Origin of the sequence: uncultured Veillonella sp. (assembly GCF_963522475.1) — a bacterium.
Taxonomy (GTDB): Bacteria; Bacillota; Negativicutes; order Veillonellales; family Veillonellaceae; genus Veillonella.
Genome location: NZ_CAUQYW010000008.1, coordinates 1 through 57671, shown reverse-complemented (window position 1 = coordinate 57671; position 57671 = coordinate 1). Strand labels below are relative to the sequence as shown.

Annotated in this window: 30 protein-coding genes and 1 pseudogene (1 of these 31 running past the window's edge); 28 read left to right on the top strand and 3 right to left on the bottom strand. The window is 35.7% G+C overall.

Going from position 1 to position 57671, the window contains the following annotated elements; all coding sequences use genetic code 11:
* From RWP19_RS05985 to RWP19_RS05915, 15 genes are all read left to right on the top strand, one after another.
* Positions 1 to 886 carry the 3' portion of a glycosyltransferase family 2 protein gene (locus tag RWP19_RS05985; RefSeq protein ID WP_314356859.1) on the top strand. Its footprint begins 110 nt before the window's first position, so 886 of the gene's 996 nt are visible here — the last part of the coding sequence; its start codon lies off the left edge, out of view; its stop codon occupies positions 884 to 886.
* Between the two features lie 58 nt (positions 887 to 944).
* The gene (locus RWP19_RS05980) at positions 945 to 1700 is read left to right on the top strand and encodes a glycosyltransferase family 2 protein (protein ID WP_314356858.1); all 756 of its coding nucleotides are present in this window, start codon (positions 945 to 947) and stop codon (positions 1698 to 1700) included.
* 66 nt (positions 1701 to 1766) lie between these two features.
* Positions 1767 to 3791, top strand: a complete 2025-nt coding sequence (locus RWP19_RS05975) for an LTA synthase family protein (RefSeq protein WP_314356857.1) — start codon at positions 1767 to 1769, stop codon at positions 3789 to 3791.
* A 70-nt stretch (positions 3792 to 3861) separates the two neighbouring features.
* The gene (locus RWP19_RS05970) at positions 3862 to 4947 is read left to right on the top strand and encodes a glycosyltransferase family 4 protein (protein ID WP_314356856.1); all 1086 of its coding nucleotides are present in this window, start codon (positions 3862 to 3864) and stop codon (positions 4945 to 4947) included.
* A gap of 31 nt (positions 4948 to 4978) precedes the next feature.
* A complete protein-coding gene (locus RWP19_RS05965) occupies positions 4979 to 5923 on the top strand; it encodes a DUF535 family protein (protein ID WP_314356855.1) in 945 nt (314 codons plus the stop codon).
* Between the two features lie 277 nt (positions 5924 to 6200).
* Positions 6201 to 7205 (top strand): O-antigen ligase family protein, encoded by a 1005-nt coding sequence (locus tag RWP19_RS05960; protein WP_314356854.1) that lies wholly within the window; start codon positions 6201 to 6203, stop codon positions 7203 to 7205.
* Positions 7206 to 7436: 231 nt separating this feature from the next.
* A complete protein-coding gene (gene wbaP, locus RWP19_RS05955; RefSeq protein WP_314356853.1) occupies positions 7437 to 8873 on the top strand; it encodes an undecaprenyl-phosphate galactose phosphotransferase WbaP in 1437 nt (478 codons plus the stop codon).
* 32 nt (positions 8874 to 8905) lie between these two features.
* Positions 8906 to 9958 (top strand): histidinol-phosphate transaminase, encoded by a 1053-nt coding sequence (locus tag RWP19_RS05950; protein WP_295258544.1) that lies wholly within the window; start codon positions 8906 to 8908, stop codon positions 9956 to 9958.
* A 51-nt stretch (positions 9959 to 10009) separates the two neighbouring features.
* Positions 10010 to 10735, top strand: coding sequence for a PHP domain-containing protein (locus tag RWP19_RS05945; protein WP_314356852.1), 726 nt, complete (start codon positions 10010 to 10012; stop codon positions 10733 to 10735).
* Positions 10686 to 11336: a phosphoribosyltransferase gene (locus RWP19_RS05940; RefSeq protein ID WP_314356851.1), complete on the top strand. Its 651-nt coding sequence runs from the start codon at positions 10686 to 10688 to the stop codon at positions 11334 to 11336. Before RWP19_RS05945 ends, RWP19_RS05940 begins: the two co-directional genes overlap by 50 nt.
* Positions 11299 to 12150, top strand: a complete 852-nt coding sequence (locus RWP19_RS05935; RefSeq protein WP_314356850.1) for a LicD family protein — start codon at positions 11299 to 11301, stop codon at positions 12148 to 12150. Before RWP19_RS05940 ends, RWP19_RS05935 begins: the two co-directional genes overlap by 38 nt.
* 28 nt (positions 12151 to 12178) lie before the next feature.
* Positions 12179 to 13513 (top strand): adenylyltransferase/cytidyltransferase family protein, encoded by a 1335-nt coding sequence (locus tag RWP19_RS05930; RefSeq protein WP_314356849.1) that lies wholly within the window; start codon positions 12179 to 12181, stop codon positions 13511 to 13513.
* 11 nt (positions 13514 to 13524) lie between these two features.
* Positions 13525 to 15117 carry an O-antigen ligase family protein gene (locus RWP19_RS05925; protein WP_314356848.1) on the top strand — a complete coding sequence of 531 codons (1593 nt, stop codon included), beginning with the start codon at positions 13525 to 13527 and terminating at the stop codon, positions 15115 to 15117.
* A gap of 26 nt (positions 15118 to 15143) precedes the next feature.
* Positions 15144 to 16172 (top strand): glycosyltransferase family 2 protein, encoded by a 1029-nt coding sequence (locus RWP19_RS05920; RefSeq protein WP_314356847.1) that lies wholly within the window; start codon positions 15144 to 15146, stop codon positions 16170 to 16172.
* A 1-nt stretch (position 16173) separates the two neighbouring features.
* Positions 16174 to 17697, top strand: coding sequence for a polysaccharide biosynthesis C-terminal domain-containing protein (locus RWP19_RS05915; RefSeq protein WP_314356846.1), 1524 nt, complete (start codon positions 16174 to 16176; stop codon positions 17695 to 17697).
* A 366-nt stretch (positions 17698 to 18063) separates the two neighbouring features.
* Here RWP19_RS05915 and RWP19_RS05910 read toward each other — a convergent pair whose 3' ends face one another.
* Positions 18064 to 18438: an IS3 family transposase gene (locus tag RWP19_RS05910; protein WP_314356845.1), complete on the bottom strand. Its 375-nt coding sequence runs from the start codon at positions 18436 to 18438 to the stop codon at positions 18064 to 18066.
* A gap of 548 nt (positions 18439 to 18986) precedes the next feature.
* On the opposite strand from RWP19_RS05910, the gene RWP19_RS05905 reads away from it, so the two are divergent.
* The 7 genes from RWP19_RS05905 to RWP19_RS05875 all read left to right on the top strand — a co-directional run bounded on the left by RWP19_RS05905 (position 18987) and on the right by RWP19_RS05875 (position 29252).
* Complete coding sequence (locus RWP19_RS05905; protein ID WP_314356844.1) at positions 18987 to 19931, top strand: inverse autotransporter beta domain-containing protein; 945 nt, start codon at positions 18987 to 18989, stop codon at positions 19929 to 19931.
* A gap of 12 nt (positions 19932 to 19943) precedes the next feature.
* On the top strand, positions 19944 to 20768 hold the full coding sequence (locus tag RWP19_RS05900; protein WP_314356843.1) for a hypothetical protein: 825 nt from the start codon (positions 19944 to 19946) through the stop codon (positions 20766 to 20768).
* Positions 20769 to 21776: 1008 nt separating this feature from the next.
* A complete protein-coding gene (locus RWP19_RS05895) occupies positions 21777 to 22178 on the top strand; it encodes a hypothetical protein (RefSeq protein WP_314356841.1) in 402 nt (133 codons plus the stop codon).
* A gap of 261 nt (positions 22179 to 22439) precedes the next feature.
* On the top strand, positions 22440 to 23537 hold the full coding sequence (locus tag RWP19_RS05890) for an acyltransferase (RefSeq protein ID WP_314356840.1): 1098 nt from the start codon (positions 22440 to 22442) through the stop codon (positions 23535 to 23537).
* A gap of 65 nt (positions 23538 to 23602) precedes the next feature.
* Positions 23603 to 23929: a Tat pathway signal protein gene (locus tag RWP19_RS05885; protein ID WP_314356839.1), complete on the top strand. Its 327-nt coding sequence runs from the start codon at positions 23603 to 23605 to the stop codon at positions 23927 to 23929.
* Between the two features lie 573 nt (positions 23930 to 24502).
* The gene (locus RWP19_RS05880; protein ID WP_314356838.1) at positions 24503 to 26632 is read left to right on the top strand and encodes an autotransporter outer membrane beta-barrel domain-containing protein; all 2130 of its coding nucleotides are present in this window, start codon (positions 24503 to 24505) and stop codon (positions 26630 to 26632) included.
* 355 nt (positions 26633 to 26987) lie between these two features.
* Complete coding sequence (locus RWP19_RS05875; protein WP_314356837.1) at positions 26988 to 29252, top strand: autotransporter outer membrane beta-barrel domain-containing protein; 2265 nt, start codon at positions 26988 to 26990, stop codon at positions 29250 to 29252.
* 353 nt (positions 29253 to 29605) lie between these two features.
* Here RWP19_RS05875 and RWP19_RS05870 read toward each other — a convergent pair whose 3' ends face one another.
* Entirely contained in the window at positions 29606 to 31228 is a 1623-nt protein-coding gene (locus RWP19_RS05870) for a class I SAM-dependent methyltransferase (RefSeq protein ID WP_314356836.1), read from the bottom strand.
* A 129-nt stretch (positions 31229 to 31357) separates the two neighbouring features.
* Positions 31358 to 32749: a YadA-like family protein gene (locus RWP19_RS05865; RefSeq protein ID WP_314356835.1), complete on the bottom strand. Its 1392-nt coding sequence runs from the start codon at positions 32747 to 32749 to the stop codon at positions 31358 to 31360.
* 320 nt (positions 32750 to 33069) lie between these two features.
* Here RWP19_RS05865 and RWP19_RS05860 point away from each other — a divergent pair, with 320 nt between their 5' ends.
* The 6 genes and pseudogenes from RWP19_RS05860 to RWP19_RS05835 all read left to right on the top strand — a co-directional run bounded on the left by RWP19_RS05860 (position 33070) and on the right by RWP19_RS05835 (position 56874).
* Complete coding sequence (locus tag RWP19_RS05860; protein WP_314356834.1) at positions 33070 to 34065, top strand: inverse autotransporter beta domain-containing protein; 996 nt, start codon at positions 33070 to 33072, stop codon at positions 34063 to 34065.
* A 452-nt stretch (positions 34066 to 34517) separates the two neighbouring features.
* Positions 34518 to 35365 (top strand): annotated as a pseudogene (locus RWP19_RS05855) (S-layer homology domain-containing protein); the annotation flags it as partial.
* Positions 35366 to 36045: 680 nt separating this feature from the next.
* Complete coding sequence (locus RWP19_RS05850; protein ID WP_314356833.1) at positions 36046 to 44499, top strand: ESPR-type extended signal peptide-containing protein; 8454 nt, start codon at positions 36046 to 36048, stop codon at positions 44497 to 44499.
* 166 nt (positions 44500 to 44665) lie between these two features.
* Positions 44666 to 45460, top strand: coding sequence for a hypothetical protein (locus tag RWP19_RS05845; RefSeq protein WP_314356831.1), 795 nt, complete (start codon positions 44666 to 44668; stop codon positions 45458 to 45460).
* 768 nt (positions 45461 to 46228) lie between these two features.
* On the top strand, positions 46229 to 55951 hold the full coding sequence (locus tag RWP19_RS05840; RefSeq protein WP_314356829.1) for an ESPR-type extended signal peptide-containing protein: 9723 nt from the start codon (positions 46229 to 46231) through the stop codon (positions 55949 to 55951).
* A gap of 122 nt (positions 55952 to 56073) precedes the next feature.
* Positions 56074 to 56874, top strand: coding sequence for a hypothetical protein (locus RWP19_RS05835; RefSeq protein WP_314356828.1), 801 nt, complete (start codon positions 56074 to 56076; stop codon positions 56872 to 56874).
* Positions 56875 to 57671 lie beyond the last annotated feature (797 nt).

The following is a 57671-nucleotide window of genomic DNA, read 5'->3' as shown; positions in this document are numbered from 1 at the left end:
ACAAATCATATTGATTGAAGATAGTTCACCAGATAATAGTGGACAAATTTGTGATGATTATGCAGCAAGGGATGATAGAATTACTGTTATTCATCATGAGCGTAATATGGGTGTTAGTAAGACGCGTAATGATGGACTTGCTATCGTAAAAGGGGAATACATTGCCTTTGTAGATGGTGATGATTACGTAGCACCGACTATGATAGAAGATTGCTTATCAACAATTAATGAGAAACAAGTAGATGTAGTTGTTTTTGATATCGCTGTTGTAGAAAATGGCAAGATAAGTCCACGACATATGGATGAACATTATTTCATAGATATTAAAAGTGCGTATACAGCATTGATTGAAGATAAAATTCCAAATTATTTATGTAATAAATTTTTTAAGGCAAATGCATGGAAAGAAATTCGATTAAAAGAAAATACAGATTTTGAGGACCTTATGATTATGCCGTTGGTCTTTAAAAATCTTTCATCTGTTTATTATTTACAAAAATCTCTTTACTTTTATAATTGTGATAATGAAAATTCAATTACAAGTAATTGGAGTGCAAAGAGCAAATATGGGTTATTTTGTTCATATTTATATCGTCAACCATTAGCTGAGGAACTAGGTATGACAGACTTTGTGCGATACTGTCGTCATAGAGCCATTCGCAGTGCTGTTGGGGGAATTGGTTTTAACCTAGCAAAACCAGAATTACAAGAAAAACAGATAGAGCATATGCTAGAGTATTTAAAACAAGAGGAACAGTCTTCTGATATGCCTGCCATAGGTGCTAAATATCAAGTGTTATTATACGGTGCACTCCATGCTCCAATTATCTCAAAACTGTATGGTCATATGATGTTTGGATTGGAACGAATCAAGAAATCTTTATAATTGAATAAGTAATTAATTTTATATCCGGATTGAAATTATATAAATATCGAGGCAACTTATGTCAACAATTACGGCTATTATATTAGCTCGCAACGAAGAACAGCATATAGCAGACTGCATAAAAAGTATTCAATGTGCAGATGAAATACTAGTTATAGATGATGGAAGTACGGATAGAACCATTGAAATAGCAGAAGATTTAGGTGCTAAGGTTATACCACATCCTTTAAATGGAGACTGGTCACAACAACGACGCTTTGGTATTTCACAAGCTCAGAGTGAATGGATTCTATTTGTTGACTCTGATGAGCGTGTATCACCAGAGTTAGCAAAGTCTATTCAACGAGCTATACACGGTGAACCGAAGGCTTATTGGTTACATAGATATAATCTATTCCATCACAATCAGGCAACCCATGGTGTGGTGAGACCTGATAAGGTGTTACGATTGATGCCTCGAGAGGGTGCAACTGTGGAAGGTGCTGTTCATGAAGCTTTTATTAGTCCTTATCCACAAGATACATTAGAGGGAAAATTATATCACTATACGTATGATAACTGGCATCAATTCTTTGAGAAGTTTAATAAGTATACGACGGCAGCAGCTAATAAATACAAGGCACAAGGGAAATCTTGTAGTTTTTTAGGGGATATTATATTGCGTCCAACATGGGCATTTTTTAAGATATATATTTTGCAAGGTGGCATATTAGATGGAAAGATAGGTTTTCTATTATCGATCTACCATATGATGTACACCATGACGAAATATGTAAAATTATATTATTTAAACAAATCTGATGGGCAATTATAATCAGTAATTTAGTATAGTAGATTGCTGTGGGGGAGTATTGTTCTTGAAGTAGATATGGAAGTATGAATGAGTGAACAATTTTTTCTATCCCTACAACAAAATATAAAACTAATGCTTTGGGCTCCTATATTGAGCACCATCTTTCGAATTATATTTATGATCGTTTATAATCCTTACCCTACATGGAAGGGACGCTGGAAATCTGTATTAGGTTCGTTGCGTTACGGCTTCTGGTGGGGTATGGATTTTGATGCTTATGTATTCTTATTACCCTTAGTATTAGTGACGCTCCCTGCATTATTATTTGATGAGTATCATCAAATAGAAGATACTGTACGGTTAGTGGGATTAACTATTTATTCCTGTGTATTATATGTAGCCTTTGCAGGAAAAATGATTTTCTACAAGCATTTCCATGATACGTATAACTATATGGTTCATTATGGAAATCATGCAGAGAAACGTAATTTAATTGATGTATTCTTTAATCAAGATCGAGGAATTCTCGTCATTTTAGGCTTGATTCCTATTACGTTTATATCCTGGTACATGGGAGATTTCTTCTTATCCTTGCCATCTATACCTTATCCAACTATTGAAGGAACTTGGCCTACTGTAGCTTGGAATATAGGTCTTGTGGCTGCCTCCGTTTTGGGGTTTTATTGGTTCCGCTATGGTGGAACACTATCTCACGATGATAAACCAGAATGGGATACGATTCCTACAGTGGTAAAAGAGGATATATTCTTTGCTCGTGCTACAGTGCCAGATCTATGTGCCTTAGAAACGGTGCTAAAACATCCACTTCGTGATGAATATACCGCATCTGCTGAGGACATTGATGACGCGATTCACCGTATTGTTCCTAAGGAATATAAAGATTCTTGGCAGGATTTGAATACACCGCTTCATGCATTTAAGCGCGTTGCATCAGGTCCTCGTATTGATAAACCACAACATATATTCTTTATTGTTGGTGAAAGTATCCCGCAATGGTCTCTTGATAAACCTTATAAGGAACTCAATATATGTCCTGGTTTATGGGATTTTAAAGATAATCCACATACGGCGCAAGTACCTAATTTCTTGCCTGCCGGTAATGTATCTCGTCCATCCATTGTGAGTCTGCTATCTGGTGTCTATGATGCGGGTATGGAAATCAATGAACGGGAAGCATTTTGGCATGAACCATTGCCGACTTCTTTGGCATTTCAAATGAAGCGTTTAGGTTATGATACGATTTACTGGTATGGTGGCAATGCATCGTATGGTAACTTTAATCACTTCGGTAAGGCTCAAGGATTTGACCGCGTAGAAAGTGCTTCCGTTTTTTGTGGTCCCGATGCACCTAAGACTTGGGTAGGCGTTTATGACCATGTATTTTTAGAACATATCGAAGAGGAAATCAAATTATTAGAACATCCTACATTCCATTTTATTTACACCACATCTAATCATGGTCCTTATAAAATGGAGGATTCTTTATTAGATTATGATCCTGAGAAGGTCATGCCAAATCTTGGGGATGATTTAAAATTCAATAAGAAACGCAATAAGGAATTGGCTACTTATCGTTATAGTGATAAGGCGATTTTTAACTTTATAAATGCTATGAAAGAGGCCTTTCCAGATAGCTTATTTGTTGTCACTGGTGACCATTCTAATCTATTTGGATCTTTGAATAATACATCCTTAATTCAACGGGATTATACCTTGCGCGACACATTTTGTACCGTAGGATTGTTACAACATCCTGCTTTCAACAAAGATACGATTACGGCGTCAATTGGCACGCATATGAGCCTCATGCCTACCATTATTGAGGCCATTGCACCAAAGGGTTTCGAATATTATTCCATCGTACCGTCATTATTTGATGAACAGCCAGATACGTTGGTTACGCCGTATCAGTGGATTACTCCACATAGGATGGGTGATGTTCGTATGGACTATGGTGAAAGTAACATACCGTCCTATAAACCGGTTAAGCTAATTCGTCCTATTGATAATCATGCTGACGATGCACGAGATTGGACATTGATGACTATGTGGTTCATTAACCACGAAAAGACATTGTTTTCTAAAAAATAGATGAAAAATAACTGCATATATGATTAAATGTATATAGTTAATTACAGTATATATTTAAAGGAGGGTATCTATGTCGATACTGAACGTAGTAGGCGCCAAAGTGTGGGGTGGCGGAGAGCAATATGTATATGATATTTGCCAACAATTACAACAACGACATAGGACTGCTCATATTTTAGTAGACCAATCAAATGTAGATATGCAAGAACGGTATGCGCAAGTAGGACATGTGATGACTTGCAATTTATATACTTTGAAAGGTTTTCTATCTATAAATGCAGTGGCAAAAGAGGTAAAAGAAAAAGGTATTAATACCATCATATGTCACTCTGGTAAATATATTTTATTTTGTATTGCGCTAAAACACTTAACAGGTGCTAAGTTAGTATTTATCAAGCATAATCTTGTGGCTGGTAAGACCGATTTATATCATAGATGGATTAATGAACAAGTTGATGCCTTTGTATGTGTATCTAAACTTGTTTATGATGACCTTATGACACCTGTCATTAAGGATGCTAGCAAGTATTATATTGTGTATAATGGTATCAATCCTAAGCGTTTTCTATCCTTTGCAGAGGGAGTGCCTATGAAAGATAAGGTAACTACCTTTGGTTATTGTGCACGTATTACAGAGCGAAAAGGCTTATATTTAATATTAAAAGCTCTTGAAGAAATTCATCACAAGAATTCTACAGTACGCTTGCTTATATCTGGAGCTGGTACAGAGGACCAAATCAAAAAGTTAACAAGCTACATGGATGCTCATCAAATGCATTCTTATGTTAAATTTATAGGCTTTACGAGAGATATTGAAGCTTTGTATAACTCCATTGATTGCCTATTATTACCAACTATTACAAGAGAAGCTTTTGGTCTTGTTATTTGTGAAGCCATGTATTGTGGTGTGCCTGTAATTACAAGTAGTTCAGGAGCACAAAGAGAAATTATTGATAATGGCAGTTCTGGATTTATTGTAGATCCGTTAAACGAAGATACCTTACAACAAGTTATGGAATACGTAATGAGTGATTCTGTGGACTTACCAAAGATTATCACTAATGCACGACATGTTGTGGAGCAACGATTTATCATTAATCGTGTAGCAGATGAATTAGTTTCTATTATAGATAATTTACATTCCACTAATCATTGATGTTACAGTTGTTAGTGGATAGGAGCATAAGATGGGATATTTACAAACACAATGGCAGCGAGGTCGCAAGATTTACGGCAAGCGCAGTTGGAGAGAAACACGTCGCACTTTCCTACATACAATGCGCTCCATACGAAATAAACGAGAAATAGAGGCACTAGAGAACTATTTTGTAAATTATACGTCTGATCCAACCTTATTAGACCGTCAAGTCGGTTTATTTGAGTTGATGACAAGATACTTTTTATTTAAAAGCTCAACTCCACAGGAACGATTAGAAGCTATTATTAATCATTTTGATTATTTAAAAACTGTATTTATCGACGATGCTATTCGTGAAATGTACTCTGTAGATCCAGATAATATTTATGACGATGTGAGTCGTATGAATCGTGGCTACATAGTATGGGAATCAGAATACCTTGATATGGTAGCTCGCTTATACTATGGACCAGGTCAACGAAAAGAAGGCTTTTTGACCTTGTTACTAACATTGGGCAAACAAGGTGTATATCATGCTAACTTCCGCTTTGGGAAAGGTTTTAATGGGGAGCCTTCAATGTGGATTGGCACGATTCAAGGGTATAAGGATGGTCTTGATAATGCTAAAACGGTTACTAAAAAGATGTTTGGATATCGCCCAAAAAACTTTATTATGTTCCTTTTGCGTCATATAGCAGCCATTTGTAAGGTAGAATCTATCTATGCTGTATCTGATGAAGGTTTTTATGCTAATACACATTTAGTTCGGGGTCATCGTGCTAAAGTTGCAGAGCTAGATCCATTATGGGAGGAATCTGGTGGTATAGTATGCAGCGATGAACGGTTTTTCAAAATTCCATTAGAAGAATACCGTAAACCAATTGAGGAAATCAAATCTCAAAAGCGTAGCCAATACCGAAAGCGATACGATTTACTCAATCAATATGAACAAGAAATTCAAGATCATGTAAAACCATTATTGCGAGTAAAATAGATATTTATAAAGTAAAAGAGTTGTTAATATAATGAAAATTAGATTGTAAATATTTAGGGATAAAGGGGTTAGTATGCAATCTTGGATACTTAAGAATTCGGAAATGATACTGACAGTACTCATTTCGATTATGATATGTACAACAAGGTCATCCATGGCGCTAGGGAATTTGCTGTATGGACTTATTGTACTCGTTACACTTATAACTTGGTGGTATAGGCGACATGAAATATCTATACCAAATTCAATACGTCAATATAGATGGGCCTATTTAGGCATGCTACTATGCGTATTGCCGTCTGCATTAATTAGTACGGATATAGTGGTAACTACCAAATATTTTTTTAATATTTGGATTTGGAAGGTATTAGTTATCGTACCAATTCTGTTATGTATTAAAAGTTCTCAGAAATTATATGCAATATTAACGGTTTTCTTTTTGTACATGGGGATTGATGCTATATCTGCTTTTATACAATTATTAATAGGACATAATTTATCTTCTGGGCGCGCTGGTGGTGTTGTTAATGGTTCTGTTATGGGTTTAGCTATGTTATTGACTTTTACATTCCCATTAGCTCTCGTTGCTATGTTTGATAAGTCATTTCCTAAGTATGTGAGATTATCAGCTCTATTCTCTACATTAGGTATACTATTAGGGATGTGGGGAAATCAGAGTCGAGGCTCTTGGTTATTTAATAGTGCTAATGGTATTCTTATCACTTTGCGTTATTGTTTTGTTAATATCCGTTATTTGTTGTTAATAATCGTAGCTACTGTAGGTATAGGCTATATATTTACTTCTAACCAAGTCTATATGGATCGTTTTAAAAGTACTTTTAATATAACTACAGATGAATCTAATTTAGGCCGTATCTATGTATGGGAATCGGATAAACAGATGATTATAGATCATCCTGCGACGGGGGTAGGTCCTGGTTTATGGCAAAAAACATATCGAGAGCACTATAAATTAAAAAAAGAAACTCAAGATTTGGGGCACTCTCATAATAATCTATTACAAATAGCTTCTGAATCTGGCATATTAGGTCTCATTGGCTTCTTAGGATTCTCAATATTTGTAATTTGTAAATCTCTGAAAAATTATATTAAAATAAGAAATCCTTATGATTTATCAATCCTTATAGGTTTTATTAGTTACTTATTCCTATTTGGGTCTGTTGACTATACGTGGGGGAATTCATCTGGTATTCGCATATTTTGGATTGTTATGGGCATTATGATTCAACTAAAAATAAATGAGAATGATAAAGCTGTTTAGGAAGTATTTACATATTATTTAATTGCTTTTTATGTCTGATTTAAATAGATTCAAAATTTCCTAAAAACTACATAAAAGATAGCTAAAATCTATGTTTTTTCATAGTTTAAGACATTTAAATATGATACAATATAAGTAATTATTAGTACATTGTATTCGTATATAAGAGAGGTTGTTTTCTTTAAAGTTAATTGAGAAAACAACCTCTTTTTTAAAAATTGGGGTATTAGTATGAATCGTTCTGAATGTAATAATCACAATAAGTTACTTATTAGCAAAATAATAGTGCTTATAGCAGATTATGTTGCTATTGTTTTGGGGACGTTAGCAGCTTATTATTTGCGTTTAAACTTGTCGTTTTTACCGGTAATCTCACATTTTGAGATAGATGAAATTTATGTATATGGTATTATTCCGATAGTATTTTTATCTATATTACTTTTAAATAATACATATTCGGTAGTATCTACCTATTGGGATACGATGAAAAATCTATTCCGTAGTATAACTATTGGTGTAGTTGTATCCATTGTTCTTATGTATACAGGTCATGTTACTAATGATGTGTCTCGCCTATTTGTTGTTTTTGCATATATACTTATTTTGTTATTTATTCTTAGTGAACGTTTTGTTGTTGGAAAAATACTTTCTAAGGCTGGATATCTAAAAACACCAGTTCTTCTTGTAGGGGCCGGAAAAACAGCAGAGCTTGTAAAGAAATCCTTAGATCGAATGCCGATTGCTACGTACAAGATTATTGGTTATGTAGATGATAATCCCAAATCCTCTTCCATTGCTAAAGAGTATCCATGTCTTGGTGCTTTTTCCGATGTGGAAGATGTTATTAAAGATACAGGCGTACAAACAGTTCTTATTTGTGCACCAGGGCTAGAACCTAAAAAGCTAGTTTCTTTAATCAATCATTTACAGCTATTAGTAAAACGAGTAGCCTTTGTGCCTGAATTATTTGGTTTGCCTACAAGTAATATTACAGCTCGTGGCATGATGGAAGAACAAGCTGTTGTACTACGTGTACAAAATAATCTAGCTCGTAAGTCAAACCGTATTATAAAACGCATCTTTGATATTGTAGCTACTGTATGTGGAGGCATCTTGATTTTACCAATCCTCGTTATTGTAGCTGTATTGATTTATCTAGATTCTCCAGGTCCAATCGTATTTGGTCACAAGCGTGTTGGCCAAGATGGAAAAGAGTTCCCATGCTATAAATTCCGCTCTATGGTGCCGAATGCACAAGAGGCATTGGAAATTTATTTGAAAGAAAATCCTGCAGCACGTGAAGAATGGGAACGAGATTTCAAATTAAAGAATGATCCTCGTGTTACTCGTATTGGTAAATTTCTTCGCAAAACGAGTCTTGATGAATTGCCACAATTGTGGAATGTTCTCGTTGGTGATATGAGCCTCGTAGGTCCACGTCCTATCGTGCGTGATGAAATTGTAAAATACGGTGACTACATCAACGACTTTTACCTTGTACCACCAGGAATTACCGGTGTATGGCAAGTTAGTGGCCGTAGTGATACTACCTATGAAGAACGTGTTTTAATGGATTCTTGGTATGTTCATAATTGGTCCGTGTGGATTGATATTGTATATCTTTTGAAAACTGTGTTGGCTGTCGTTAAATCGAAAGGGGCCTATTAATTTATTATTTTAATAGTAGGAGGATAAGAAATATGTATATAAACCCATTAATAAAAAATTTAGAACGTAAATATCCTGATAATAATAGAAATAATATAGTTAGATTAGATATGAATGAAAATCCAGGAGGCTTACCAGTTGATATTGTTGAAGTCATTAAATCTAGAATTACACCAGAATTTCTAGCTACTTATCCTAATAAAATTCCATTAATTGAGTCTTTGTCAAAATATCATAATTTATCTATGGATAATATAGCAATTACAGATGGATCAGAAATGGCTTTGAAATATATTTTTGAAGTATTTGGTAAACCAAACTCTAATTTTATTAGTATTTCGCCTACCTTTGAGATGTATGGTGTATATGCAAAAATGTATGGTTTAAATCATGTAAAAATTGATATAGATAAAAATTTTGAAATAGATTTTGATTCACTTTTAGATAGTATTGATAATAGTACTAGTATAGTATCTTTACTAAACCCTAATAATCCAATTGGTAGACCATATAATAATAATGAATTTATAAAAATTGCGGACAAAACAAAATCTGTAGGTGCTTTGTTAATTATAGATGAGGCTTATCATTATTTTTATAAACAAACACAAGCGCATTTGTTAAATCAATATAATCATATTATAATTTTGAGAACTTTCTCAAAATTATTTTCTATAGCAGCATGTAGAATTGGTTATGCATTAGCATCTAGCGATATTATTACTATGATCAATAATGCACGGCCAACTTTTGATACAAACTCAATTGCATTATTGTTTGCAAATGAGTTGATAAATAATGAAGATTTAATAAGTAAATTAATAAACGATGAGTTACAAGGAAGAGATTACCTTATAAGCTGGTTAAAAGACAATAACTATAAGTATATATATGATGGCGGGAATTTTATAACAATAAAAACCAATCGTGATGCAGAAGTACTCGCATCCCTTTTATTGAATGAGAAAAATATAGCTATAAAAACTTCTAGTTATGATATTTTAAAAGGTTATATTAGGGTTTCTACTGGCGATATTAAATTTATGAAACTTTTTATTGATGCATTATCTGAATTAGATAGCTAGGTTATGTATATTATAAGAATAAATAGTTAAGGTCTTTTTGAGGAGTTTATAATGAAGTTGGTATGTCATGTTCATACTAAATTTTCTCATGATAGTATTTTGCCTTTTTGGCTTTTATATAGCTGCTGTCTTTACCATGGTATTACTCATATAACAATAACAGAACATAATAATTTAGATGGTGCTATTGCTTTTAAAAAGTATTGTGAAAAAAAAGGAAATAAAGTATATGTGATTTTAGGTGAAGAGATTATGACAACCCATGGTGAGATAATAGGGTTGTTTTTAAATAATAATATAAAAGCGGGTTTATCACCTAAAGAGACTATTTTTGAAATTAAAAAGCAAGGTGGAATTGTGTATATTCCACATCCATATGATGAGAAGAGATATAAAACTGTATTAGATGAATGTTATATACAAGAATTTAAGGACTCTATTGATTGTATAGAGGTTCATAATGGTAGAAATATTGACATTAAATATGATAGCAAACAGAATGAAATAGCAGATAAGTATAATTTACGAAAGGTAATTGGTGGTGATATACATACATGGATTGAAATAGGTAAAGATTACATAGAATCTGATATAAATCCAGAGACGCCAACCAAATTTATTAAGGCTATAGAGCAGTCGCATTTTATTTGTTCACCGGTTGTTCCAATAGCTCATAAGTTCACTGTTATTGATAGATTATTATCATTTATTCAACGGGGAGATTTCAATGGATTATATAGAACTATCGTTGCACGACTTAAAAAAAATAAGCTATGAGTTGGCTAGTGTTGTGGATGAAACATATAAGCCAGATTTAGTTCTGTTTATTGCAAAAGGTGGATATTTGATTGGTAAACATATAGGGGATAAATTAAATATACCAATTGTTCCTGTATACGCAGAGAGAAAGACTAATTCTATAAAGACAATGATTTCTCCTATACTAAAACTCTTACCTAAATCTATAAAATTATTATTACGAAAATTAGAATTAAAGTCTGGTGTTCATAGTACGATTAAGGAAAGAAATATATCATTTCCTGATTCATCTATTATTAATATATTAAGTAAATCAAATCACTTATTAATTGTTGATGACTCTATAGATACGGGTGGGTCTGTAATTTCTATTTTGAATGAAATTGATAAATTAGGTTTATCATTTATTGATATTAGAGTTGCCGTTTTAAACCTTTTTGAAGAAGCAAAAGATAAAGTACCAAAGTGTTACTATTTATTTAATGATTCAATTATAATGACACCTATGTCAAATGACTCAAAAGAACATAGTAAGTTTATTAATTTATATGCTGAATATTTTAATGAGAATTGGACAAAAAATGAAAGAATTAACTATAGAAGAGTTAAAAGAAGTTGAATTAAATATTCTAAAGGATGTAGCTAAATTTTGTGAAATAAATAAAATTCAGTATTTTTTATGTGGTGGGACTTTATTAGGTGCTATTAGGCATAAGGGATTTATTCCTTGGGATGATGATATTGATATAGCTATGCCAAGATCAGATTATGAAAGATTTTTTAGTCTTTATAATGGAAGTAACAATAGATATAAAGCTGATTCACTAGAAAATAATAATAATTGGCATATGTCATTTGGAAGAGTTGGTGATATAAATACTGTTTTATATGAACACACATTAAAAAATAAATATAAAAAATATCATGCATTTATTGACATATTTCCTGTAGATGGAATTCCCAATAATCCTATTAAGAAAAAATTATTATTATTAACTCAGAAATTTTTAGGTATCATAGGAAATGCATCAGCTTTTTCATATACACCAAGTAAACACTTTTCAGATTCAAAAGAGAATAATATAGAGTTAAAAAATAAAATTAGAACTTACGTAAAATATATTTTTATAACATTGTGTAAAGGACTAAATACGCAAAAGATATTTTCTCTTGTAAATAGTATATCCAAAAGATATAAGATAGATAATTCTAATGTTATTGGATTAACAGTTTATGTCTGGAACTGGAAATTTGAAATATTGAATAAATCATCAATTCATTCATATGTTAAATTACCTTTTGAAGATACTTACTTTTTAGGACCAATAGGCTATGTAGAATATTTAGAGAATACCTTTGGTGATTACATGACACCGCCTCCTAAGGATAGAAGAGTAAGTCATCATAATTTTAATGTTTATTGGAAAGAGTAATAGATTTTGGGGGATTAGAGGGAATGTTATGAAAAAAGTAATAACATATGGAACATATGATTTATTTCATGAGGGACATTACAATCTATTAAAAAATGCAAAAGCATTAGGTGATTACCTTATTGTTGGGGTTACGTCTGACTATTTTGATAAATCTAGAGGCAAATTTAATGTTCGTGATTCCTTGATGACGCGCATTGATAATGTGCGTGCTACAGGTTTTGCAGATGAAATCGTAGTAGAAGAATATTTTGGCCAAAAAATAGATGATATCAAACGATTTAATGTAGATATATTTACTGTTGGATCTGATTGGGAAGGCTATTTTGATTATTTAAATGAGTATTGTAAGGTAGTTTACCTACCAAGAACACAAGGCATTTCTAGTACTCAAATCAGAAATTCTGAGAATGTTAGATTTGGTATTATTGGTAATGAAGTTATTTTGGATAGATTTTTAGATGAGTCTAAATTTGTTAGTGGTATTGAAATTATAGGTGGGTATACAGAGGCAGATGCGGTTGATACCATATATAAATCATATCAGTTTAATGATTTAGAGCAATTTGATTCATCTGAAAAGTTGCTAGATGAGGTAGATGCGGTATACATTAATATGCCTTTATCTAAACGTGGTACTTATATCGAAAAAGCATTACAAGCCAAAAAGCATGTATTAACAGAATTTCCATTTAGTAGTGATCTTGATGAAACATTACGTTTAATGGACTTGGCAAAATCTTCCAAATTAGTGTTGATGGAAGGCTTGAAAACGGCATATAGCCCTGCCTTTAATAAGTTAATTGCCATGGCTCGTAGTGGGAAAATTGGTAAAATCTTTAATGTAGAAGCTAATTTTACACAAGTTTTGGGAAATGATTTGGCTAATCAGATTAGAATAGCTGGTGGTAGTATTTTATCTTTAGCATCCTATCCATTATTAGCAATCTTTAAACTTTTAGGCTTTAATTATAACCGCGTTGATTTTATAAGTCATAAGATTGATGATGTCGATATTTTATCGAAAATTAACTTTCTTTATGATGATGCAATGGCATCTGCTACAGTAGCTATTAATGCTAAGGCAGAAGGTGATTTAGTTATATCTGGTTCTAAAGGATATATCTATGTACCAGCTCCTTGGTGGAAAACAGAGTATTTTGAATTGCGTTTTGAAGATGTAAACTTAAATCAAAAATATTTCTATAAATTTGAAGGTGAAGGTTTACGATACGAAATTGTTGAGTTCTTGAAATGTATTAGAGAAGACTCTGAGAGCTTCTTGATGAGTCATCAAGATATGATTGAAGAAGTAAAAGTACTTAATAAATTTAGAGTTAATGATAGTGTTATTACTATTTAGTGGAGTTATATATGAGTCCTGATCTTTATCAAGAGAAAAATACTAAAAAAAAATATGATAAATTAGCTTTAATCTTTATTTTTTGTATTATTTTATTTATAGGTTTTGGTAATGTAGCGCATCCTAGATTTATTAACATTATAGGAACAAATTTTGCTGGAATACTTTCTTGGTATTTCCTTGTTGGATTAGGTGTATATACATTATTTTTACAATATATAAAAAAGATACCTATAGTAGATAATTCAAAGTATTTTATGATTAGATATCTTGTGCTTTATATTGGTGCTATTATTTTATCACTATTTATTGGGATATATACATATCCATATTTTGATACTAATTATTTTGTTAATACAAGCTCAGAATCTTTTGGATTTATTAATAATTTTTCAAATAAAGTTGGATTAGTAGCTAATGATCAGTTGGGCACAATTATTTCTTTTGTTTTTCGTAATCTAAAAAACTCTATATTAACAGTTATATATACCTTTGGTGGTTCATATATTATGTATTTATATATAAAGCGTGATTTTGATAAATACTGGAAGTATATTAATCTAGCTGTGATAATATCGAGTCTTATTGTTATTATAGTGACAATTATAGAGATTTTATATTATTATGGAAACTCATATGCAAAGGATTTATTAGTTACGATTACTCCATATTTTCATGTGATTAAGAGTGATGATAGCTGGTGGCCTCCATTATTATGGGATAAACAACAAATTAGAAGTATTTTTTCAGAACCATCTTATATTGGTAATTATATGGCTTTTGTAATACCTTTTATATGGGGAAAGTATTTAGCATCTAATTCAAAAAAATATACAATTTTTTATGGATTCTATAGTCTCAGCTTAGCAGTGATCGTTTTTTTATCACAGGCAAGAACTGCTAATGCTGTGTATTTAGTACTTTTGGCACTACTATTATTTTGGTCTATATTTATCCATAGAATATTTATAAAAAAAGTTTTATCTATTATTGCAGTATCTATTATTGCATTATTCATTTCTATTTCTCTTATTAATGGAATGACGGTAGATGTTAATAATAGTCATGTTAATAATTTACATGTAGAAAAATATTTAGATAGTAATTTGAACTCATTAAATAAAAATAATACACGTAGTAATGGTGCTAGATTTGGTTTAATTAAAGCTAGTCTCCAAGTATCTAAAGACCATATTTTTCTTGGCGTTGGACCTGGATTTAGTACATTATATATGGTTGATGTATTTGAAAAGGAAGATAATGATAATGGAGAAATTAATATGTGGATAGATACTGTAAAATCAAAAGGTATTTTATCTAAAAATATTAATGCAATGAATGATTATTTGACTAGACTTATGGAGCAAGGTATTATTGGTAGTATTATATTTATAATCCCCTTTATTATTGCTTTATACCGATTATTTTGTAATAGACGAAATCTAAATAAAGGTGATCAAATAAAATTATCTGTAACACTATTAACATTATTAGGTTGTTTGATATCTAATATTAATGAGTCTTCTACTGTAGTTTATTGTACTTGGGTAAGTTTAGCCATAGCATATGCTTTTACTTATAAATTTTCTAAGTTAAATATGTAAAAAAAGAAGGGATTAATAAATCTAAAATGAATTATTTTAGTATTATCATTCCTGTATTTAATAATACAAATGAAGAAATAGATCGTTGTTTACAAAGTATATTGGATCAAACATATAATCATTATGAGATTATTATAGTTGATGATGGAAGTAATAGAGAGTGTGCAGCATATTTAGATAATTATAAAAGAAATAATATAAGTATATATCATAAAACTAATGAAGGTGTATCTAATGCACGTAATTATGGTTTAAAATTTAGTCATGGAAAATATATAACATTTGTAGATATAGATGATATAATCTCTAAAACTATGTTAGAGGAAGCAGATAAAATATTATCTGAAAATGATATAGATATTTTGTATGGTTTGGTTGAATACGTACATGATATTTCATCTATTGAATTAAATAGGGATTTACACAATAATTTTAAGCTTTTATCTTTAGAAGATAAAAAGATGCTTCATACACATATGTATCATTTGGGTATAAAGCAATTTTGGAGAAGTAATTCTTATGTTTCTCGTGGTCCAGTTGCTAAAATCTTGAAAAAAAGTGTTATGGACAATAATCTTTTTAATGCTTCTCTTATTTTTGGTGAGGATGAAGAGTGGAATTTTAGAATATTAGAATCTCAAAACTATAATATGGTAATAGCATATAGTACTTGGTATTATTATATATTTACACAATCATCTACATTACATAGATTTAGATTAAATTTTATTGAATTATCTGAGCAACGTTTGAAAATAATGCAGTCATTTATCTGGAATACTAATGACCAAGTTGAACTCATGAAAGAAGGCTTTAGTGTAATAAAAGAAATTTTTTATAGATACTATTTTAGTAAAGAAAATACACAGTCTTTCTTTTCTATAAACGAAGACTTTAATCAATTATTACGTCGTGAAATATGGAAATCAATTTTTAGATTTGATCTAGTATATAAATTTGATATAGGTCTTTTAATAAAATATTTTTTATTATACTTACGTATATTACCTCTAATATTATATTTGTATAATATTACAAATAAGAAGGTGCGGTAATATGAATCAAACTCTTTCTACACAAAGAAAACTAGGAACATTATTATCATATGCTATGTTGCTTTGTAATACTATTATCAATTTAGCGTATGTCCCAATTTTATTAACTTTTATAGGCGTTTCTGAATTTGGTTTATATAGATTGTTAGGATCTATAATTGCATATTTTAATGTTTTGGATTTTGGATTATCTACTACCATTATTAGATTCTTAGTAAAATACAGAGTTGAAAATAATCAGAAATGTATTGATAAATTAATAACTATGTCATTAATCTTATATATGATAATAGGATTAATACTATGTTTGATAGGTTTGATATTCTACTATTTTATTCCTACTATTTTTAGTGATAGTTTGACTCCAGGTATGATAAATAGTGCTAAAACTATTTTCATATTATTATTAATAAATCTTCTTATGTTGTTTTCTTCAAAAGTTTTTGATGCAATAATTATTTCGAAAGAACGTTTCGTTTTTCATAGGCTTATAAGTTTATTACAAATTATTCTTCAACCATTCTTTATAGTTGCTACTGTATATTTCTATCCAACAGCATTAAGTGTTGTTATAGTACAAACTTTATTTAACTTAGTATTAGCAATTATAAAAATCATATATTGTAAATATAAATTAAATATAGTATTTAGATATTATGGTTGGGATAATAGTATTATTATTTCAATTCGTAATTTGTCAATTAGTTTATTTATTGTTTCTGTGGTTGATCAAATTTTTTGGCAAAGTAGCCAGTTATTAATAGGCATGAAAATAAGTGCAGCTGCAGTAGCTGTTTATGCAATAGCTAGTCAAATTTATATTAATTATATGAATATATCTTTAGCTATCTCCGGAACATTATTACCAAAAGTTACAACAATGGTAGCTGAGAATTATGATAATGAATCATTTCAAGAGTTATTTTTACGTATAGGTCGACTACAATTTTATTTGCTTTCTTTTATTACAAGTTGTTTCATTATATTCGGGCATGGATTTCTTCACTATTGGGTTGGTGATGAATTTAGTATAGTATATTCAATTACACTATTAATAATTATTCCATTTACAATAGATTTAATACAAAATGTAGGATTAGCAATTATGCAAGCTAGAAATGTTTTCCATATAAGAGCTATGATATACACATTTGTGGGGATACTAAATATTATTTTGTCGTATTATTGGATTGATTTATATGGTGTTATTGGAGGAGCACTTGCTACAGGTCTATGTATGTTAATAGGTAATGGGGTTTTAATGAATATATATTATCAAAAATATTTAAAGTTAGGTATTTTTAATTTTTGGAAAAAAATTTTTCCTATCTTATTTGTATGTATATTAACAACTTTTTTTGGCAATATAATCTTGTCTCAAATAGATTTACAGAAATCAATTTATATATTTATAAGTAATATTGTTTTTTATGCTTTGGTTTATTTTATCATTCAATGGAAATTTAATTTCAATTCCTATGAGAAAGGACTTCTTTACAGCATTGTGTCTAAATTTAATAGATAACCTCTAACGTTTTTCTAACAAACTTATTATTTAAAATATAACATTCAACATGTCAAAATACTCAAAAGAAGTTTGATCTACACACATTTTCTTGGTCACATATTATTTATCAGCTTAAACACATGGATGCTTCCCTGTATTTTACAGGAGCATCCATTTTGTTTTTTTCTGGACTCTTCTGTTGTTGTAATAGTGAATGTATTCTTATATCGCTGCTGCAAAAGCATTAAATGATGAATATTCTCTTTCAAAACCATAATATATTTTCGTTTTTAATCTACCAAAAAGGTTTCCATCACAGAGTTATCATAACAACTTTCTTTTCTAGACATAGACTAAATAATGCCATGTTCTTTAAGTGCTTGCCTAAAATAGGCGATAAATAGCATTTTCTCCACGAGAAATTAAATTGAGATATATTAGTAGTCCTTTTTGTAATGGTGTAGTTGTACTAAAATCTCTATTGGCGATATTTTCTGCTTCTTTACCCACTTTCTCTTTGTAAGAGTGATACTTTTCCTTCGGTAGCTTTCCTACGAGTCCAATAGTATGCATAAGTCTTTGTACTCGTTTATGGTTAACTACAAATCCTCGATTAAGAAGCTCTTGGTATACATGCCGTACACCATACCGACCTTTATATTCTGTAAAAATCTTTTGGATTTCATCTTTTAGCTCTGTATTCCTTTTATCTACAAGATCTACTTTAGTAAGTTCAAAATAATAGGTAGATTTGGCCATTTTCATAGCTTTTAAAAGATATTTTAGTTGATATCCTTGTTTTCGGAGCGTTTTAATAATCGCTGCTTTTTCGACTTGAGACGCGCAGCTTCCTTTTTTTCTCTCAAGGCAATCTCTTTTTTATGAGTTCATTTTCAGCTTTAATATAAGCATTTTCAGCTCATAAGCCAACTAGTTCCTCATATTCGCTTTCTTTGAGCTTTCGAGGTGAGATAGTCTTCGGTACTTTCATTTGACAATCCTTTGATGGTTGCCCCTTAGGTTTATTAATAAGACCATTGTATCCTAAAGTTTTGTATTTATGAATTCATTGATACGGTTGTCCAGTAAAGGGGGGATATATATCAAAGATAAATAGCCTTTTCTTTTACATACTATTAAACATTCATTAAAACCTTCGATATATATTAAATTCGTTTATAATATTTAATTTTTGTTATATTGACCGTATATATATAAGTATATATAATGAATAAGAAATATTTCATGAAGATTTTTTTCATGAAACTTAAATGTAGATTTGTATATATGAAAGGGAGTAGTAGACTATGACTAAAGAGTTATTGACTAAAGTCGTTGTCGGTGGTGTTGTGCTATGTGGCGTATGTGCGCCTAGCTTTGCAGCAGACCATACAACAGATACAGCAGCTGCAAATGGTATGAGTGCTGTGGTAGTGTCTTCAATTAATGAATCTATGCATGGTGATCATGCCAAGGACTGGATGAAACGTACTAATGTAGGTGTTACATTCCAACATCATTGGAAACCTCAATATCATATTGAAACTGTTCAACCATTGGGGCATTTTGATGAACAATCTAAGCATGTAATCTTTACGCAAGATCGTATTGCTAATGAGAGTGATTTTGGTACGACGTTAAATGTTGGACTTGGTTATCGTGTTCTTAATGAAAGCGAGACTCGCCTTGTCGGTATAAATACTTTCTACGATTATGGTTTTAAACGTCATCATGCTCGAATTGGTGGTGGCGTAGAATATTTCACAGGCCAAAATGAATTCCGAGCTAATGTGTATAAAGGTTTGTCTGGTGAAAAGGAAATTGATGCAACAAATCATATCTTTGAAAAGGTTGTAGATGGATATGATGTTGGCTATGCTACTACTTTCAGAAATGCTCGTTGGGCGCGTGCTTATGTAGAAGGATACCATTGGGATTTTAAACATCATGACGACCAAAATGGTTTTAAAGTAGGCGCAGAGCTACAAGTAACCCCTAATATTTCTGTTGATGCGGGCTATAATAAATCTACACATCATTCTGGTGATGCGTATGGTAAGATTATGTACACATTAGGTAAAACTGACTTTGCTCTCTTTGGTGGTAAACATAGTGATGATTCTGTTAGCACTGTACGCTCTAAAATGCTTGATAAAGTACGCCGTAACAATAATATCGTTGTTGAACGGTATCAAAAAGATGCGCCAACTGTACAATCTGATACCGTTACATTCTCAGTTCGTGTACGCTAAGGAGGATCAAGTATGCTAAAGAAAATTACGAGCATTGGTATTGCTGCATTTATTCTTGCTAGTGGTGTAGCATCAGCTAAGATTATTAATAGAACTACTGAAATTGATGGTAATATTTATGGGGCCGCTATCCATAATACAGATCCAAGTATAGGTTGGGTAGATATTGGTATGCCTGTTGCACAAGTGGAAGGTGTGCCAAATGTTGTTAAAAGTGCTAATGACTTGCCTGTAGGTCATTATGATAAAATCCGCTATGAACATGGCCCATTCACATTTAAGGGATACATAGAAGTTACTGATGACCAACCGCAATATAATGGTATTTATACAACTACAGGTGACTATGATTCGATTTACCATGGACCAAAGTTTAAAAAGACTGATGATGTTGGACAAGCTCAACCTACTCTTCTTGGAATAACAGGAACAACGCATAATCAAACTGATGAAGATAATGCGTTGGGTCCAAATGGTGAAGGTGTTTATAGTTACCAAACTACACCTAATCGCCAAATTGATGAAAGTGCTATTAGCTTAACTATTACTGATGTTAATGGACAACATAAAGCAGACCGTACAGATATATCTGTTGTATTAGATAAATCCTACCTATGGTTTGGTAATGGTTGGGTAGATGTAGAGGGAGATAATCATCCAGTAGATGTTTCTTTTGTTGGTACAAGCACAACTGAGGCTACATTGACATTAGGTAGTCATGCAACTAATCCAGATAATGCTGGAGATACATTGGTTTGGAAAGAAAATCCCGATGGCTCAAAAGTGATTTATACAGATAGTATTGATGCACCAGAAATCGATTTTGATCATGAATAAGAGATAAATTTTTACCTCTCATATACTCATTAATAACACAACAGAATCGTCTTATAGGAAAAAGGGTTCTATAGTAAATATTTGCATATGAACTGTAAAAACGGAAATTTTTATTCTGTTTTTACAGTTCTTTTTTTGTTGTCAAGTTTACGATACACTATTGACCAGAAAAGGAGAATTAATTATGAATACGCCCTTGTTCTTTTAGAAGAGATTTATAATTAAAAATTTAAAGAATGTTGAATATGGTCATATTAAATTAAATTTAGATAAGAAATATTCTGATATGTATAATGGCACAGGAAGAACGGTTTTGATTAATGCGATTGATATATTAAAACAGTTATTGATGGGTCAGAGACTACGAAATTATTTAATTGATTATATTAATATCAATAGTGAGTTAGCAGAGCTCTCTTTTGAATTTTTCATACAAATTAATGATGTTAATATACATGTATGTTACGATATAAAATTAGCTAGAAATAAGGTTACTACTGATAGTAATGCAGACAACATAGATTCTATAAAAATATCAAATGTAGAGAATACTTGTAATAGCAATGTTCAGAAGAGAGAATATAAATACATTGAGTACTAATACAAGTGGTATATGTAATGGTATTCCTTATAAGGTATATTATATGTTTTGTAATTTAGATTATGTATTATATAATCTTCAAAATGCAAATAATAAGGAAAAAGAAGAGAATGCATTAGAGTTTTCAGAAAGATATATAAATAATATTTATGAATTTATACATTTTCTGCGTAATTCTGATTTTTCTCGCTGTTCTGAATCTTATGAATTCTCTTGGAAGTTTATTAATCTTCGTTTCTTTCATATCATAAATTTAAATACTTATTAAAAACTAAATAGACTTTATATTTAATTTATTGCTCTATAACTGTAAAATTTTGTATAATTTATTTGTGAATGAAAAGTTCATGAATAAATTATATAAATGAATTTAATTACATTACATTATATGTTAGTGGAGTATTGGTATGAAAAAATATGTCTTATCTGTGGGAGACAGAAAGCCTGTACATATTGAAATTATGAATGTTGATGATAATGTGCTAGTTAGTGGAGAATTACGTACATATCGACTTGATTATGATATGGAAACGAGTGCGGTTATTTTGCGTTTTTCACTGCAAGAATCAGATATGATATATTCTTTACAGTTAGGTGAAGCTGAGGATGTGTTGGCAACAGACTTTATGACTCCCCAAGAAATATTCTTTACAATCGTAGGATTCTTAGGTGAGATTATTCATAGTGCGAAATCATTTGGACGTACGTTGGCTATGAAGCTTGATAATGATGCATCTCGTGTGTATGTGAAAGATTTGTTGCAATCTAATGATAGCTATCGTATATTTATGGGAACACTAACATATTAATATAAACATATTTTACTTATTCATAGAACTTATAGAAAAAGTTTAATTGAAGACAGTAGTTGTAAGAGGTAAGATTCATACAACTGCTGTCTTTTTTGTATGCCTAAATTATGTCACTACATTCTCATATATATCTTGTATTTTATGGTGTATGTGCTGATAAATAGGTGCAGTGCCTTATTATATAGCCGTTAGACGTAATAGCTATCTATCTCATAGTTTGGAGAGACATTGAGGTTTATAGAATGAGAGGTTGAGAGCATGAGAGAGAGCAATATTGAATTATTGCGCATTGTTTCGATGGTGCTGATCATTATGCATCATTTTACTGTACATGGTAGTTTCCCCTTTACCCCAGATTTGACGTTTAACAAGGTGTTCTTGCAAGTTTTTGCCCTCGGCGGTAAGGCTGGTGTAGTGGCTTTTGTTATGATAACGGGGTACTTTATGGTTTCTAGCAACTTCAAGCTACATAAGTTTGGGAAGTTAGTAGGCCAAATATGGTTTTATAGTCTTGCCATGTTAGGTGTGGCAGTGGGATTAGGTCTCGATACGGTTACGCCTTACAACGTAATGCTTGCTATATTACCTTTTGGATGTATGAGTTGGTTCGCTCAAACATTTTTAGTTCTCTATATAGTAATGCCTTTTATTAATCGCGTGCTACATCGGTTGAAGCATACATATTACCTTATACTACTAGCCGCTTCGATGGTAATTTGGTTTGTCATACCTACAGCTCTTAATCTATGGCCTGATTTACCACATACCACCTTTGGTTTTAAGCATATTTTTTCCTTCATTGTATTTTATTCAATAGGGGCGTACATCAAGCTATATGGGTCCTCTTTTAAATTATTTGGATCTCATATAACACGAAAAACGGGGATAATATTGAGCAGTATAGGCATATTAGGCGCCTTTGGAGGGGACATCCTTGTAGATGTACTGGCCACAACAGACCCTGCGTATATGAAACAGATTTTCTATTTTACCCAAAATGACTATGGCTTTTTCCAGTTACTACTGGGCATAGGTTTATTTATTGTTTTCTTGAAAGTCAAGATTACCTATTATCCGTGGATCAATACGATTGCCTCTACAACCTTTGGGATTTACTTATTACACGATAATAAGCTAGTGATGCATTATATGTGGGATTATATTTTTAGTACTTATCAGTATTATGACTCACCACTATTACCACTATATGCGATCTTCATCGTAGCAATCATTTTCATAGTTGGTATGGTCGTTGATTATATGCGGTTAGCTTTCATAGAAAAACCTATTATGAAACGCATTACGTTATATATTGAAAGTAGTCAATCGTGGATGGAGAAGAAGGTGCCATTTTAATGCGAATCTCACCGTTTTTTGGTATAATAAGCAAGTATTCCAACGATAAAACGGAGGTAATTCTAATGCGTAAATTTTTATATATGATATCGGCTCTACTTGTGTTGACTGGTTTTAATACACATGATGTAGAAGCTCGTACGGATGTATATGCTACAACCTATAACGGCAATAGCTGGTATGTAGACCAAGACTCTGTAAAGCGAGTAGGGGATGTACTCAATTTCACCGTATATACTACATCTGGTCTTAGCTATAAGGTAACATCTAGCGATAGTAATTATTACAATGCGGATGTATTCTACTATAACAACAAACTTGTTTCAGACAATGGTCAATCCGTCTGGAAGTCCCCAGGTATGATGGCGGCTATGCGCGTGGCGCGTAAATAAAAAATAAAGGCAGCGGTTTAAGCGCTGCCTTTTTTACTATAGTATCGTTTATCCGTATTTGACGATATATAAGATTAATCCTATAATATAAACAGATAGCCAAGCGAGTAGATCCGTCGGGCTCATCTCAAGAGAATAAATAATTGATGAAATGGCCTTTCAGTTACCTAATTATCTAGGGATAACGAAGGGCTATTTGTCTTTTCCAAGACAAATAAGCGCCACAAGTGCACCAAAGGCAATGACAACGGTCATTGCCTCTAGAGTTATCATGATTAACTCATAATCACTCATAGACACCCCTCCCTTCATTGACGAAGAGAGGCCCAACCTCGATTGACTATCCTAAGACAATTATATGGCGAACATATAATCGAATCAATAAGAATCTATATATAGAAATATACAAAAATATATATACGTATACATTAGCAGTAACTATAGTTACTGCTTTTTTATATTGGTGCGCTGTTTTATGTGGCAAAATTCCCTCATATTTACAAGAATACAAATATTAAATATAATTAAATTATTTAATAATAGTTTATAGTTAGTAAATGAGAGAGGATTTATATGAAACGTGTATGTAAAGCAAACTTATCCTTGGCGATTGCTCTAACGATTGCTAGCTCTGTGGTGCCCTATGTGATGGCAGAGGGTATGACGATTACTGCTACAAATGGTGGGTCATTCAAGGCTGGCGAAATGACAAACTACATATCTACAATTGAAGCAGATAATGGTGGTACAGTCAGCATTGATAAGGCTGTTGCCAATATTGGTTACAATAATAAGCCGTTTATAAGCAGCAAAGGTGGCAGTAAGGTAACTCTTAAGGAAGGCGTTTATGATGTTCGAAATGTGAGCACTCCTATTGCAGTAGCTCAAGGTGGTACTGTTAATATTGGCGTAGACGGCAACAAAGGTAATTTTATCGGTAACGACTTGTCTTTGGTGGGTGATGTTATTGTTAAAAGTGACGCAAATCATGCATCTGAGATTAATATTGGTATTGATGGGAAGGAATCTCTTTGGGATGGTTTAGCATTTAATCTAGCTGACAAAGATGCAAAGCAACCAAGTCATATCAATGTATTCCTTGGTGACTATGGTTCTTGGGAGCTTTTCTATCAAGGCGGCTTGCATGAAGGAACATTGGATAGTAGCACGCAACCTAGCCACGTTCATCGTCTTGTAGGTTCCAAGAATCGCAACTATGCGAACATGGTAACCCAAAGTGAGCATAACAAACTCTATGTAGATAAGCTGGAAGGTCATGTAAACTTTATTTACGATCCTAATGATGAGACTGGAGATACTGAGGATCCAAGCTATCAACCACCAACTAAAACCTATAATGGTTTGACGCCGGATTCCTTCTGGGGTGGTGATATTCACATTACAAGTGCAGCCCCTGGTGCAGCAGCTCATGTGTACACTACTCAACGAGGCCTAGACATGTCCTCTGAGGCTAATATGAATAAGATTTTAGATAACTTAGCTCACAAGATGTACTATCATAACTATGTAAATGGTGAACGAAACCTTCAAGGCACAGTAGCCATTGCATCTAATGGTTCTGAATCTGGTCGTTTTAAAGTCCTTACATCTGGACATGCTAAAGAAGGCGACATTACATGGCAAGCAGATAAAGATGGTCAAGGTAAATACGTATATGGTGAAAATAAACCAGCACCGAAACCAGAGGTGAAACCAGAACCAGCTCCAGCTCCAAAACCAGAGGTGAAACCGGTTCCAGCACCAACACCTAAATCTGAGAACAACGGTCATATTCACGTTATCATGGGTGATTTTGATACACCTCATATGCGCGGCACACGTTCTGCCATCATGAGTAATATCAACGGTTGGAGAACATTGACAGATAATATGTATCGTCCACGCGTATTGCAACAAGGCGAACCAACAGGTATTTGGGCTCGCGTTGGGGGCGGTAAATATAGCTTCAATGCAAAAGATATCGACACAGATACAACGTATACACGCATTCAAGGTGGTTACGATGCTAAAACAGGTAGCGGTTGGACTGTAGGTGGTCAAGTTTCTTACCTTCGTGGCAACGATGATTACGTATTTAATGGTACTGGCAAAGAAAAAGCCTTTGCTGTAGGTGCGTACGGCTTGAAAGATCTTGGTAACAATCAATACATCCACATCGAATCCCAAGTAGGTCGTGCTTCTAATGACTTCACGGCTCGCAATGAGATTGGTGAAAGCCTATCTGGCGAGACTAAAGCTAATGCTTTCACAATTGGTGCGCGCTATGGTAAAACTGTGAAGCTTTCAAATGGTACATATATTGAACCACAAGCACAATTGAGCTACACTCACTTCGGTGGCGATAGCTTTAATGCTGGTAGCATGCATGTAGAGCAATCTGGTGTGAGCAGTACGGCAGGTGGTCTTGGCCTTGAAATCGGTAAAAACTTCGGTGCAGGTAACATCTATACTCGTGTTGGCGTTAACCATGCCTTCTCTGGAACAGTGAAAACTGCGTACACAAGTGGTGCTACTACTAAATACACATCCGAAGACATGAAAGGCACTTGGACAGATCTAGCATTCGGTGGCCGCTATGGCTTCAATACAAATAACAGTATCTTTGCTGATATTAGTACAGGCCTATCTGGCGACTATAAAGCAGGTTGGTCTGTAAATGCTGGATTTACACATAAATTCTAAATTATTATGTACATAGTAAATAAAAATGGCCCCTATTAAGGGGCTATTTTTATTTATATATTTTCTATTTATAGATTCTTATTGATTCGCTTATATGTTCTAGTTTTATAACTCAATCATTAATATTTTAAATTATTTTAAATAAAATTTGAGAAATTCATTTACAATTCACAAAAAATAGTGTATTATTTTAAATATATTTTAAAAGTGTTGGATGTGAGTTCTTAATAAAGTGAGTATATATCTATCTTTTCATATAAATAAAGACTAATAAATCAATTTATAGATATATTCATTTATGAAGAGACTTTCACAAATGTGAGTGTAATTGTATTAATGGTTGAGGTGTAAGAGGATGAGAGGTAGAAATAAGATTTTATTATCTGCTGTTATGATGACTTTATTGTCATCTACGATGGCCGTGCCAAGTACATGGGCTGCAGCAGGTCTTAATTCTGATGGACAAATTTTTGCGACTACTGCAGATAGTAAATTTGAGAGTACTGGTAATGCAACTGTTAAAGGTGTAGTAGCATCTAATGGTGGTCAAGTTACGATTGGTTCCTTGGATACTCCTAATACAGCTCAATTGCCTAAACGTTATCGTCAACCAGCTTTCATTACAGGCATGTTGGATAATAGTTCCATTCAAGTGGATGGCGGTGTTATGGATGTGACTACTGCACCATGGGAATCACCATATCCAGTAGCCTTTTCTTATAATAGTAAAGTTAATCTTGGTATCGATGATGCGGGTACTGTAAAACACAAAGTGTTTAATATGCAAGGTGATGTGTTGGTATCAGATAAAATGATGCCTCCTCATCAAGAACAGCAACCATCTGTGATTAATATCGGCCTAGGCCGCGCTCATAATAGTCCTAACCAATTTTCTGGTAAGGCTGTGAACACCTTAGAAGATAAGGGTGGCGAAATCAACATGACCTTTGATGGTGGCATGTGGAGCCATGATAACATGGGCGGCTTGGAATCTTTCAAAATTGATGGTAAAACAGAACGTAGTAGTATTAACAACCTCACAGGTACTCGTACGCGTGAAGGTTTCAGCCGCATTGCACAAGATTCCCGTAGCGATATTCATGTGAATAAATTGGATGGTCATATCAACGTTATTTATGATATGACTAGTGGAACTGGTTTGAATTTAGGTAAACCAGGTTCCCAAAAAACTGGTCTCGATGCAGCAGATATTGAGGGTGGTAACTTCATCGTAAAATCTGCTGCAGCTAACTCTGGTGTGCATGGCTATGTGACAGGTGATCATCTTGATACTTCTTCTGAAAGTAATGTAAACAAGATTTTAGATAACTTGGCACATAAATTCTACTATGAAAATTATGTAAAAGGTGAAAGAAACCTTTCTGGTACAGTATCCATCGCTTCTAAAGGCATTGTGTCTAGCTTCCAAAAAGAATTGACTACAGACCAAAAAGAAGGGGATATTACTTGGAAAGACGGCAATGGTCAAGGGTCCTATGTGGCACCAGAACCAAAACCTACACCAACTTTGGATCCTAAGCCAGTTACACCTGTAACTCCAGATCCTAAACCAGTTACACCAGTAACTCCGGACCCTAAACCAGTTACGCCTGTAACACCAGATCCAAAACCAGTTACGCCTGTAACTCCGGACCCTAAACCAGTTACACCTGTAACTCCGGATCCTAAACCAGTTACACCTGTAACTCCTAATCCTGTTATTCGTGGTGCTTATGATACCCCTCATATGCGTGGTATTCGCTCTGCTGTAGTAGGTAATATCAACGCTTGGCGTACAGCTGACGATATGTATCGTCCTCGTGTATTGCAACAAGGTGAACCTACAGGTATTTGGGCTCGTATCGGTGGTGGTAAGTACAGCTACTCTGGCAGCGGTATTGATACAGCTACAGATTACACACGCATCCAAGGCGGTTATGATGCTAAAATCAGCCGTGGCTGGACTGTAGGTGGTCAAGTATCCTACCTTCGCGGTTCTGAAGACTATGTATTCGATGGTTCTGGTAAGGTGAAATCCTTCTCCGTTGGTGCCTATGGTTTGAAAGACCTTGGTAAAGATCAATATGTTCATGTAGAAACTCAAGTAGGTCGCGTATCTAATGAATTTACGGCTCGCAATGAAATTGGTGAAGCCATGTCTGGCGATACAAAATCCAATGCGTATAGCATCGGTGTTCGCTATGGCAAAACATTGAAATATGCTAATGGTTTCTATGTAGAACCACAAGCACAATTGAACTTTACACGCTTTGGTGGCCGTAACTTCAATGTAGACAATGTATCTGTTAACCAATCTGGTGTAAATAGTACTACTGGTAAGCTTGGTCTTGAATTGGGTAAACAATTCGGCAATGGCAACCTTTATACACGCTTTGCAGCAGGTCATGCTTTCACAGGTAATGTAAAAACTGCATTCTCTAGTGGCAATGTTGTGAAATTAACAGAACAAGACCTCAAGGGCACTTGGACTGAATTAGCATTCGGTGGCCGTTATGGCTTTAATAGTAACAATAGCGTATTTGCTGATGTTGCGACCGGTTTGTCTGGCGATTACCAAGCAGACTGGGGCGTAAATGCAGGATTCACGCACAAATTCTAATATATAGGAAAGTATGTGCATTGACACATAACTTTTCGAACATAAATTATATACTGTAATCATGGCCATATATCTGTATGTCCGTATAGATATATATTTCCTTCACATATATAACCCCTTACATATATACAACGTATCTATCTATACATCTACATAGCATCCATATGCAACTTCCCCTTATTATCATGCAATTACAATCCTTAAGGATGCTATGCTCCCCCCTCTTATCGCATAAGTGTATGGCCTATTTTATTATATTTAGACATCGTCTAAATGTAATATACTAACCTTCTTAAATACAATGCAAAACCACCCTCTTGGAAAACAAGAGGGTGGTTTTGTATTTAGTATGTTTATTTTCTAAAGTATCCAAGATATTCTAGATGGATAAGAACTTCTTTTAAGTATTGTTCTGTTGGGACTTGATATGTGTAACCGTCTTTCGTAGTACGTTCTACAGTTAGACCATTTTCATCCATAATTTGTAGTAATGTATCACGTGTGGTAGGTTTAGTTAGTAACTTCGCAACAAATAGTACGCCATTATCGATACGTTCATCAATTTGGTTATACATATTGCCAAAGGCCGTATATTGGTTGCCACCATCTTCTATGAGTGTTTTCATATAGTTGACGAAAGGCTCAGGTATATAGCTTTCATTTTCAACAAATGGGAGGATAGGATAGGCTTCGCCACAAATGTTGAGATTTCCTGTGATAATTAGGACTAGTAGGCGTCGATAGAGATGATTGTTATCAATGTTATATCCTGGGTACTTACTATTGATATGATCTATAATATCTTGCACTGTAAATTGTTTAGCAGTATCCATTAACTCTTTGATTGCAATATGGACTGTATCGGTCCAGTCGGATGGAACACCTTCTTTATTGGAAGAGGTCGATACATAGTATAGGCTATTTAAAATATTGACCGTTACTGTCTCATCATGATTGATCTTTGATTCATTGGATTGTTTTGTTAATAGACTCATGCGGAATTGTGTATCATATACATAGTCATAAAACTGTTCCTTATCAATATAGTTACTATTGGATAAGGTTCGGATATTGTTCGCCACATCATCTGCTAACCAAGATATAAATGATCTTTGTAGTGCTTCGTCACCAATATAGGCACAGCCTTGTTTCTGAGCACGTTCTATAAATTCAGATACGTAAACAGGATCATTAAAGGCTTCTAAATATTCATGGGCCACATAATAATCATTAGAGTTCAGTACTCGTTGAATATTATTAATTTTATAATCTGATTGAGTACGAGAACGTTCATCACTATTCATGGTATCTGCTACCATTTTCAACACATTTTTTGTATATAATGTACGTTCTAATAGATTTTGATCCATAGCCCGTTTTTCCGAGTACAACATAATATCCCGCAATTGCTCTAGGCGTTTCCAACCTGGGTATGTGTTATAGGATACATAAGCGATACCGTTATCGGATAAGTTCACATTACAGATACTTAGAATTTTATCCTTTACTATATCAGGAACCCAAGACCAGATGCCGTGGACGATGATGTAATCAAAGGTACCAAAGCTTTCATCAATGTCGAGGATATCTTTTTCTAATAATGTCACATTGGTGAGGCCTATGGATTGTATAATTTCATTGCCGTGTTGTACTTGTACGCCTGATAGGTCGATGCCTGTGAAAGTTGCTTCTGGATAGTACAGTGCTTGCGGTATGAGATTACCGCCACAGGAGGCACCTAATTCAAGAACGCGGGCACCCTTGATTGGTGCAGGAGTAAGACCATACATTTTAGCCTTAGCTTGCAAATTATTAATATTCGTACTAGAAAAAGGCTTGGATACATAGAGGAATGAATCATACGAGTCCTTTAGCTCATTTATATTGACCTGTAATTCATCAGGTATAGTCGAATGATTGGTAATTACTGTATTCTTTTTTGTATTTGTTTTTTGTTTTATATCTTGTTTTCTCATATACTAACCCCTGAAATAAATTTTTGAGTATATAACGTTGGGTATAGTATAGCATATAAAAAGAACTGCATCCTCAAATTATTTAAACTATAGGGTGCAGTTCTTAATGTTTGTGTGCTTATAATTGTATTATTTATTTAATTTTGCCATGAGTTGATGTACAGTTTTTTGTAGCTCTTTATTTTGTGTTTCTAACGCTTGTACACGAGCTTCAAGGTTTTGATTATGACTAGTTACCTGAGATTTACCTGGTTTATAGGTAACACCTACATTAGCCATAAGGTGGCTATTGAGTGTTACACCAGTAGTGAACAATAGATTGTCTCGATGGTAATAGCCAACGCCAAGAGCGAGGGCATTGGCATTTTTATAATGGCCATAGCCAGCCATGTATTGCACACGATTGTCTGGGTCATAAGCCATTGGGTGTAATGCAGCTAATGCAGCGGCACGAGCATCGCCCTTATTGGATTCGGATTCAACACGTTGTACATTTTGCTCTACACGACTGATGGAGTCATGTAGTTGTGCATTTGTACTTTGGTTAAGGGTATCGATCATTTGGTGAACCCCATATAATTGGGATCCGTTGATGGCATCTGTAGAAGTGGCGCTGACACGACCAGCTGCTACATTTGTAATAGTACGTTCCTTGTCTTTGGCACCTACGGATACGGTGGAGATAGGGGTAGTGCCTGCATAATTTACTGTTTTTCCATTGTTAAAGGTATAACTCGATGTGCCCACAACATCACCATCTGTAGAGTCATTACCGAGGATTACGGCATTTTCCAAGGATGTAGTCACATTGTTACCCATAACAAAAGTGTTGTTTCCTGAGATGTGGTTATAGTTACCAATGCTATAGGATCCACTCGCATCGATGGCCGTTTTATTGTATTCGCCTTGACCAAATACGCCAGATTCGGTGGCCTTATCGGATAAGGTGTTAAAGGAACCGATCGCGAGGCCCTTCTTGGCATTTACATTCGTATAATGACCGATGCCGAGAGTAAAATCGCCTTTAACAGAGGAACCGGAACCAATGAGGACGGAATTGTTAGCCGTGCTATTTGCCCCTTGGTAATGACCAATCCATACATTTTTTGATCCTTCAGATTTTTCACCCGATTGGGTACCCATCACAATAGACATGGTTTGCTTTGCATTGTTCGCTGCCATGGCACCGGCAATGACGTTAAAATCACCTGTGCTGTTCATGAAGCTTTTACCGCCTAAGGTAATATTGGCGCCCCCTTTAGATCCGTTACTAGCTAACGCACCGATGGCTACATTGTTACCATTCGCGTTAACACTGTTAACAACTTGGTGGGTACTATTCGCTGCGCCTGCCGCTCTACCGAGCGTTACATTACCGTCGTTAGTAAATGTAGTTCCTACAGCACCAACGTTTCCGTTGTTTTCTACAATGTTGACAGGTGCTACGGGCTCTGCCGATACAATTCCCATAGATAATGCAGAACACACAATACCTGTTAATACAAAATGTTTCTTACTCATCACAATACACTCCTTTGCATATTAGGACTTCATAAAACTTTCATATCAGTTACGATTTCATAATAATACGGAATATTCATATTGTAAATGAATATTTTGTATATTATGGGGCATAAATACACCATAAATGTATATTTTAGAGAATGTTTATGCAATGGTATAAAAGCGTTTAACTCGAAACGGAAAAGGTTAATCTACATAGAGAAATTTCTCTATAGTTTTGCCTATTTATGGCTTTGATTTCTTGACAGTAGTATCCATTATTCGTTACACTAATATATATTTCATTTATTGTTCATGAATTTTATGTGTAGAGAGTAATGAAGCGTATTGTGTGTATTGCTTTAGGTGCCCTATTGTGTTGTGTGGGTTCGGCTGAGGCAGAAAAACAACAATTACATACAGATAAGGGAGTAGTAGAGGACTTTCATATTACACCGGCATCAACGCCAGATCATATGATAGGTGAAAGTGGACCGCTCATTATGGATCGGCAAGATGCTAAGACGGTGCAATATAGTAATGTTGATGCCGTAAACCGCGCTATCAATGCAGTAGCTATGTCGAATGTGTCTAATGCTATGTATGGCTCTAAAGGAAGACCATGGATGCGACGTACTACATTGAGCTTCCAGTTCCAAGAGGGATGGAAGCCGTTGTATTCGGTAGAGACCGTACAACCGTTAGGCCATTATGATACTACGTCGCGAGATGTATGGTTTACACAACAACGTATATCTCGAGCATCAGACATTGGTACGACCCTCAATGTAGGTGTTGGTTATCGACGTATCTCCAAGGATGATCGCCACCTCTATGGTGCTCATCTATTCTATGATCATCGGTTCCTTCGTCATCACGATCGTCTTAGTGCGGGGCTTGAATATATGTCTGGTGAAAGTGAATTCCGTTTTAATTGGTATGGAGCAGCATCAGATGAGCGCATTCTCGATGCAAACCTTCATACCTTAGAACGTGTGTCCAATGGGTATACCATAGAATATGGTAAGACCTTTAAGAATGCTCGTTGGGCTAGGGTGTATCTCGAAGGATACCATTGGGATCAAGAACGACAGGCGGATAAGAATGGTTTCCGTATAGGGTCGGAAATGCAACTTACACCACGTGTATCTATAGATATGGGATATAATAAACCAGAGCATAGCTCTGGTGGTGCATATGGCAAGATTACATTCCGTTTAGCAGGTGCTCCGATGGCCTGGTATGGTGGAAAACATCATTTAGAAGAAACGGTAAAAGTGAGAGATAAGATGCTTAACATGGTAAGACGTCATAATACGGTATGGGTGGAGTAATTATGAAAACATCTAAAATCTTATTAGCAGCTATGGTTTTATCCACAGTAGCTACAGGGGTATTAGCAGAAGAAGTTAAAACTTGGAATATTGTTCCTACTAATAGAGATGATAATGAAAATTATCATGTAACTTTAAACTACTTAAATAGTCGTCCAGAGTCATATGCGAATGTGGACACCAATCTAGATTTTATTAGAATTCATGATAAAAATGATCAAATAACAGAAATTAGTGGTGGATCTGTATCAGTACATTCAAAAGACAGACATACCCATAACGATTTATACCCTGGCTACTTTAGCATGATTGGTGACAATAATAGCTTTGAAGCTCGTACTGGATATTTACGCCTTCTCAATGGACCAGAAAATGGTGACACTGAATTAAATGGCCGTAATATTACAATTATGAGCGTCGATGGTGATGAGCGATATGCAAAATTTGGTTTAGATGAAATCAATGCAGGCAATCAACAAATCAACAATGTGAAAGCTGGTGTTGAAGATACTGATGCAGTGAACGTAGCTCAACTTAAACATTTACAAGATCAAATCACAGCATCTTCTAGTGTTACAACTATAACAGCTGGTGACCACATTAAGGGCGTCCTTTCCAAGATGGATAAACGCATCGACAAATCTGTAGCAGGTGCTGCAGCGTTGGCGGCTTTACATCCACTTGATTTTGATCCAGATGCTAAATGGGACTTTGCTGCAGGATATGGTCACTATCGCGGTGGTGATGCGGCAGCTATCGGTGCTTTCTACCGTCCTAACGAAGATGTACAACTTAGCATCGGTTCCACAGTAGGCAGCGATGAAACAGTATTCAATGCTGGCTTGTCTGTGAAAGTAGGGGCTCATAGTGGTGTATCTCGTTCTCGCGTAGCGATTGGTAAAGAGGTATTGGCTCTTAAGAAAACTGTAGCTGAACAAAATGCACAAATCCAAAAATTGACTGCATTATTGAACGATGTAGCTGGTACTAAGATGAAAGCTGACCACACTACATTATTCCCAGATGTGGCTGCAAACCATTGGGCATATGAAGCGGTAAGTGATTTATCTCGCCGTGGTCTCGTTGAAGGCTATCCAGATGGCACATTTGGTGGTGACCGCTTGTTAACTCGTTATGAATTCGCACAAATTGTATACCGTGAATCCAAGACGGCGTAACAGTAGATGATCGCCTCGTTACTGAATTCAGCCCAGAAATGGCATTGTTCCGCGTGGACACAATAGCAAAAAACGCTCAAGGTGAACCAACAATTGAACGCGTTCGTGTAAATAAAAAATAGAATAGGTTATTACGTAATTACTGGCTACTACTTAATTATATTTAGAAGTGAGGGAATCTATGTAGTAGCCAAATCAAAAAGCGTAACTGATATAGACGGCACTCTATACCAGTTACGCTTTTTTGTGTGATTAAGTTTAATTTCATCAATACTTCATATATAAATTGATACATGAAAAAATAGTGAATCAGTCTATAAAAAACTACAATAATCTAAAATAGAAATTCTTCGATCATCGATATTTTAAAGATAATATATAAATGCGTTTTGAAATCGATAAAAATCAATGAGATTAAATCTATTAATCGTTTATTTATAACTTACATTAATATAAATATGGAAAAAAACTGTATTGCATAGAGAAAATTAGATTGAGCTTTATAAAATAGAATTAAAACACACAAAAAATGAGTAAAAAAACACCCATATATTAAATTTTCTTTAACAAAATAAAGGTTCTAGTAATAAACTTTATGAATTATGATAAAAACATGAAGGAAGCTATTTACAACATTTTCGATATATGATATTCTGTTCATGACACAAAATGAAAATAATATGAAAGACACTCAGAAAGCCATTAATTATGGGATATTTGGACTTTTAGTCTTTTGTATTTATTGATTATTATTTATAAGGATTGTAATTGTGTCTAGTTTAAGAAAGGGGTTCATAGAAATATGAATAAGATCTTTAAAGTAGTTTGGAGCAAATCTAAAGAATGCTACGTAGTAGTATCTGAAGTTGCTAAAAACAATGGTGGTAAGAAAAAAGTTCTTGCTAGCGTATTAGCTGGTTTGGCTATGGTTGGTGCTGGTGCAGTTGGAACAGGTGTTCAGGCAGCTGATTCAAACTCAGCAACGACAATGAATTCATCCAAACAAATTAATGTTTGGGCTACAACAAATGAAAATAATGCTACAGCTCGTCAACCAGGTTCTGGTACTGCAAATGCTAATGATGTAAGAGAATCTCAATATGGTGATGAAATTAGCGTTGCCATTGGTGCAAAAAATGTTGTTAGAAGTACTGATACTGCTAACCAAGGTGGCGGTAGTTCTGTAGCTCTTGGTAATAAAAACACTTTGAAGGGTAACCGTAATGTTGCTGTTGGTACTGGTAATAAAACTTATGGCGAAGATAGTATCGCGGTTGGTAGTAATGTAACAGTTGCTACAGGTCGTGGTATTGCGATTGGTAATGATTATCAAAGTTCCCATACCATTGCATATGGATCTTCTGAACCAAGTGAAACTGGTGTGACAGGCAATGCATTTGCACTTGCGATTGGTAATGGTGCACAAGCAGACGGTCGAGCTAATCATGCTTCTGGCGGTATCGCTATTGGTCAAGATGTTAAGGCAACACATAATAATACTATTGCTATTGGTGTTCAAACCACTGCATCTGGTAGTAACTCTACTGTAGTTGGTGGTAGTGCTGTTGCAAGTGGTTCGTCTAGTGCTGCATACGGTACGCAATCTAATGCTAAAGGTATTGGTGCAGCAGCAATTGGTCCGGGTGCTACCACTGATGGCGATGGTGCAACTGCTTTAGGCCGAGCATCTTCGGCAAAAGCAGAAAGTGCAACTGCCCTTGGTCGTAATGCAGAGGCAACTATTGCAGAAGGTGTAGCTCTTGGTTATAAATCTGTAACAACTACTGCTGCTGGTGTACAAGGTTACAACCCTGCAGATAGCCGTACTAACAAATACAGCACTCAATCTGGTGCAGTTGGTACATCTACATTAGCTGCTGTATCTGTAGGTAATGGTACAACTGCAACTCGTCAAATCACAGGCCTTGCTGCAGGTAAAGAAGATACTGATGCTGTTAACGTAGCTCAATTGAAAAACGTTAACTTGAAATATGCTGCTGATACTGGTAACAGCGATGTATTGTTGAAAGACGGTACATTAACTGTAAATGGTGATAATGACATTATCTCTACTTCTGTAGAATCAAATGGCGCTATTAAAGTTACAGCTAAAAAAGGTGCTAACATCACTACTAACAATGATGGTAAAGCAGTAGCTCCTACTACAAACGGCATTGCTACAACTGACAATGTAACTCAAGCAATTAACAACTCTGGTTGGAAAGTAACTTCCGCTAATAATGGTGGTACTACAAATGGCACTACTTCTGAAAAAGTAAGGCCTGGCAACACTGTTACTTTCAGCGCTGGTAAAAATATTGTATTAGACCAAGCTGGTAAACAATTCACATATTCCTTGAATAAAGACGTTGATTTGACTAACGGTGGTTCTTTAACAATTGGCGACACTGTAATGAATAACGGTGGTATGTCTATCACTGGTGGTCCATCTGTAACTAAAACTGGTATCGACGCTGGTAGCAAAAAAATCACTAACGTAGCTAAAGGTACTGATGATACTGATGCTGTTAACTACAGCCAAATTAAAGATTTAAGAACTGAAGTTAAAGCTGGTACTGGCGTAAATGTTGCTAAAACTCAAGGCGCTGATGGCCATGACATCTATACAGTAAGCTCTAATGCAACAGGTGGTACAGCTTCTACTGAAAGTGTAGTTAAAAAAGCAGCTGCATCTGGCGATACTAACATTGCTGATGTTTCTGTTGCAGGCGGTAAAAATGTAAATGATCCTGGTGCTCAATACGAAGTATCCGTATCTAAAAATGCTGTTAAAGATGCAGCTCGTGAAGCAGTAACAGTAAATAATGGTGGTAACACAGATAATCCTATTACTGTAACACCTACTGATGATGCAAGTAAGCATAATACTACTTATGCAGTAACATTCGATGGTAATAAAGCAGCTAAACAAATTCCATTGACTTATAAAGCTAATGGCACTGGTGACAAAACTGTTACATTAGATAAAGGTTTGAACTTCACTAATGGCACAAACACAACAGCAGCAATCGATAACGATGGCGTTGTTAAATTCAACTTGAATGACAATGTAGCTCTTACTAATGCTGGTTCCTTGACTGTTGGTGATACTAAAGTTAACAATGATGGTCTTACAATTACTGGTGGTCCATCCGTTACAAAAAATGGTATCGATGCAGGTAATCAAAAAATTACTAACGTATCTCCTGGTACTATTAGCAGCACATCTACAGATGCTGTAAACGGTAGTCAATTGTACACTGTAGATCAAAAATTCAATAATACTGTTAAATTAATTGGTAATGCTGGCGCTACAGATGGTCAAGCATTGAACAAAGCTAATGGTTTAAGCTTTGGTGTAATTGGTGCTGATAATGGTAAATACATCTCCACATCTGCAACTGGCTCTGACGTAACTGTTGATTTATCTACAGATGCGAAAAAATTGTTAAACAATACAGTTGAAGTTCAAGGTAAAAATGCTGCTACAGTAACATCAAGTACAGTAGCAACAGCAGATGGTGGCACTAAAACTATCTACACTGTTGATGTTGCTAGCACAGGTTCTGTAGCAAAATCCTCTTGGAACATTAAATCCTCTGCAGATACTGCTAACGGCGGTGCTGAAGCAACTGGCCATGAAGCAGCAGCGAAAAATATTGCTGATACTAATACTGTAGAAATGAGTGCTGGTAAAAACTTAACAGTTAAACAAACTAGCGATGCTAATGGTGCTAAAGTTGAATTCGCGTTGAATAAAGACCTTAAAGATCTTACAAGCGTAGCAACTGATAAAGTAACTACTAAAGAGATTACTTTAAAAGATCCTAACGGCACTGGCGAAACAGTAATCAAGAAAGATGGCGACCGCATTACTTATAGCAATGATGGTGGTAATACAGTTAATAAAGTTGCTAATCTTAAAGATGAAAAACATATCGCACCAGGTAGCTATGCTGTACAAAATGACGGCAGCGTAACAATGACTTACGTTGATGGCAATGGTGACCCAGTATCTAACGAAGAAGCTAAAATCACTGGTATTGCTAAACAAGATCTTTCCAACATCGATAATGCAGGCAAGAACGTAATCACTGGTCTTGGCACAGTTGTTAAAGCTGGTGACAATGTAACTGTATCTGAAGCATCTGATACTACAACAGGCCAAAAAACTTACACTGTAAATGCTGTAACTCCAGCTGTTTACACTAAAAAAGATGGCACCAAAGTAGTTAAACGTCCAGATGGTACTTTCACAACAAACGTTGATGGTTCTGCTGGTAATAATGTAGATCCAAGTGATGTTATCGTATCCTTCCAAGATGCAGCTGGTAACACAACTGGTGGCAACTCCATCATAAACAACGTTGGTTCTGCTATCGACAAAACTGGTACATCTACTGGTGATACATTCTTAACAAAACTTGACACTGCAGCTACTGATACTCCAAACGCAGCAGTTAACGTAAAAGACCTTAAAAATACATCTGATGCAATCATCGGTAAAGGTTTGAAATTTGACGCTAACGAAGGTGGCGAAAAAACTAACAAACTTGGCTCTAAAGTAACTATTCAAGGTAGCGGTGCATTAGCTGCTGGTAAAGCTTATGCTGATGAATACAACACAGCTAATATTAGAACTAATATTGAACAAGGAGCTGATGGTAACACAACAATTAATGTTGGTTTAGCTAAAGCATTAAAAGACATTAATTCCATTTCTAATGGTAATTCTTCTATTACAATTAGTGATGTTCCAGCAGGTACTTCAACTCCAGCTGTAACTATTTCTGGTGGTAATTTATCCATGGGCGATGGCACAACAAATAATAAGATTGTGAACTTGGCTCCTGGTACAGATGATAATGATGCAGTTAACGTAAAACAATTAAAAGATACTGAATTGCACATCACTCCTGGTACATACACACCTGATGCTAATAAAAAAGTTAAGTTGACATATACTGATGGTAATAACCAAGTAGTAAATGGCAAAGAAGCTGTTATCGACTTATCTGGTATTACAACTGGTGGTACAGCATCCTCTTGGAATGTTAAATCCTCTGCTAATACTACAGATGGTGGTGCTGTTGCTGATACTCATGACGCAAATGCTCAAAATATTGCTGATACTAAAACTGTGGAATTCCAATCTGGTAAAAACTTAGTAGTAAAACAAACTAATGATACTGCTAACGGTAATGCTACTGTAGAATTCTCCTTGTCTGATAACATTACAGCCGGTAAAGATGGTGCTAATGGTAAAGATGGTTCTGTTGGTGCAACTGGTAAAGATGGTGCTTCTGTAGTTCTTAACGGTAAAGATGGTTCCATCGGTATGACTGGTCCTAAAGGCCAAGACGGTAAAGATGGAATCAACGGCCGTGATGGTGCTAATATCTCTATCACATCTGCTAAAGGTGAACAAGTTCTTACTAACCGTGATCCTGCTCATAATAGTGATACTGATAAAGCTGAACGTATCGTATATGTTCCAAAAGATGCTAATGGTAACCCTATCCAAGGTGCTGATGGTAAGAACATTGTACGTGAAGTAGCTACTATGGATGATGGTTTGAAATTCACTGGTAATAATGAGTCCACTGTAAACAAACAACAACTAGGTTCTTTAGTAAAAGTTCAAGGCGAAGGTACTAAAGAAGGTACTGATACAGCTGGCGCTAAAGAAATCCAAACATCTGATGGTACTAAATTTGAATCTGCTAAAGATAACATCGCAGTTGAAGCTGATGGTGCAAACACATTAACAGTTAAGTTAAACAAAGACCTTAAAGGTTTGAATAGTGTAACAACTGAAAAAGTAATTACAAAAGAAATTGACTTATCAGATCCACATGGTACCACTACTGCTACAATTAAGTATGATGACAACCGCATTACATATACTAATGACGGTGGCCAACATGAATATAAAGTTGCTAACCTTAATGATGAAAAACACATTACTCAAGGTGTATATACAGTAGGCGATAAATCTATTGATTCTAAGGCGGCTAATGATGAAGTAACATTGACTTACACTAGTGGTTATGATGAGCTTATCAGAGATAAAGATGGAAACCCTATTACTACTAAAATTAAAGGCATTGCTAAATCTGATCTTTCCAATATCACTGATGCAGGGAAGAACGTAATCACTGGTCTTGGCACAGTTGTAAAAGCTGGTGATAATGTAACTGTTTCTGAAGCATCTGATGCGACAACAGGCCAAAAAACTTACACTGTAAATGCTGTAACTCCAGCAGTTTACACAAAAGCAGATGGCACTAAAGTAGTAAAACGTCCAGATGGTACTTTCACAACTAACGTTGATGGTGCACCTGGTAACGATGTTCCTGCAAGTGATGTTATCGTATCCTTCCAAGATGCAGCTGGTAACAGAACTGGTGGCAACTCCATCGTAAACAACGTTGGTTCCGCTATTGATAAAGCTGGTACATCTACTGGTGATACATTCTTAACTAACCTTAACAATGCTGCTACTGCAACTCCATTTGCTGCAGTTAACGTAAGAGATCTCAAATCTACTGCTGATGCATTGAAAGCGTCTGAATTGCATATCGCTCCTACAGCAGTTAAAGCTGGTAGCACTGAAGCTAAAGGTGGCGTAGCAAATGGTGCTGAAAACGTATACAAATACGATGCAGCTACTAAGAAAGTTACATTGACTTACAACGATGGTAATGGCAAAGCAGTAACTGATACTAAAGCTGTTATTGACTTCACTGACTTGAATGTTCCAGCAGGTGGCAATAACTACGGTTTCAAAGCTAATGCAACTGCAAATGGTGGTACAGTAGAGGGTACTGCTACAGAAACAGCTGTTGAAAACGGCGGTACTGTTAACTTTGCAGCAGGCAAAAACTTGACTGTAAAACAAGATATTGATACAGCTAACAAAACTCATACATATACATTCAGCTTAGACAAAGATTTAACTAACTTGGATAAAGTTGTAGTAAATGGTAAAGATGGCATAGCTGGTAAAGATGGTGTAACTATAGTTGGTCCTCAAGGTGCTACTGGCGCTACTGGTATTCCAGGTACAAATGGTATTGATGGTAAAGTTGGCATCACTGGTAAAGACGGTAAAGATGCTGTATCCATTGCTGGTAAAGATGGCGTTGGTACAATTGGCTTAACAGGTCCTCAAGGCCCTGCTGGTACAAACGGCAAATCTGTAGATATCTCTACTGAAAATGGTACAAAAACATTATTTAAACCAGAAGCAAACAACAATGATCAATCTCAACGTATCGTATATGTACCAAAAGATGCTAATGGCAACCCATTGAAAGATGCTGATAACAACGATATTAAACGTGAAGTAGCAACTATGGATGATGGCTTACGCTTCACTGGCAATAACACATCCACTGAAAACAAACAAAAACTTGGTTCCTTAGTTAAAGTGGAAGGTGAAGGCGTTACAGAAGCACAAGCTAATAGCTTCCAATCTGCAGCTGGTAACATCGCTGTAGTAGCTAATGGTGCTGATACATTAACAGTTAAGTTGAACAAAGATCTTAAAGGCTTGGACAGCGTAACAACTAAAGAAGTTAAACTTGGTGATGCTAATGATAATATCTCCATTAAGAAAGATGGCGATCGTATCACTTACAGCACTGACGGTGGTACAACAGTTAATAAAGTAGCTAACCTTGCAGATGAACAACACATCAAAGATACTACATACACTGTAGATACTGACAAAAAAGTTAAATTGACTTATGTTGATGGCAATGGTAAAGATGTAACTGGTAAAACAGCAATTATCGACTTGTCTGGCTTGCCTGTAGGCGATAAAGATACAGATATGCGTATCAAAGAAGGTGACTACACTGCTAAAAATGGTTCTGTAACATTGAACACTGTTGATAAAGACGGTAATCCAGTAGCTGGTAAAGACGTAGTAATTAAAGGTATCAACACTAATAATTATCAAGCTGGCGATAATGTTACTTTCACAAATGATGGTAGTACTGATCCAAACGGTAATCCAATTGTAAAAATCAATGCGAAGGTATCTACTGAACAAGTAGTAGCAAAAGCTGGTAATGATAACTTGGCAACTGTAGCACCTGCAACTGGTTCTACACAAGGTGGTAAAAACGCTACATACGAAGTAAATGTAGATAAAACAAACCTTGAAAATAAAGCTGAAATTTCTTACAAAGCTTCCACATCTAATGATGCTGGTAGTCAAACAGCTAAGAAAACTACATTGGCTGACGGTTTTGACTTCACATCCGATGACCATTCCGTAGCGATTACTACTGGTGCTAATGGTAAAGTTAACTTCAAAGTTGATACTACTGGCATCCAAGGTAAAGCGTTCAACCTTAATGTAGAGAAAGAAGGTACTGGTAAAGTAGAAAACGCTCAAACTGTAGCGACTACTCCTTCCGTAGAAAAAGGTACTAAATTCGTAGCTGGTAACAACTTGTCTATCCGTCACGATGCTATCAATGGCGATGCAAACTACGATCACAAAGTAACATATGCGTTGAATAGCGATCTTAAAGGTATTACTTCCATTACTAACAATGGTGGTGCTACTATGAACTTCGGCCCTAACGAAATTTCCATGACTGGTGGTAACCTCAACATGGGTGATAACAAAATCACTAATGTTAAGAATGGTACAGATAAATCCGACGTTGCAACTGTAGGTCAATTGACTAAAGTTACATCCAACGATAACTCTGTATCCATCAACAAATCTACTGATGCTGATGGCGCTCCAGTTTACGATCTTTCCGTACAAGGCGGTCGTGACCCACGCGTTGATGAGTTAGGTGAAGAAATCGGTCGTGTAGGTGCACAAGGTGCAGCTCTTGCAGCATTGAAACCTATCCAATACGATCCATTGGAACCAACTCAAATCATGGCTGGTTATGGTAACTACCGTGGTAACTCCGCAATTGCAATGGGCGTTGCTCATTACAAAAACGAGTCCACATTGATGCATGCTGGCTTATCCTGGGCTGGTGGTTCCCGTCATATGATGGCAAACGCTGGTGTAACTTGGAAAGTTGGCAACCGTGATAGTGAAGCTGCTGTAGCAGATCGTTACCGCAAAGGTCCTATCAGCTCTGCTTATGCAATGCAACAAGAAATGGCGTCCGTTAAAGCACAAAACGCTGGATTAAAAACAGAAGTATCTGATTTGAAAGCTGAAAACGAACAAATGAAAGCTCAAATTGCTGCAATGATGGCAAAACTTGGTATGTAATCATTTGTGAGTACAATAACTAAATAAATGAAGGTCGGTATGCGCTACCTCGTGTAGCGCGTGCCTACCCATATTATTTGTGAAAGCAGTGCTTTCAGATATGAATGTAAAATACGTGTGAAAGATACTTTCACCATAATCTAACGATAGAAAAGAGGAATATAGAATGAAAAAATCTACATTACTTGCTTGTGCAGCGGCTCTTGTTATTTCTACAGGTGTTGTAGGTGCACAATCTGCTCCAACATATGACGATAACTTAATTTTACGTAACCCAGTATCTGCGCCTGCATTGGGCAACGTAGTATTGGTTCCTGTGGCTAGCCCACAAACAGTGTCTGCTGTTCATGATTATGTAAAAGCTTGGCAAAATGCAGAAATTAACATTGCAAAAGCTAAAGTGAAATACGACAAGCATGAGCAAATGACTAAAGCTGAAAAAATCTGGTTACATTCCTATGATAAACATAATTACGCTGACTACTTCCGTACACATTCCATCGGTCGTGTACATGGTCAAGAAGTGTTCTTGAACTGGAATGGTGAAAACCGTAATAAAAATGAATACGAATATTTCGAAATGCCTAAATACAATGAAAAAGATGGCTTCACTAACAGCTATGGTTACAATGTATTGCGCGGCATGACAGATCGTATTAATGAAATCATCCAAAAACAAAAAGAAGTTGGCGGTCCTATGACTGATGACGAAGCACAAGCATTGGAAGATTCTATTTTGGATGTAATGGCTAAAGACCAAGAAAACGTTTCTAACGAAGAACTTCGTCACTACATGAACGAAACAGTTTGGTTTGCAGCTAAACAAACAGTTAAAAACAAAGCAAGTGAAGAACCTACTGTTCAAGATGAACACACTGTAAATCTTCGCGAAGCTATTAATCGCCCAGCTAACCAAGAAACTAAAAAAGTAGACTTACGCGCTGCGATTAATAACAAATAAATTGGTATTAGACTTTTCTTAGTGTAATATTTGCTAAGAAGTAGTTGATCTATATACAGATATATCTGTACCATACTAACTACATAAGGCCCTTGTAGGTCATATGAGGGCCTTGATGTACCCTGGAACCCCGACTAGGGCATACAATCCTTATACAAATAACGCCATCCTTTGGATGGCGTTATTTTTTATGCTCTATTGGTATTTGATAGTTTAGTCATCATTGTATTCGATTTAACATCCCTCTTATTTTTATAAGAGGGATGTTTTTTATAAACAAATATAAATTAAAATATCGGTTTTGAGGAAAATATTTATGTATTAATTTTTCTATAGTTCATGAAAATACTGTAAACACTATATTATTCATTAATTTCGATTTAAAAAGTTTATATTTAGAAACATGAAGATAACATAGATCTTTCTATAGGATTTTAACATAATATAAACTGATAATGATGAAATAGATCAGTATCTTATATAAATGATTTATATTATATATAATAACTATATTATAATAGCTGTATTTTACTTGACGTGTAGATAATTACTCATTAAATAAACTCAAATTTATTTAATTTATAATTCTAAAATTTTCTTTAATAATTTTAAGGATTTCTATTTACATTTAGTTTATAAATTGGTATTATATAAATATCTTAATGAAGAGTAAGTGAACGTGTGTCATAAACAATTCATGAAACAAAAAGTGTATTAATAAGGCATTTAGTGTTTTCTTTATAAGAGAGAAAGGGGTTCATAGTTTCTATGAATAAAGTTTTTAAAGTCGTTTATAGCAAATCTAAAGGCTGCTATGTAGTAGTTCCTGAAACCGCTAAAAATAATAACGGCAAGAAAAAAGTATTAGCTAGCGTATTGGCTGGCTTGGCACTTGTAGGTGGTGCAGTTGCAGGTACACCTGCTAATGCATTTACATCACCCGATAATTCAGTTGATGTTACTGCTGGGCATGTTGTAGCTGGTAATAATAACAATGCAGCAGGTGGTCGAAACGTAGCTATTGGTTACAATAATACGACAACTCATGATGAAACCATTGCTATTGGTAGTGATGTATCTGCATTGGCAGGTCATAATATTGCAATTGGTTCTGGTGGCACTACTGCACAATCTGCACCAGGCAGCACTGGGTCTGCAGCCATTGCTATTGGTTATAAAGCACAAGCTGTATATGGTGGGGATCTTGGTGCATATGACATGATTGCTATTGGTAATCAAGCTAAAGCAACAGCTAATGCAGGCACTGCGATTGGTACATTATCTAAAGCGACTGCTAATAATTCCACAGCTATTGGTAACAAATCCCAAGCTACTGCATCTGGTGCACTAGCTATCGGTCAAGTAACTAATGCTAATGCTCACGGCGCTGTAGCAGTAGGTAATGGTGCACAATCTAATGGTGTGGGCTCTACTTCTCTTGGTCGTACAGCTAAGGCAACAAATGATGGTTCCGTTGCTGTAGGCTTTAATGCAGAAGCCACTGGTGATCATGCTATTGCTATTGGTGGTGATGGTAAAGGTGCAGCATTTACTGATAGCCCTAATACTTTTGCTGGTTTAAACCAAAAAACTACAGCAAGTGCAACTAATTCTATTTCTGTAGGTCATAATGCACAAGCTAACATCGCTGACGGCGTAGCTCTTGGTTCTTCTTCTGTTACTACAACAGATAAAGGCGTTCTAGGTTATAACCCATCTGATCCTCATGAACGTAAATATACTCGTTTGACTGGTAACGTACAAACAGCTACTACAGCTGCTGTATCCATCGGTAACGGTCAACAAATGACTCGTCAATTGACTGGTCTTGCTGCAGGTACTGCAGACACTGATGCTGTTAACGTGGCTCAATTGAAAAACGTTGGCGTTGCTGTAACTGGTAACACTGGTAAAAGTGACTTCTTAACTGATGGCGGTAAATTGAACGTACTCGGTACAGGTCGTGTGTCTACAGTAGCAGCTCATGACGGTCAAAAAGACTCCAAAATTTCTGTAAGCTTTGATGACACTGGCATGGTAAAAGCTGGCAAAAACGTTACAGTTGACGAAAAAACTGTAGACGGTCGTACTACTTACACTATCAACGCTACTAACACTGCTGCTAAATATGACTTCTTAACAAATGCTAAAGCTAACGGTGGTAACTTGGATGGTACTGCAAAACCTGCAACTGTAGCAAGTGGTAATACTGTTAACTACGCAGCTGGTAAAAACTTAACAGTTAAACAAGATATTGATCAATCTATTGGTGAGCAAACATATACATACTCTTTAAATAGTGATCTTGGTGGCATTACTTCCATCACTAACAATGGTGGTACTACTATGCACTTTGGTCCTGACAACATCAGTATCACTGGTGGTAACTTGGATCTTGGTGACAACAATATTACTAACCTTAAATCTGGTGGCGATGTAATCAACAACGCAGCTAACATTGGTGACGTAACTCGTATTTCCAAAGCTAATGAAAAACACATTAAACCAGGTGAATACGCAGTTGATAACAATGGCAAAGTAACAATGACATACGTTGATGGTAACAACAAAGATGTTCCTAACGAAACTGCTGTTATCACAGGTATTACTAAACAAGATCTTTCCAACATCAACAATGGTGGTAAGACTGTTATTAAAAACCTTGCTAAAGAATCCATTGATATGGAAAATGGTAAGAACACAACTGCTTCTCACCGTGATGTAAATGGCGTTAAAACTTTCAAAGTAGACGTTGAAGGTGACTTGAACGATATTACATCCATCACAAACAAAGCTGGCGACGGCAAAGTTGTATTCGGCGGTAACCAAACTGTAAACGTAGCTGGTGATCATAATATTAGTTTGAACGCTAAAGCTGGTGATATCACTGGTTTGACCAATGTAACTTTGGATGCTCCTGACTTCGCAACAAGAGGTCGTGCTGCTACTGAAGAACAATTGAAAATCGTAAACAACGGTTTCAATAACACAGTTGGTTTGACTGGTAACACAGGCGCTACTGAATTACAAAAATTGAACAAACAAGGCGGCTTGAGCTTCGGTGTGGTAGGTGCTAACAATGGTGAGTACATCAAAACAACTGCATCCGGTAGCAATGTAGTAGCTGACTTGTCCGACAGCGCTAAAAATAAATTGAACAGCACTGTTGAAGTTCAAGGTAAAAACGCTGCGAAAGTAACAAGCAACGTAGTTCAAAATGCAGACGGTAGCAGTAAAACTATCTACACTGTAGATGTTAACAACGTAACACCTACTGCAGCTTCTACTGAAAAAGTACAAGCTAAAGCAGACGTAGCTGGCTCTAGCGACAAAAACATCGCTAAAGTATCCCCTAAAGCAGGCGATCAATTCGGCGAAGCTGGTGCAACTTACGAAGTAAACGTATCCCGTAACGACGTAAAAGATGCAGCTCGTGAAGCAGTAACTGTAAACAATGCAAATAATAAAAACAACCCTATTACTGTTACACCTGTACAAGATGAAACAAACCATAACACAACTTACCAAGTAACATTCGATGGTGACAAAGCTGCTAAACAAATTCCTTTGACTTACAAAGCGAATGGCACAAACGAACAAAAAGTTACATTGGATAAAGGTTTGAACTTCACAAATGGTAGAAACACAACAGCTTCTGTAGATGCTGAAGGCGTTGTTAAATACGATGTGAATAAAAACTTGGTAGATATCAATTCCATTTCTAACACTACAAATGGTCCAAAAATGGAATTCGGTCCTAACTCTATCAACATCACTGGTGGCCCTATTAACATGGGTGACCAAAACATCACTAACCTTAAATCCGGTGGCGATGTAGTGAATAATGCTGCTAACATTGGCGACGTAACTCGTATTTCTAAAGCTAACGACTTGCACATTGCTCCAACATCTTCTAATCGTCAAGGTGAAACTACTACATCTTACGCTTACGATGCAGCAAGCAAATCTGTAACATTGAAATATAACGATGGTAACGGTGTTAACCAATCTGGTACAGTGGCGAAAATCGACTTGTCCGGTTTGGCTGATCAAATCAAAGATGGTTACTCCTTCTCTACTGACGCTAAAGGCAATGTAGTTGGTAACCATGCTGTTACACCTGTAGCAAATGGTAAAACTGTTTCCTATGCAGCAGGTAAAAACTTAACTGTTGCTCAAAATATTGATAATGCAACTGGTGAACATACTTACACATATGCATTGTCCAATGATGTTGATTTAACACCAAATGGTTCCTTGAAAATTGGCGACACTATTCTTAACAATGGTGGCTTAACAATTACAGGTGGCCCATCCGTAACTAAAACTGGTATCAACGCTGGTAACTTGAACATTACTAATGTGAAAGCAGGCGTAAACGATACTGATGCAGTTAACGTAAAACAATTGAAAGATGCTCGTACAGTAGTAACTTCCAACGATAACTCCGTAACAGTTAACAAAACTGAAAACGGCAACCAAGTTACTTATGACTTGCATGTAGCTCCAGGTGCTGCACAATCCGTATGGAATGTGAAATCCTCTGGTAATACAACTGCTGATTCCGAAACTACTGCAAAAACTATCTCCGATGGTAAAACAGTTGAAATGGCAGCAGGTAAAAACTTGACTGTTAAACAAACTAGCAACAACGACGGTGCTAAAGTTGAATTCGGTTTAGCTGGTGACTTGACTAACATCAAGACTATTAAAAACGAAGGTCCTGCTACTTTCACAATCGGCGGTAACGAATTCAAATTTGATGGCGGAAATGTGAACATGGGCGACAACAACATCACTAACCTTAAATCTGGTGGCGATGTGATCAATAACGCTGCTAACATTGGCGACGTTAAACGTATCTCCAAAGCTAACGACATTCATGTCAAAGACAAAACATACACAGTGAACGCTGATAAAACAGTTACATTGGAATATGTTGATGGCAATGATAATACAGTGAACAAAACAGCTAAGATCGACTTGAGCAACTTGCCAACAGGCGATAAAGCTGCTGTTGAAAGCGTAGTTAAAAAATCTGCTGCAGCAGGCGACACTAACATCGCTGACATCACTGTAGCTGACGGCAAACAAACTGGTGATGCGAATGCTAAATACGAAGTAAATGTTTCCCGTAATGCTGTTAAAGATGCAGCTCGTGAAGCAGTTACTGTAAATAATGGCAACAAGACTAACAACCCAATCACTGTTACACCTGTTCAAGATGAAACAAACCATAACACAACTTACCAAGTAACATTCGATGGCGATAAAGCTGCTAAACAAATTCCTTTGACATACAAAGCGAATGGCTCCAACGACCAAAAAGTTACATTGGATAAAGGTTTGAACTTCACGAATGGTTCCAACACAACAGCTTCTGTAGCTGCTGATGGCGTAGTTAAATACGATCTTAACAACAACGTAAACTTGACTCCATCTGGTTCCTTAACTATTGGTGATACTGTTGTTAATAACGGTGGCTTGACTATCTCTGGTGGCCCATCTGTTCTTAAAACTGGTATTAATGCTGGTAACTTGAACATCACTAATGTAAAAGCTGGCGTAAACGATACTGATGCAGTTAACGTTAAACAGTTGAAAGATTCTCGTACAGTAGTAACTTCCAACGATAATTCCGTAACAGTTAACAAAACTGAAAACGGTAACCAAGTTACTTATGACTTGCATGTAGCTCCAGGTGCTGCACAATCCGTATGGAATGTGAAATCCTCTGGTAATACAACTGCTGATTCCGAAACTACTGCAAAAACTATCTCCGATGGTAAAACAGTTGAAATGGCAGCAGGTAAAAACTTGACTGTTAAACAAACTAGCAACAACGACGGCGCTAAAGTTGAATTCGACTTAGCTAACGATATCAAGATTGGTAACGACGGCAAAGACGGTAAAGATGGCGTTGATGGTAAAATCGGTGTAAACGGTAAAGATGGTTCTTCCGTTGTGATCAACGGTAAAGACGGCTCCATCGGCTTGAATGGTAAAGACGGTAAAGATGGTCTTACTATGAAAGGCGAAAAAGGTGCTGACGGTGTAACTCGTATCGTTTACGAAGATAAAACTAACAATAAACATGAAGTAGCTACATTAGATGATGGTTTACGTTTCGACGCTAACTCTGGTGGCGAAAAGAAAAATAAACTTGGCTCTAAAGTAACTGTAAAAGGTACTGGCGCTAAAGCTGATTCCGAATATGATTCCTCTAACATCAAAACTAGCATCACTCAAGGTGCTGATGGTAACAGCGAAATCAATATCGGTTTGGCTAAAGACTTGAATAACATCAACACAATTAAGAATGGTGGCAATGCTACTTTCACAATTGGCGGTAACGAATTCAAATTCGATGGCGGCAACGTGAACATGGGTGGCAACAACATCACTAACCTTAAATCTGGCGGCGATGTAATCGATAACGCAGCTAACATTGGCGATGTAAAACGTATTTCCAAAGCTAACGACTTACACATTGCACCAACTCAATCTAATCGTGCAGGTGAAACTACTACATCTTACTCTTATGATGCAGCAGACAAATCCGTTACATTGAAATACAACGATGGCAATGGTGCTAACCAAGCTGGTACAATCGCGAAAATCGACTTGTCTGGTTTGGCAGATCAAATCAAAGATGGCTACTCCTTCTCCACAGATGCGAAAGGTAATGTAGTTGGTAACCACGCTGTAACAGCAGTAGGCAACGGTAAAACTGTATCCTACGCAGCAGGCGATAATTTGACAATTACTCAAAATATCGATAATGCAACTGGTGAACAAACTTACACATATGCATTGTCTAATGACATCAAAGTTGGTAACGACGGTAAAGATGGTAAAGACGGTGTTGATGGTAAGATCGGCGTAAACGGTAAAGATGGTTCCGCTGTTGTAATCAACGGTAAAGATGGTTCCATCGGCCTTAATGGTAAAGACGGCAAAGACGGTCTTACTATTAAAGGCGCTAACGGTCAAGACGGCGTTGACGGTAAAAACGGTCAAGACGGCATGACTCGTATCGTATACGAAGACAAAAATAACAACAAACACGAAGTGGCAACTACTGACGACGGCATGAAATATGCTGGCGACAATGGTCAAACTGACTCCACTAAAGTTATCGCTAAGAAATTGAACCAAACATTGGATATCACTGGCGGTGCGGACAGCACTAAATTGACTGAAAACAACATCGGCGTGAACAACGTAGATGGCAAATTGAAAGTTCAATTGGCTCAAAACATCAACTTGACTCCAGCAGGTTCCTTAACAATTGGCGATACTAAGATCACTGACGGTGGTTTAGTAATCAACAATGGTCCATCCATTACTAAAGGTGGTATCAATGCTGGTGACTTGAACATCACTAACGTGAAAGCTGGCGTAAATGATACTGACGCAGTTAACGTAAAACAATTGAAATCCGCTAAGACAGAAGTTAAAGCTGGTGACAATGTAACAGTTGATAAAACAATTGGTGCTGATGGTCAAAACATTTACACAGTAAATGCAAAAGCAACTAACCTTGGCGATGCTGAACTTAACTACACAGCTAACGGCGGTGCTAAACAAAAAGTTAAATTGTCTGAAGGCTTGAACTTCGTTGACGGTAACTACACTAAAGCTTCCGTTGATGCAAACGGTGTTGTTAAATACGACGTAACACTTGGTAAAGTGAGAGACGGCGTTGACGGCAAACCAGGCGTAGATGGTGAAAATGGTATCGCAACAGTTAAAACTGTAGTTGATACAATCAACAACTCCGGTTGGAAAGGTGACGTTACTGGTAACACAGTAGGCGCTCACAGTGCAACAATCGTAAAACCTGGCACAACTGTAAACTTCGGTGCAGGTAAAAACTTAACTGTTGAACAAATCGTTGATGCAGTAACTGGCAACCATACTTACAACTATGCATTGTCCGACGATATCAAAGTTGGTAATGATGGCAAAGATGGTAAACCAGGTGTTGACGGTAAGATCGGTGTAAACGGTAAAGACGGTTCTGCTGTTGTAATCAACGGTAAAGACGGCTCTATCGGCTTGAATGGTAAAGACGGTAAAGATGGTCTTACTTTCAAAGGTGCTAACGGTCAAGACGGCGTAGACGGTAAAAACGGTACTAACGGTATGACTCGTATCGTTTACGAAGATAGCAACAACAACAAACACGAAGTTGCTACTACTGATGACGGCTTGAAATTCACTGGTAACAACGAAAGCGTTGTAAACAAAAACAAACTTAACTCCACAGTTAAAGTTAAAGGTGAAGGCGTTACTGAAGAGCAAGAAAAAACATTTGAATCTGCTGCAGGTAACATCGCTGTAACTGCTGATGGTAATGATACTTTGAACATTCGCTTGAATAAAAACATCAAAGGCATCGACTCTATCCAAACTAAGGAAATCCGCTTAGGTACACCTGATAACTACACAACAATTAAGAAAGATGGAGACCGCATTAAATATGGCGACAAAACATTCGCTAACACTGACGATATCTGGACAATCCAAGCTAATGGCACAGATGTTCCAGCTAACGGCGGTAAAGTAAATGTTAAAGGTGCTGACGGTATCACAGTATCCAAATCTGCTAATGGCGAAATGACAATTAGCGGTGCTGGTCTTGGTACAATGAACAGCTTCAACGTTAAATCTTCTGGTAATACTACTGCTGATTCTGAAAAAACAGCTAAGAGTATTACTGATGGTAAAACTGTTGAATTCTCCGGCGGTAAAAACCTCACTGTAAAACAAACTAGTGACGACAAAGGTGCTAAAGTAGAATTCGCGTTGAACAACAATGTAGATCTTACTAATAAAGGTTCCGTAACAATTGGCGATACTAAGATCACTGATGGTGGCTTAGTAATCAACAATGGCCCATCTGTAACTAAAGACGGTATCAATGCAGGTAATAAACAAATTACTAACGTTGAAGATGGCGTAAACGATACTGATGCGGTTAACGTACGTCAATTGAAAGCAGCTAAAACTAACCTTACTGATGGTCAAAACACTAAAGTGACTGGCGATGGTTCTAAAAACAATCCTTACAAAGTTAATGTTGAAGGCGATTTGAACAAAATCACTTCCATCACTAACAAAGAAGGAGATGGTAAATTAGAATTCAAAGGTGACCAAGTAGTTAACGTAGCTGGCGACAACACAATCAAGCTTGATGGTAAAACTGGTGATGTTACTGGTTTAACTAACAAAACTCTTGATTCTGCTGACTTCGCAACTAAAGGTCGTGCAGCAACTGAAGAACAATTGAAACTTGTTCAACAAGAAGCAGCTAAAAAATCTACTGAAAAAGTACAAGCTAAAGCTGATGCTAATAACATCGCTAAAGTAGCGCCTAAAGCTGGCGATACATTTGGTGCAGCTGGTGCAACATACGAAGTATCTGTAGATAAAAACGATGTAAAAGATGCAGCTCGTCAAGCAGTTACTGTATCTGGTGATAAAAAAGCGATCACTGTAGACGTTCAACCAAATGCTACAAACCATACAACTAACTACCAAGTTAACTTCAATGGTAAGGAAGCAGCTAAACAAATTCCATTGACTTATAAAGAAAATGGTGGCAACGCTAAAACAGTAATGTTATCTGATGGTTTAGACTTCTCCAACGGCGTGAATACTACTGCTCACACTGGTGCGAACGGTAAAGTATCCTTCGACGTGAAAGGTGATCTCACTAACATCACTTCCATTTCTAACAACTCCAATGGTCCGAAAGTATCCTTCGGTGGCGATACTGTAAACATCACTGGTGGCAACCTCAACATGGGTGGTAACAAAATCACTAATGTTCAACGTGGCACTAATGATACAGATGCAGTAAACGTTAAACAATTGAAAGATTCCCGTACTACATTGACATCTGATGACCAATCCGTAGTATTGAAGAAAACTGAAACTGCTGATGGTGGCTTAAACTACGACCTTTCCGTAAAAGGCGCAGTTGACCCTCGTGTAGATCAATTGTCTGAAGAAATCGGTCGTGTAGGTGCACAAGGTGCAGCATTGTCCGCATTGAAACCTATGCAATACGATCCATTGGAACCAACTCAAATCATGGCTGGTTATGGTAACTACCGTGGTAACTCCGCGATTGCAGTGGGCGTAGCTCATTACAAAAACGAATCCACAATGTTCCATGGTGGCTTGTCCTGGGCTGGCGGTTCTAGCCATATGATGGCAAACGCTGGTGTAACTTGGAAAGTTGGTAACAGAGATGCTGAAGCAGCTGTAGCAGATCGCTACCGTAAAGGCCCTATCAGCTCTGCATACGCAGTTCAAACTGAAATGGCTGCAATGAAAGCTCAAAATGCCGGATTAAAAGGTGAAGTATCCGACTTGAAATATGAAAACGAACAAATTAAAGCTCAAAACGCTGGTCTACAAAGTGAAGTAGAAGTATTGAAAGCTCAAATGGCTGCAATGATGGCGAAAATGGGTATGTAATTAGTTAGACTTTCAAATAAACTAGGTATCAAAACCTAGGTGTTACATGGATACAACTGGTAAGGGCTCCTTCGGGAGCCCTCATCCAGCACATTAATTCGACTATGGAAAGAGGAATAGATATGAAAAAATCTACAATGCTTGCTTTCACAGCAGCAGTTTTATTGAGCGCAGCATCCTTTACTGGTCATGCAGCTAGTGCTCCAACATATGATGACAACTTAATCTTGCCTAACCCTGCATCTGCACCTGGTTTGAGCAATGTTGTGTTGGTACCTGTGGCTAGCCCACAAGTAGTACAATCTCTTCATGATTATGTAAAAGCATGGGAAAATGCAGAACAAAAAATCGCTTTAGCAGAAGCAAAACGCGATAAACATGAACAATTGACTAAAGCAGATAAAATTTGGTTACATTCCAAAGATAAGCATAACTATGCTGATTACTTCCGTACGCATTCCTTAGGCCGCGTACACGGTTTTGAAACAGCTTTAAATTGGAACGGTGAAAATCGTAACAAAAACGAATACGAATACTTTGAAACACCTAAATACAATGAAAAAGATGGCTTCGTAAACAGCTATGGTTATAATGTATTGCGTGGCATGGTAGATCGTGTTAACGAAGTAGTACAAAAACAAAAACAAATTGGCGGTCCAATGAATGATAACGAAGCACAAGACTTAGAAGATGCTATCTTGGATGTCCTTGCTCAAGAGCAAGAACATGTATCTAACGAAGAACTTCGTCATTACATGAATGAAACAATTTGGTTCGCTGCTAAACAAACAGTTAAAAACAAAGCAAGTGAAGAACCAACTGTAGCCGATGAGCACGTAGTAGACCTTCGCAAAGCTATTAACGAACCAATGGGTAGCAATGACTACAATAAAGTAGATTTGCGTAGCGCAATTCAACAATAAATAATAAATACTTATAGCAATGTAGGTATTAAAGCCTTGTCTTCTCTCGTTAAAAGGCTTAGTTGATCTCTAATACATACTAATGGTATACGTGTATCCCTTTCATACACGTGTATCTACAATGATACAATGGCCCTTATAGTGGGTTATGAGGGCCTATTGTACCCTGGACCCCCGACTAGGGAACACAAATCCTTATTAAACAACGCCATCCAAACGGATGGCGTTGTTTTTATATATGTATTAATAGATGGATCTATATAAGATAATTTAAACATATTATATATATACTATATAAGGAAATAATTGTGTAAGAATATAGGAAGATAATCATGTAAGAATATAGGGAGATAATTATGTAAGGCTATAGGAAAATAATTATTTAAAGATACTATATATGGTATATTAAGTATTTAAATATACTATATAAAGAAAAGTAGAAAAAAGTTTGTAAAATTTTAAAATTAGGGGTTGCACACTGTAGTTCTTTGTACTATAATAGCAATACAGTCGTTTGAGGCGACTGTTTATTAGTTAGCAAACACTAGATAAAATCTATGTTTGTTGATAATCGTTTTAGAATGTAAATGTAATTCCTGACTGAAATAGAAATTACAAAATTCTAAAAAAGATTATAAAAAGATGTTGACATGAACGTGACAACATGTTATTATAATCTAGTCGCCAGTTGGTGAAACACTTCAAAAGAAAAGTGCTTCGAAGCTAGATATAATCTAGTTTGACTGGTACAGATCTTTGAAAACTGAACAATGATAGGTAATCAATCATATGATTGA

Coding starts and splice junctions, on each gene's coding strand:
- RWP19_RS05980 (WP_314356858.1), top strand. CDS start 945: ATGTCAACAATTACGGCTATTATATTAGCTCGCAACGAAGAACAGCAT.
- RWP19_RS05975 (WP_314356857.1), top strand. CDS start 1,767: ATGAGTGAACAATTTTTTCTATCCCTACAACAAAATATAAAACTAATG.
- RWP19_RS05970 (WP_314356856.1), top strand. CDS start 3,862: ATGTCGATACTGAACGTAGTAGGCGCCAAAGTGTGGGGTGGCGGAGAG.
- RWP19_RS05965 (WP_314356855.1), top strand. CDS start 4,979: ATGGGATATTTACAAACACAATGGCAGCGAGGTCGCAAGATTTACGGC.
- RWP19_RS05960 (WP_314356854.1), top strand. CDS start 6,201: ATGCTACTATGCGTATTGCCGTCTGCATTAATTAGTACGGATATAGTG.
- wbaP (WP_314356853.1), top strand. CDS start 7,437: ATGAATCGTTCTGAATGTAATAATCACAATAAGTTACTTATTAGCAAA.
- RWP19_RS05950 (WP_295258544.1), top strand. CDS start 8,906: ATGTATATAAACCCATTAATAAAAAATTTAGAACGTAAATATCCTGAT.
- RWP19_RS05945 (WP_314356852.1), top strand. CDS start 10,010: ATGAAGTTGGTATGTCATGTTCATACTAAATTTTCTCATGATAGTATT.
- RWP19_RS05940 (WP_314356851.1), top strand. CDS start 10,686: ATGGATTATATAGAACTATCGTTGCACGACTTAAAAAAAATAAGCTAT.
- RWP19_RS05935 (WP_314356850.1), top strand. CDS start 11,299: ATGAAAGAATTAACTATAGAAGAGTTAAAAGAAGTTGAATTAAATATT.
- RWP19_RS05930 (WP_314356849.1), top strand. CDS start 12,179: ATGAAAAAAGTAATAACATATGGAACATATGATTTATTTCATGAGGGA.
- RWP19_RS05925 (WP_314356848.1), top strand. CDS start 13,525: ATGAGTCCTGATCTTTATCAAGAGAAAAATACTAAAAAAAAATATGAT.
- RWP19_RS05920 (WP_314356847.1), top strand. CDS start 15,144: ATGAATTATTTTAGTATTATCATTCCTGTATTTAATAATACAAATGAA.
- RWP19_RS05915 (WP_314356846.1), top strand. CDS start 16,174: ATGAATCAAACTCTTTCTACACAAAGAAAACTAGGAACATTATTATCA.
- RWP19_RS05910 (WP_314356845.1), bottom strand. CDS start 18,438: ATGGCCAAATCTACCTATTATTTTGAACTTACTAAAGTAGATCTTGTA.
- RWP19_RS05905 (WP_314356844.1), top strand. CDS start 18,987: ATGACTAAAGAGTTATTGACTAAAGTCGTTGTCGGTGGTGTTGTGCTA.
- RWP19_RS05900 (WP_314356843.1), top strand. CDS start 19,944: ATGCTAAAGAAAATTACGAGCATTGGTATTGCTGCATTTATTCTTGCT.
- RWP19_RS05895 (WP_314356841.1), top strand. CDS start 21,777: ATGAAAAAATATGTCTTATCTGTGGGAGACAGAAAGCCTGTACATATT.
- RWP19_RS05890 (WP_314356840.1), top strand. CDS start 22,440: ATGAGAGAGAGCAATATTGAATTATTGCGCATTGTTTCGATGGTGCTG.
- RWP19_RS05885 (WP_314356839.1), top strand. CDS start 23,603: ATGCGTAAATTTTTATATATGATATCGGCTCTACTTGTGTTGACTGGT.
- RWP19_RS05880 (WP_314356838.1), top strand. CDS start 24,503: ATGAAACGTGTATGTAAAGCAAACTTATCCTTGGCGATTGCTCTAACG.
- RWP19_RS05875 (WP_314356837.1), top strand. CDS start 26,988: ATGAGAGGTAGAAATAAGATTTTATTATCTGCTGTTATGATGACTTTA.
- RWP19_RS05870 (WP_314356836.1), bottom strand. CDS start 31,228: ATGAGAAAACAAGATATAAAACAAAAAACAAATACAAAAAAGAATACA.
- RWP19_RS05865 (WP_314356835.1), bottom strand. CDS start 32,749: ATGAGTAAGAAACATTTTGTATTAACAGGTATTGTGTGTTCTGCATTA.
- RWP19_RS05860 (WP_314356834.1), top strand. CDS start 33,070: ATGAAGCGTATTGTGTGTATTGCTTTAGGTGCCCTATTGTGTTGTGTG.
- RWP19_RS05850 (WP_314356833.1), top strand. CDS start 36,046: ATGAATAAGATCTTTAAAGTAGTTTGGAGCAAATCTAAAGAATGCTAC.
- RWP19_RS05845 (WP_314356831.1), top strand. CDS start 44,666: ATGAAAAAATCTACATTACTTGCTTGTGCAGCGGCTCTTGTTATTTCT.
- RWP19_RS05840 (WP_314356829.1), top strand. CDS start 46,229: ATGAATAAAGTTTTTAAAGTCGTTTATAGCAAATCTAAAGGCTGCTAT.
- RWP19_RS05835 (WP_314356828.1), top strand. CDS start 56,074: ATGAAAAAATCTACAATGCTTGCTTTCACAGCAGCAGTTTTATTGAGC.